Consider the following 55,866-nt stretch of genomic DNA (forward strand, 5'->3'; position numbering starts at 1 on the left):
GCGACGGCGTCTTCTTGTCGCGCAGCACCGAGAGCTTGTGGGTGATCAGGGGGTGGTCGGCGACGTGAACACGCATGGGACGATCCTACGCGGCCGGATCACCGCATCCCGGTCGTGCCGGCGCCTACCCTGGGACGATGAGCCTGCCCGCCTCCGCCGCCGACCGTGCCGCGATGGAGCGTGCGCTGCAGCTGGCCGAGCGGGCCGCCCGCGAGGGTGAGATCCCCGTGGGCGCCGTCGTGACGGATGCCGCGGGCACCGTGATCGGCGAGGGGCGCAATCTGCGCGAGACCACGGGAGACCCGACGGCGCACGCCGAGGTCGTGGCGCTGCGCGAGGCCGCGTCGGCCGTCGGCTCGTGGAACCTCGCCGGCTGCACCCTGACGGTCACGCTCGAGCCGTGCCTCATGTGCGCCGGCGCGCTGTTGCAGGCTCACGTCTCGCGCGTCGTCTTCGGGGCGTGGGACGACAAGGCCGGCGCGGCCGGATCCCGCTACGACGTCGTGCGCGACCGGCGGCTGCCCGTCCGCGCGGAGGTCGTCTCCGGTGTCCGAGCGGATGCGGCATCCGATCTGCTCCGCGCCTTCTTCGAGACCCAGCGCGGGCGCGTCTCGGGCATCAGTCCCACGAGCTGAGGATGATCGCCTCGGTGGGCGGCGCCGGAGACAGCGGCGTGCCGAGGTAGCCGATCGTCGACAGGATGGCCGTCCGCACCTTTCCGGGCCGCTCGAGGTGCACGGCGTGGCCGACCCCCTCGATGACGACCTCGGTCACCTGTCCGCCGGCCGCACGGTAGCGCTCGAGCACCTCGCGCGTCTGGGTCACCATCTGCTGGGCAGGAGCGACCTCGACCCCCGGCCATCCGGGAATCGCGCCGATCTCGCCGAGGTGCCCGCTTTCGGCGAACGAGCCGTCCGCGACGATCAGATCGGCCTCGCCGCGCACCCAGAGCACCGGGGGCGCGTCGCGGCGCGCCCCGAGCTCGGCGATGGCCGAGAGGTCGAGGTTCGCGGGTGCGAGCGCGTTCTGGACACCGAGCCGACCCGGCGCGAACCCCGGCCAGTTGTCGCTGGGGACGCTGTCGCCCGGGTAGTTGCCCTCGGCGGTCGAGGTGGCGAGCATCGCCTCGACCCACGTGTCCTCGTTGTCGGAGTCGTAGTCGGGGGAGACGAACGTGGTGCGGAACACCGCGCGGGGCGACCCGTCGGTGTCGCCGTCGTCGCGCGCCGTGAGGCGCTCGACCAGCGCGGCGCTGACGGTGCCGCCGCCGCAGCCGGCGTCGTCGTCGGTCAGCCGGTTCCCATCCGGATTCGTGCCGCCGAAGCCGTAGGGCGAGACGGGGGAGAGGAGACTCAGCGAGAGCACGGGGTGCTCGAGCGCGTACTGCATCGCGACGGCGCCGCCGAGACCCCAGCCGACGATGTGGACGGCGTCGATCCCCAGCACATCGAGGGTCGCCCGCACGTCGTCGGCGAAGTCGCGGACGCCCCGGGTGGCGTCGACGGGCAGATGCTCGGTGCCGCCGAAGCCGCGCAGGTCGATCGCGATCGGGCGGACATCGCTCGGGAGGTCCTCCATGATCTCCTGCCAGAAGAGGCTGGACCCGGGCGCCGTGTGCAGCAGGACGACGGTGCGCTCGGCCGGCGTCGCCGGATCGTCGGCGGACCGCTCGAGGATATTCACCGCCAGACGCGGCGTCTCGATGATGCGTGGCGTGATGCCGTCGAAGAGGGGCATGGCGGAATCCTTCGCTCTGCGCGGCGAGCGCTTCCGCGCCCGCGGACTCCTTCGACTCTACCCCGCGCCCGATCCACGCGCTGGGAAAGGGCCGGACATAAGATCGTGGGATGGTCGCCACCCCCGCCCTGCCCCCGATCGCCATTCTCGGAGCCGGCTCGATGGGGGGTGCGATCCTGTCGGGACTCGTGGCCTCCGGGTCCGCCGCAGGCGGTGTCACGGTGACGAACCGCTCGGCCGAGAAGGCCCGCGCCCTCGCCGACCTGCCCGGCGTGACGAGCATCGCTCTGGCCGAGAACCCGGCCGGGAACGTCGAGGCCGTCGCCGGCGCCGGGATCGTCCTGGTCGGTGTGAAGCCCGCGATGGTTCCCGACCTCCTCCGCGAGATCGTCCCGGCGCTGCGACCGGGCACGATCGTCGTGAGCCTCGCCGCGGGCGTGACGATCGACACCTTCGCGGGGATCCTCGGCGCCGACGTGCCGGTGATCCGATCGATGCCGAACACGCCGGCAGTTGTCGGCAAGGCCGTCACCGGCCTCGCGGCGGGGGATGCGGCATCCGCCGACGACCTCGCGCTCGTGCGGGCGCTGTTCGAGACGTGCGGGGCCGTGGTCGAGGTGCCGGAGGATCGGATCGACGCCCTGTCGACGATCTCGGGGTCGGGCCCCGCGTACGTCTTCCTGCTGATCGAGGAGCTCACCCGTGCCGCGGTCGGCAAGGGGTTCGACGAGGCGCAGGCGCGCCTCATGGCCGAGCAGACCTTCATCGGCGCCGCCGCGCTGCTCGACGGCTCGGGTGAGGACCCGGCCGAGCTGCGGCGCCGCGTCACGAGCCCGAAGGGGACGACCGAGCGCGCCATCGCCGTGCTGCAGGAAGCGGACCTCGCCGACGTCTTCGCGCGTGCCACCGACGCCGCCCTCGCGCGCGCCCGCGAGCTCGCCGCCGGCGCCTGACCCGCGCGGCGCCCCCTCGGCAGGCCGAACTCGTCGCCACCTGCGCCTATGTCGCGTCGGAACGAGCACATAGCGCCGAGTTCGCATCGCCGAATGCGCCAGAAGCGCCGAGTTCAGGCGCGGGCGCGTCGGGCGAAGGCGGCGCGGACGAGGGGAACGGCACGGGCGGAGCGGATGTGGTGCGCCGTCACCCGCACCACCTCCCAGCCCGCGTCCGCGTAGGCGGCGTACTTGTCGAGATCCCGGTTCCACTGACGCCGACTCGTGCGATGGTGATCTCCTTCGACCTCGACGACGATGCGGGACTCGCGGTAGGCGAACTCCGAGATTCCGAGCAGAACGCCGCGGGCGTCGCGGATCTCGGCATCCAGTTCGGGCGTCGGAGCTCCAGCGGCCTGGAGATCGAGCCGCAGCTCGGTCTCCAGCGGCGATGAGCTCCCCACCCGGATGAGTCGGAGGGCGCAGCGCAACCGAGCCGCCCCGCGTCGTGGCCCGGCCGCCGCAGCCGCCGCGAGCCGTCCGAGGGTCGTCGTCGCGGCGTCAGGGCGGAGACGTCCGCGATCGTCGCGGGGTTCGCGAACGAAGGCGTCTCCCACGACGACGAGGTCTCGCACGTCCAGGTCGCGCCCCAGCGCTGCCCAACACGACGGAGGATCCGCGACGGGAACGCCCTCTACCGCGCCGACCTCGACGAGACGCCTCTCGACGGAGATGCCGCGGACCCCGCGCGCGCGAGGTGCACGCGCCGGCGCGAGGACGCCGACGTCGAGCGGGCCGTCTGCCGCCAGCGGCGCGTGGTGCAGCGCTGCCGCTGTGCGGGCGGTGAAGAAGGCGCGCTCGGGCATGACCAGCGTGTAGGCCCGCGCACGTCGGAGCACTCCGCTTCGAGCCGCGCGGTCTCGATCGCCCGGCTCGGAGCCGACCTCCTCGGGCGCCGGATCACGCGAGCGAACACCGCGGAACGGGCGCCCGAGATCGCCGGTTCGCAAGCGCGCCGGCGTGGTGCCTCTGTCGAGGGCGTCCCCGACGCGGAACGAGTCGGCGAGATCGGGCGGCAGCGGGGTGGGTCGTCTCGGCATCCGATCATCGTGCTCGCCGGCGATCGGTCCCGGTGCGACTGTCGTCCCGCTCGTGGACGCGCAGAACGACAAGGGCTACGGGGGAGAGGGCGGCGGCGGAGAAGTCGTCGCCATCCGCGGGTTGCGGCGCGCGGAAGGCGCAGGAGACGCCACCTTCACCGACCGGCGGCCACCGGGAGGGTCAGCGGTCGAGGGAGGCGAAGCGCTCGATGTCGGAGTTCGTCCCCGAGACGATGATGAGGTCGTGGTTGGTGACCACGGTGTTGGCCTCGGCGTAGCGGAACGGCTTGCCCGGACTCTTCACCCCGACCACGGTCACGCTGTACTTCGTGCGCACGCCCGACTCGTTCAGACCCACGCCGCGGATGAACTTCGGCGGGTACATCTTCGCGAGCACGAAGTCATCGTCGAAGCGGATGAAGTCGAGCATGCGCCCGCTCACGAGGTGCGCCACGCGCTCGCCGGCCTCGCGCTCGGGATAGACGACGTGATTCGCGCCGACGCGGGCGAGGATCTTGCCGTGCGACTGCGAGACCGCCTTCGCCCAGATCTGCGGCACCTTGAGGTCGACGAGGTTCGCCGTGATGAGCACCGACGCCTCGATCGAGGAGCCGACCGCCACGACGGCGACCTGGAAGTCCTGCGCGCCGATCTGCTTCAGCGCGTCGAGGTTGCGCGCGTCGGCCTGCACGGCGTGGGTGACGCGCTCGGACCACTTCTGCACGAGCTCGAGGCTGTCGTCGATCGCGAGCACCTCGCGGTCGAGGCGATCGAGTTCGCCGGCGCAGGCGGCGCCGAAGCGGCCGAGACCGATGACCAGGACGGGGGCGTCGCCCCGGATCTGCTCAACCAACGATGGGCCTTTCGACGGGCAGGGCGTAGAGCTGCGAACGGGATGTCGCGGCCACCGCTGCGGCGAGTGTCACTGTACCAACGCGCCCCATGAACATCACCAGCGCCATGACGTACACGGCCGGGTCGGGCAGCTCGGCCGTCAGCCCGGTCGACAGGCCGACGGTGGCGAACCCCGAGATGACGTCGAAGAGGACGAGGTCCACCGGCGCCTTGGTGATCTGGGCGATCGTCACCGTGCCGATCGCGACGATCGTCGCGCTCCAGGCCACGACCGACAGAGCGACGCGCTGGACGTCGCTCGGGATGCGGCGGCCGAACGCCTGCACGGAGGGGCGCCCCTTCGCCTCCGACCACACCGCGAGGGCGAGCACTGCGAGCGTCGTGACCTTGATGCCGCCGGCGGTGGACGCCGAGCCGCCGCCGACGAACATGAGCATCGAGCCGACGATGAGCGATGAGCCGTGCATCTCGCCGATGTCGATGATCGAGAATCCGCCCGAGCGGGTCATCGCCGAGAGGAAGAACGCCTGGAAGGTCGTGTCCCACGCCTCCATCGAGCCGAAGGTCGCCGGGTTCTCGTACTCGAGCAGCAGGAAGACGCCGGCGCCGGCGAAGAACAGCACGACCGTCGTGATGAGGGTGAGCTTGGCGTGCAGCGACCACGCCCGCACACGCCAGTGGTGGCGCCAGAGGGTGAAGATCACCGGGAATCCGATCGACCCCAGGAACACGCCCGCCATGAGCACCGTGAGCATGACGTAGTCCTGCGCGAACGGCGCGAGACCCTCGGCGTTGGGCGCGAACCCGGTGTTCGTGAAGGCCATGGCGGCGTAGTACGGCGCCTCCCAGAGGGCCGTGAGGGGGTCGACGCCGCCGATGAGGAGCGAGGGGTAGAGGAGGATCGCGAGCCCCGCCTCGATCACGAGGGTCGAGAGGGCCACGGTGCGCAGCAGCAGACCCACCTCGCCCAGCCGCACGGCCTGACCCTCGTTGACCGGCCCCCCGTGCGCGCGCATCGGGTTGCTGTCGCCGGCCGCGATGAGCTTGGCGCGCAGGCCGAGGCGCTTGGAGATGACGAGGCCCAGGATCGATGCGAGGGTCAGCACCCCCAAGGCGCCGACGTTGACGCCGATGTAGATGAGCACGTGCCCGAAGGGCGACCAGTGCGTCGCCATGTCGACGGTCGCGAGGCCCGCGACGCAGATCGTCGACACCGCCGTGAAGAGCGCGTCGGCGAACGGGGTGGCGGTGCCCGACGCGGATGCCGCGGGCAGGGAGAACAGTGTGGTGAACAGCAGGATGAGGGTCGTGAAGATCAGCACCGCGAACCGGGACGGGGAGGCGGTGGCGAGATCACGGCCCGCGCCCCAGGCGCCCCCGACGACGCCGCGAAGGCGGCGCAACAGGAGTGCGCCGACGGACTGCCCCGCCATGCGGCTCCTCCCCGTGCGCCTGTCGCGCCTGTGCTGCTCCGGTGCGTCGACCCATAGCCCGGGACCGCCGCGATGTCGATGTCATGGTACTCGGGCGTGCGCGGCGACTAACCTGATGCCATGGCGGACATCTTCGACGTGATCGCCGACGGTACCCGTCGGGACATCCTGCGCTTCCTGCTCGACCGCGACTCCGACGCCTCCCACTCCGGGACGAGCGTGTCGCAGATCGTGCACGAGCTCGGGGTGAGCCAGCCGACGATCTCCAAGCACCTGAAGGTGCTGCGCGAGGCGGGTCTCGTGACCGTCCGCGAGGAGGGCCAGCACCGGTACTACAGCCTGTCGCCCGAGCCGCTCGACGTCGTCGACGACTGGCTCGTGCCGTTCCTGACCTCCGACGCCTACGACGACGAAGAGCCGGCGGCCGTTCTGACCGACGGCGCCGCCGCTGCCGCCGACCTCGTGGGACGCGCCGCGGCATCCGCGAAGCATGCCGTCACGAGCGTCCTCAACCGCCTGCCGGGACGCTGAGTCACACGCGTCCCTCGGGTTTACACGCGTCGCGCGCGGCCCCTATCCTGGTGGGCAGCGCTGGCCCCGACGGGCAGCCGCCGGGGAAGGGATCAACGATGGCCGAGCTGCCCGATGTGCGCTTCCTCACCGTCGCCGAGGTCGCCGCGATCATGCGCGTGTCGAAGATGACCGTGTATCGCCTCGTGCACGCGGGCGAGCTGCCGGCCGTCAGATTCGGCCGCAGCTATCGCGTGCTCGAGTCCGCCGTCACCGAGGCGCTGCAACGTCCCATCTCCGACGTCGGCTAGACTGATCCGAGGCATTTTCGCAGATGCCTGTTCCCGGACGCCGTCAAGACGCGTCCAGACCCTGACATAGTGAGGTTTTCCGTGGGTTCTGTCATCAAGAAGCGCCGCAAGCGCATGGCGAAGAAGAAGCACCGCAAGCTGCTTCGCAAGACTCGCCACCAGCGCCGCAACAAGAAGTAGATCGCGGCACTGCTCGTCGAGTAACGCCACTGAGCGCCCCGTCCGGCTCCGGCCGAGGGGCGCTTCGTGCTTTCCGCGCCCCTAGGCTGGGGGAGGAGGAACGCATGAAATCGATCACCATCGACCAGCTCCGCGCCGGCCGGGACGTCCCGCTCATCGACGTGCGCGAGGACCACGAGTTCGCCGCCGGACGCGTACCGGGAGCGATCAGCATCCCGATGTCGCAGCTCGGCGACCGACTCGGCGAGCTGCCCGACGGCGCGTTCGACGTCATCTGCCAGGCCGGCGGACGCTCGGCGCAGGTGGTGCAGGCGCTCGAGGCCCGCGGCCACGACGCCACGAATGTCGAGGGCGGCACCGGGGAATGGGCCGCACGCGGGTTCGAGATCGAGCGCTGACGCGACGCCCCGACGATGACGACCCTCACGCTCATCTCCAAGCCCGACTGCCATCTCTGCGACGTCGCTCGCGAGATCGTCGACGCGGTCGTGTCCGACCTGCCGGAGGATGCCGTCGAGGTGCGCGAGCTGTCGATCCTCGACGACTCCGCGCTGTATGAGCGGTGGTGGGAGAAGATCCCGGTCGTCCTCATCGACGACCGCCTCCACGCGCACTGGCGGCTCTCCGCCGACAGGCTTCGCGCCGCGCTGACCGCGGACCCGAACGACCCTCGACCGCACGACGCCACCGCACAGGAGCCGCTCACATGACCATCCGCCACATCGTCGCCTGGAAGCTCAACGGCGAGGACGGCGCAGCACGCGCCGATCAGGCCGCCGAGATCACCCGCCGTCTCGAGGCGCTCGTCGGCGTCGTGCCGTCGCTGCGGACGCTGAGCATCGGCCCGAACGTCGCCTATCCCGACCAGAACGGCGACGTCGCTCTCGTCGCCGACTTCGACGACCTCGCCGGGCTCGAGGCCTACCAGGTGCACCCCGCCCACCAGGAGGTCGTCGGCTACGTCCGCAGCGTCGCCGCGTCGCGCATCTCGGTCGACTTCGAGGTCTGATCGGCCGCCGTTCCGCGCGAGGGTCAGCGGGCGGCGTCGGGCTCGCGGTCGCGCTCGGCGTCGAGACCGTCCTGCGTCACGATCGGGATCGCGTTCGTGAAGGTGCTCGCGCGCCGTTCGGCCTCCGCGCTCCCGGTGAAGAGCCCCTCGGTGGTGGCGGCGGGCTCGGTCTTGGTGCGGCGCTGGGGTTCCGACGACGCCGCGCTCGAGCCCGCGGCTCCGGCCTCGGCCATGACCACGCGCTGCACGGGCAGGGCATCCGGCATCGATTCCTGCACCCACGTCACCATCGCCTCGCGGACGAGCGTGCGGAGGTCGGCCAGGGTGGGCGCATCCTTCGCCGTGATGAGGATGCGGACGCGCACATACCCGGCGACGGCGTCGGTCACCTGCAGCACCGAGGCGCGCCCGTCCCAGAGGTCGGTGGTCTCGAGGACGTCGTGAAGGTGCTCGCGCATGCGGCCGGGCGAGACGTTCCAGTCGAGGTCCATCTCGACCGCGCCCATCAGCTCGGACCCCCGGCGCGTCCAGTTCTCGAACGGCGTCGTCGTGAAGTACGTGCACGGCAGCACCAGGCGGCGCTCGTCCCACAGATCCAGCACGACGTAGCTGAGCGTGATCTCGCCGACCCGACCCCATTCGCCCTCGGCCACGACGACGTCGTCGACCCGCAGAGCGTCGCTGAACACGATCTGGAGCCCCGCGAACACGTTCGCGAGCACCGACTGGGCGGCGAGTCCGGCGACGACCGACGCGATGCCGGCCGAGGCGAGGACGCTCGCACCGACGGCCCGCACCGAGTCGAAGGTGAGCAGCGCGGCGCCGATCCCGATGATGATGATGATCGCGACCGCGAGACGACGGACGATCAGCATCTGCGTGCGGATGCGGCGGGCCACCCGATTGTCGGGCACGTCGATCCGGTACCGGCCGAGAGCGACATCGGTGACCACGACGACGAGCGAGGCGAGCAGCCACGCGCTCGCCCCGATGATGAGGATCGTCAGGACCTGCCCGAGGATGGAGCGCCAGAGCTCATCGGGGAACGCCGTCCGCACCGCGCCCCAGAGCGCGATCGTGAGGAGCAGGGTGCGGAACGGGCTCCGCGACGTGCGGGTGAGCACCTCCGGCCAGCGGTGCCGACGCCCCGCGATGCGCAGCGCGATGCTCGCCACCACGGCCACCAGGGTCGCGGCGACGAGTCCCACCAGCACCGCGATGCCGAAATCCATCCAGCCGTCCCACATACGTCCTGCTCCCTCCGTCGGCGGAACAGGCCACGATACGGGCGGGAGCGTCCGGATGCTGAGTGGTTGCCGGGTACGCGGGGAGCCGTGCTACGGGCGCGAGGTCAGGGTGCCAGGCGGGTCGGGCCGCGGAAGAGGTAGGTGACCTCGCGGATCGACTCCTGGCCGAGCAGCAGCATCAGGACGCGCGCGAGGCCCATGCCGAACCCGCCGTGCGGCGGGGCGCCGTAGCGGAAGAAGTCGAGGTAGAAGTCGAGGTGCTCGGGGTCGAGCCCCTTCTCCTTCGCCTGCGAGATGAGGACGTCGACGCGGTGCTCGCGCTGCGCGCCGGTGGTGATCTCGACGCCGTTGAAGAGCAGGTCGTACGACTTCGTCAGCCCGGTCTCGTCGTCGCGCATGTGGTAAAAGGCGCGGATCTCGGGGTGGTAGTCGGTGATGAACACGAACTGGTGGCCGTAGGTCTCGAGGGCGTGCGCGGCGATCTGGCGCTCGCCCTCGGGGTCGAGGTCGCCGTCGGTGCGGGGCACCTCGTAGCCGCGAGCGGCGACGATCTCGCGCGCCTCGGCGAGGGGGATGCGCGGGAACGGGATCGCGGGGACCTGCACCTCGACGCCGAACAGCTCCTGGATCTCGGCGCCGTGCTTGTCGGCGACGGCCTGGATGGCGCTCTGGAGGAGCTCCTCCTGCATGCGCGCGACGTCCTCGTGCGAGTCGATCCAGCTGATCTCGGCGTCGATCGAGGTGAACTCGGTGGCGTGCCGACTGGTGAAGGAGGGGTCGGCGCGGAAGGCGGGGGCGATCTCGAAGATCTTGCCGAAGCCCGCGACCTGGGCCATCTGCTTGAAGAACTGCGGGCTCTGCGCGAGGTAGGCCGTCTTCTCCTCGAAGTACGGCACCTCGAACAGCTCGGCGTTCGACTCCGAGGGGGAGGCCATGAGCTTCGGCGAGTGGACCTCGATGTAGTCGCGCTCGACCCAGTACGTGCGCATCGCGTGTTCGAGCGTCGTCTGCACGCGGAAGATGAGGTTGTTTCGGCGCTGACGGAGGTCGATGAAGCGCCAGTCCATGCGCTTGTCGAGACCGGAGTCGGCCGCGATGGGCGTCTCGGGGAGGGCGGCGGCCGCGATGTCGAGGGCGCCGATCTTGATCTCGACGCCGCCGAGCTTGACGCGCTCGTCGTGCTTGAGCTCGCCCGTCACCGTCAGGAAGGTCCCGCTCGCGAGGTTCGAGATCAGGTCGGTCAGGGCGAGGGCCGCAGCATCCTGCTCGGTGTCGCCCTCGATGGGGCGCGTCGCGGGGTTGACCAGCTGCACCGCGCCGGTCTCGTCGCGGAGGATGACGAACTGCACCTTCTTCTGATCGCGGACGGTCTCGACCCATCCGGACACCGACACGGGGCCGTCGGGGCGGGCCTGCAGCTGCTGGACGAGAACGCGTTCACTCACGAGGGGAGAGTCTACGCGTCCAGCCATCTCCGACGTCGCCGCCCTATGCTGTGCGCGGGGCCCGCTCGGGCATCCGATCACCGAGCGCGGAAGAGCACCCGATGACCGACACGATGCTGGCTGCCGAGACCGAGGGCGGCGGCTCCTGGCTGAGCGCCATCGCCGACTGGACCGTCTCGCTGATGGACACGATCGGCCCCGTGGGGGCGGCGATCGCGGTCGGCATGGACAATCTGTTCCCGCCGATTCCGAGCGAGGTCGTCCTGCCGATGGCGGGGCTCGCGGCATCCCGCGGCTCGTTCACCCTCGCCGAGGCGATTCTCTGGACGACGTTCGGTTCCGTCTTCGGCGCGTACATCCTCTACGTCCTGGGACGCTGGTTGGGCGCCGAGCGCCTGCGCCGCATCGCCGACCGGATGCCGCTGGTCACGGGCGACGACGTCGTGCGATCGGTCGCGTGGTTCGAGAAGCACGGCTCGATCGCGGTCTTCTTCGGCCGCATGGTGCCGCTGTTCCGGAGCCTCATCTCGATCCCGGCGGGCGTGGCGCGGATGCACTGGTGGAAGTTCGGCCTCCTCACCACGGCCGGCAGCCTCATCTGGAACTCGATCTTCGTGATGGCCGGGTTCCTCCTCGGCGAGAACTGGCACGTGGTCGAGCAGTACGCCGAGATCTTCCAGACCGTCGTGATCGTCGTCGTGGTCGTCGCGGTCGTGTGGTTCGTCATCGCGCGCGTGCGCTCGGCCCTGCGCTCGCGCGCCGCCGATGACGGCGACGCGGGCGGGGCCGAGCGCTCAGGGACCGCATAGCCCGCCCGCCGTAGACTGGAGACCGTGCCAGCAGACCGCCTCCATCTCGTGCGCCACGGGGAGGTCCACAACCCCCGACGCGTGCTGTACGGGCGGCTGCCGCACTTCGGACTCAGCGAGGACGGGCGGCGCATGGCGCAGGCCGCGGCCGACCACGTCGCATCGCTCGGCCGGCCGGTCGCCTCCCTCGTCGCGTCGCCGCTGCAGCGCACGCAGGAGTCGGCCGAGCCGTTCACGGCCGCGTTCGGCCTCGATCCGACCCTCGACGAGCGGGTCATCGAGCCGCACAACGTCTTCGAGGGTCGTCGGATGCGGCGGGCGCTGGCCAACCCGCTGAACTGGCGTCACCTGCGCACCCCCGAGACCCCGAGCTGGGGCGAGCCCTACCTCGAGGTCGTCGCGCGGATGGATGCCGCGATGCGCGACCTCTGGCAGAGCACCGACGGCGGGGACGCCGTCATCGTCTCGCACCAGCTGCCCATCTGGATCACCCACCTCGCCGTGGCCGGTCTGCCGCTCCGGCACGACCCCCGCCGCCGTCGCTGCGCTCTGTCGAGCATCACGAGCTTCGAGCTCGCCGGCGACGTCTGGCGCGAGGTCGATTACGCCGAGCCCGCCTCGACCGCGGGCGCCGTCGATGTAGGAGCCGTCTGATGAAGCGCCGCGTCCTGTCCGCCGTCCTCGCTCTCGGGCTCGCCGCGGGACTCGCCGCGTGCACGAGCCCGAACGACGATCTGGCAGGCCAGTACCGCGAGGGCGACAATAAGGGGTTCATCTCGGGCGACGGCACCGTCACCGAGATCCCGGAGGCCGAGCGCGGCGCTCCGCTCGAATTCACCGGGACCGCCGTCGACGGCTCGACGATCTCGCGCGCCGACTACCCGGGCCAGGTGCTCGTGCTGAACTTCTGGTACGCCCAGTGCGGTCCGTGCCGCGCCGAGGCGCCGCTGCTCGAGGAGGTCGCCGGGGCGACCGCCGCGTCGGTGGGTGCCGACTTCCTCGGGATCAACATCTACGACGGGGCCGAGCAGGCGGCATCCTTCGAGCGCACCTACGGCATCACCTACCCGTCGGTGCTCATGCAGGGCGACGGTGAGCTCAAGCTCGCGCTCGCCGCTTCGGCCTCGGTGCAGGCCGCCCCGACCACGCTCGTGCTCGACACCGAGGGACGCGTCTCGGCGCGGATCGTGGGGCAGCTCCGCGAAGCGTCGATCCTGCGGACCCTGGTGGAAGACGCCGCGGGGGATGCCGCCGGCGACGACGCCGGGTCGGGCCAGTCGTGAACCCCGGCGAGATCGTCTTCGGCGGAGCCCTCTGGCTCGCGCTTCCGATCGCGGTGCTCGCAGGTCTCGTGTCGTTCCTCTCGCCGTGCGTCCTGCCCCTCGTGCCGGGCTACCTCGGCTTCCTCGGGGGAGCCGTCGCGCCGCGCGCGCCGCGGCACGTGGTCGCGGCATCCGGTGGCGATGCATCTCGGACGATCGCGCCGACCTCGGCAGATTCCGCGGCATCCGTCCGAGTCTCGGCCGATTCTCCGAGGACGGCGACCGCCGCAGCGCCGGCCGGGCCAGGGCGCGGGCGTCTGCTGCTGAGCGTCGGGCTGTTCGTCGCCGGCTTCACGGTCGTGTTCCTGGCGATGGGCGTGTTCGCGGGCACCCTCGGGCGCGTGTTCTTCCAGTACCAGGACGTCATCACTCGCGTCCTCGGCGTCGTCGTGATCGTCCTCGGCCTCGTCTTCGTCGGCGCCTTCGGCTGGGCCCAGCGCATCTACCGCCCGCAGCTGCGCCAGAACCTCGGGCTCGCCGGTGCGCCGCTCCTCGGCATCGCCATGGGCATCGGCTGGGCGCCGTGCATCGGCCCGACGCTCGCCGCGATCCTCTCGATCGCCCTGAGCCAGGCCGATCCGGCCCGCGCCGGCATCCTCGCCGTCGCGTACTCGCTGGGCCTCGGCATCCCCTTCCTCCTCCTCGCGCTCGGCGCGAGCTGGGCCACCCGCTCGGTGGCTTTCGTCCGCCGCCACATCCGCGTCGTCAACATCGCCGGCGGCGCGCTGCTCGTGATCCTCGGCGTCCTGATGCTCACGGGCGTCTGGACCTCGATCATGTCCGTCTTCCAAGGAGTGGTGGCTGGTGTCCCGACCTTCCTCTGACGATTCCGACCCCACCGCGCCGCTGCGCCCCGGAGACCATTCGGAGTCCGCCGCGCCGTCCGCACCGGTCTCGTCGGGCGATGGCGCGATCGCGCAGCCGCAGCTCGGGCTGGTCGGCTGGCTGCGCTGGGGTTGGCGTCAGCTCACCAGCATGCGGACGGCGCTCGTCCTCCTGCTCCTCCTCGCGATCGCGGCGATCCCGGGCTCGATCGTGCCCCAGCGCACCGCCGACCCGAACGGTGTCACCCAGTGGCGCACCGACAACCCCGACCTGTATCCGATCCTCGATGCACTGCAGCTGTTCGACGTGTACAGCTCGGTGTGGTTCTCGGCGATCTACATCCTGCTGTTCGTCTCGCTCATCGGCTGCGTCATCCCGCGGACCAAGCACCACTGGCAGGCGCTGCGCGCGCGGCCGCCCCGCACACCGGCGCGCCTCTCGCGTCTGGCCGACCACCGCGAGGCCATGCTGCGTCTGGACGAGGACGAGGATGCCGGAGCCGCCGCCACGGCGGCCGTCGACGCCGCCGAGCAGCAGCTGCGCCGCTCTGGTTACCGCGTCGAGCGTTACGACTCCGCCCGCGGCGCTTCCGTCTCGGCCGAGCGCGGCTACCTGCGCGAGACCGGCAACCTCGTCTTCCACGCCTCGCTCGTGGGCGTGCTCATCTCGGTCGGCGTCGGCGGCGGACTCACCTACACGGGCCAGACCGTGATCACCGAGGGCGAGACCTTCGTGAACTCCCTCGGCCTCGGCTACAACTCCTTCAACCCGGGCCGCTTCGTCGACACCGATTCGATGCCGCCCTACGCGCTCACGCTCGACCGCTTCGACGTGACCTACGGTCCGTTCTCGGGCGATGCGGCGCACGGCATGGCCGGCGACTTCGCGGCGCACCTGACGGTCGGCGAACCGGGCCAGGACCCCCGCGACGCCGAGGTGCGCGTCAACCACCCGTTCGAGATCGAGGGCGACCGCGTCTATCTCATGGGCAACGGCTACGCGCCGTCGCTGACCGTTCGCAACGCGGAGGGCACCGTCGTCTTCAACGAGAGCGTCCCGTTCCTGCCGCAGGACAACAACATGACCTCGCAGGGCGTCGTGAAGATCGCGGACGGGATGCCGGACCAGCTGGGACTCGTCGGGTTCTTCTATCCGACGGCCGCGACCCTCGCCAACGGCGCGATCGGGTCGGCCTACGGAGACCTGACGAACCCGCTCGTCACGTTCTGGGTCTACCAGGGCGACCTCGGCATCGACGACGGCACGCCGCGTTCGGTCTACACCCTCGACCCCACCGGCATGGAGCAGATCGCCGGCAACGACTCGGACGTCGCGTCGCTCCAGCTCGAGCCGGGTCAGACCGTCGACCTGCCGAACGGACTCGGGACCGTCACGTTCCAGGACGAGCGTGCGACGGGAGCGGAGGAATCGGTCAAGCGCTACGTGTCGCTGTCGATCCACCGCGACGTCGGCGCGCCGTTCGTGCTCGTGTTCGCGATCCTGGCCACGCTCGGCCTGCTCGCCGGACTCTTCGTGCCGCGACGCCGGCTCTGGGTGAAGGCGACGCCGTCCGCCGCCGCCATCCACGTCGAGTACGCCGGTCTCGCCCGCGGTGAGGACCCGGCGATCAGGGCCGCCGTCGCCGACCTCTCGCGCACGCACCTCGCCGGTCTCGGCCGCGACGAGGTGGACCCGCCGGCGACCGCGGGTGCTGCTGGCGCCGCATCCGGCCGCCCGACCCGCGCTCCGGCGCCCGACGTAGACTGAGGATCATGCCCGAAGACCTGTCGCTGGATGCCGTTTCGGTCCTGCTCGTGTGGACGGCCGTGGCCGTCTACGCCCTGGCCTTCATCGCCTACGCCGTCGACCTGGCGCGCCGGTCGGACCTCGCCTTGAAGGCGAAGGACGCCGTCCCCGAGCTCGTCGGAGCAGGAGCAGGAGCAGGCGCCGGCGCGCGGTCGGCGGGTGCTCCGTCGATCGCCGACATCCGTCGCGCCGAGGCCGACGCCGAACTCGCCCTGAACGCGCGCCCCGCCGAGCGGCCACGGCTGCTGTGGGCGCGACTGGGCACCGCGCTGACGTGGATCGGGTTCGCGCTGCACACGGCGGCGACGATCCTCCGCGGCATCGCCGCCGAGCGCGTGCCGTGGTCGAACATGTACGAGTTCGCCATGACGGGCACGCTGCTCGTGGTCATGGTCTACCTCGTCGTCCTGTTCCGGTACGACCTGCGCTTCCTCGGCACCTTCATCACCGGTCTCACCGTCGTGCTCCTGGGCGGCGCCGCGACGAGCTTCTATGTCGTCGTCGTGCCGCTCGCCGACCCGCTGAAGTCGGTGTGGCTCGTCATCCACGTCTTCGTCGCCTCGCTCGCCTCGGCGTTCCTCGCTCTCGCGTTCGCCCTGTCGATCGTGCAGCTGCTGCAGTCCCGGCGCGAGGTGCGCGCGATCGCCCGCGTCGGCGCGGCGCGCACCGGCGATCAGGGCGGCGACGCGGCATCCGATCGTCCCGCGCGCGACGGCCTGCGGTTCCTCCGCACGCTGCCGAGCGCCGACGCGCTGGAGTCGCTCGCGTACCGTTTCGCCATCATCGGCTTCATCTTCTGGACCTTCACGCTCATCGCCGGCGCGATCTGGGCGAACGATGCGTGGGGTCGTTACTGGGGCTTCGACACGAAGGAAGTGTGGACCTTCGTCATCTGGGTGCTCTACGCCGGTTACATCCACGCGCGCGCGACGCGCGGCTGGCGCGGTAACCGCAGCGCCTGGCTGTCGATCGTCGGATTCTCGGCGGTGCTGTTCAACTTCGTCATCGTCAACCAGTTCTTCAAGGGTCTGCACGCGTACAGCGGCCTGAGCTGAGCGCTGCACCGAAGGGAATCGGCATCCGCCGTGAGACTCCGCTCCTGCGGATGAGTCTCACGGCGGATGCCGATTCTCGTTGACGGAGCCGTCAGGCGGGTGGCCGTCAGGTGGTGGCCGGGTGCAGCACGGCCCGCGCCGTCGTCGTGCGCGCCTGGGCCGTGGCCACCAGGGTGACGATGAGCGCGCCGATGGTCCACAGCACGAGCGCTGCGACGGCCGCCGTCCCGCCGTCCGCCGAGGTCAGCACCGAGAGCAGCCCGCGGTACGCCGGGGCCGTCGGCAGCAGGCCGGCGATCTCCGAGAGGACGCCGGGCACGGTCGAGACGACCCCGGTCGCGACGGCGAGCACGGCGACCGCCGCGGCGATCCAGCGCCCGATGCCGCCGAACACGGCGACGAGTGCCTGGTTGATCGCCGCGAACGCGACGCCGGCGAGCACGGCGACCCCGGCGAACGCCGCCCACGTCCACGGATCGTAGGATGCCGCGAGCTGCACCACGACGGCGACGAGCAGGCCCTGGACGGCGCCGATGACCGCCGCCGGCGCGAATGAGCGCAGGGTCAGCGCGGCCGACGAGCGACGCGAGCTGAGAGCCATCCGCGGCACGGCCTGCAGAGCGATGAACGACGCGATGCCGCCGAGCCAGAGCGCGAGAGCCGACAGCAGCGGGATCGCCGAGGCGCCGAACAGGTTCGACCCGAGGCCCTCGGCCTGCACGGGCGCGCTCACGACGCTCGCGAGGTCGGTGGCCTGCTCGTCGGTGTAGGAGGGGAGTGCGGCCGTCGCGGTGTCCAGGCCGTCGGCGAGGGTTCCGGTGCCGTCGGCGAGCTGCCCGACGCCGGTCGCGAGATCGCTCGCACCGCCCGAGGCGGCCGCCGCGCCGTCGGCGAGCTGCGCCGCGCCGCTGTCGAGCTGGGCTGCGCCGCTCGCGAGCTGGTCGGCTCCGGATGCGAGCTGCCCGACGCCGGTGGCGGCCGAGGTCGCACCGGCGGCGAGCTGGTCGATGCCGCCCGAGAGCTGGTCCACGCCGTCGGCGAGCTGACTCAGCGCCGGACCGAGAGCCGGGAGGCCCTGAAGGCCGGTGGCGATCGTTCCCGCGTTGGCGACGAAGCCCTGCACGGTCTGCAGGTTCGCGTCCGCGGCGGTGGAGGCCGCGGTGACATCGGCGCACCAGCTGTCGGGGATGGGGGCGGCCGCGCACTGCTGGGCGAGGCCGCGCAGGGTGTCGGCGGCCTGACCGAGGCTCGCGTTGATGGCCACCTGATCGTTCTGCACGGCTTCCGCCGCCGCCACCACGTCGGCGGGGATCTCCGGGAACGACGACGAGCTCGGCAGCTGACCCGCGATCGTCCCCAGCCCCTCCGCGAGCTGCCGTCCGTTGGCCGCGAGCGACTGCGCGCCCGCGGCCCATTCGTTCAGACCGGATGCCGCAGTGCCCGCCCCGTCGGCGAGCTGCGCCGCTCCGCCGGCGAGCTGTGCGGCTCCGCCCGCGAGCGCGTCGGCTCCCGTGGCCAGCTGCGCGGTGCCGTCGGCGAGCTGCGTCGCGCCGTCCGCGGCGGCACGGCCGCCGTCGGCGACCTGTCGGGCGCCGCCTGCGGCGTCGCCGAGCTGGTCGCCGAGGGTCGTAAAGCCGAGGAGGACGTTCTCGAGGTAGACCGTGGACAGCTGCGACCCCATGAGCGACGTCGCCGCCGCGGTGATCTGCGCCGTGATGGCGTCGTCCACGACGAGGCTGTCGGGCGAGGTCTGCACCTGGATCGTCGCCTTCTCGGGCGTGCCGCCGGGAGCGGTCGAGGTCGCCGCGGCCGAGAAGCCGCTCGGGATCGTGATGACCGCGTCGTAGCTCCCGTCCGCGAGGCCCGCCGCGGCATCCTCGTCGTTCGAGATCACCCAGGCGAGGTTGCTCGGAACCTCGTCCGACCCCTCGACCAGACCCGCTGTCAGCTGGCGCCCCAGCGGCGCGAGCTGGCCGTCGATCTCGACCGCCTCGTCGTCGTTCACGATCGCCGCGGTCATGTTCGAGAGGCGCTCGACGGGGTTGTAGAGCGCCGCGACGAGGATGCCGCCGACGAGCACGGGCAGGAGGATCACCCCCAGCACGGTCAGCCAGGTGATGGGCTTGCGCGAGCGGGCGCGTTCGATGGGCAGGGTCATGACGAGATCACCTCGGTCGTCGGGCGCTCGTGCGCACCGGTCTGCAGGGGGAGCGAGGCGGGCGCGGTGCGCCGTGCCTCGGCGAGGATGTCGAGCACGGCGCTCTCGCGGCGCGCGGTGGCGATGAGGGTGAGGTCCCCCGTCGCGCCGGCGTCGCGCAGGAGCGACGCCACCTGATCGCGGTCGGCGCCGGCGACGGCGTCGAGCCCGTCGAGGACGACCGTGGTCGTCCCGCCCGACAGCGCCGCCCGCACATCCTCCGCCGGATCGGCGGAGGTCGCCAGCAGGGCGAGGCCCACGTGCGAGCGCACCCAGGCCGCGCGCTCGGGGAGCAGGTGGCCGCCGACGCGGAGGCGACCGCCGTCAGGACGCAGTCGGCCGGCCACGACCAGCGCGAAAGCACGTCCGACGCGGGGATCGGGATGCGTGGCGACGAGCGTGCGCCCCGGCTCGACGCGGAACGTCGCTCCCCGCAGGAGCGGCTCGTCGGCATCGGGATCGGCGTGGACGGTGACGTCGTCGCCGACCGCGGCGGCGGTGGTGCCCGGCTCGGGCCAGTCGCGGAGCGAGAGCTCGCGTTCGACGGCCTCGCCTTCGATGTCGAAGTGGGGGAGCACGCGATCGAGCCAGCGCGGCATCCACCAGGCCTTCTCACCCAGCAGAGCCATGACGGCGGGGACGAGCGTCATGCGGATGAGGAACGCGTCGACGGCGATTCCGACCGCGAGCCCCAGTGCGATCGGCTTGATCGAGGAGTCACCCTCGGGCACGAACGCGGCGAAGACGGCGAACATGATCACGGCCGCGGCCGTGACGACGCGGGCCGATGAGACGAACCCGGTGCGGACGGCTCCGACGGCGGTGAGGCGATCGGCGCGCCCGCCGCGCGCCCGACGGGTGTGGACGTAGTCCTCGCGCATCCGCGAAACGAGGAAGACCTCGTAGTCCATCGCGAGCCCGAACAGCACACCCATCAGGATGATCGGCATGAAGCTGATCACCGGTCCCTCGCGGGTGACGTGCAGCAGATCGGCGAACCAGCCCCACTCGAACACCGCCGCCACGACGCCGAATGCGGCGGCGACCGAGAGGAGGTAGCCGAGCGCCGCCTTGATCGGCACCCAGATCGAGCGGAAGACGATCGTCAGCAGGATGAGCGAGAGCCCGACGACGAAGATGCCGAACGGGATCAGCGCCTCGCCGAGCCGATCGGAGATGTCGATGCCCACGGCGGTGAAGCCGGTGACCTTGAGGTCGACGCCGTACTCGTCGAGCAGACGGTCGTGCTGCGCGCGCAGCTCGCGGACGAGGTCGGCGGTCGCGGGATCGTCCGGAGCGGTCTCGGGAACGATCTGGACGAGTCCGGTGTCGGCGGTCGGGTTGGGGGTCGCGAGGGCGACCTCCTTCACCCCGGGGATCTGTGCGATCTCATCGCCGAGGTCCTGCATGAGGGTCAGCGGATCGTCCGAGGTCACGATCGTGCCGGTCATGATGAGCGGGCCGTTCGACCCCGCGCCGAAGTGCTCGGCGCTGAGGTCGTACGCCTGTCTCGCCTGACTCGACGGCGGCTGCACGCCCGCGTTCGGGAGCGCGAGGGTCAGGCTGGCCGCCGGGATCGCCAGCACGCCGAGCCCGGTGACGACGGCGATCGTCGTCACGAGGGGGCGGCGGGTGACGAGACGCACCCACCGCTCGGAGAACGGGCGACGGGTGCGGGCGGGCGCTGCGCGTCCCGCGCGGCGAGGACGAGCCGGGCGGCGACGCCACCCGGCGATCCGCGGGCCGGCGAAGCCCAGGAGAGCGGGCGTGAGGGTGACCGCCACGACGACGGCGATCGCGACGGCCACCGCGGCGGCGATGCCCATCGTGGTGAGGAACGGGATGCCGGCGAAGCTCAGCCCGACGAGGGCGATCAGCACCGTGATGCCGGCGAACGCGACCGACGACCCGGCGGTGCCGGTGGAGCGCGCCGCCGATTCCTCCGGATCCATGCCGGCGCGGACCTGATCCTGATGTCGCGCCGCGATGAAGAGCGAGTAGTCGATGCCGACGGCGAGACCGAGCATCACCGACAGGAGCGGCGTGGTCGACGAGACGGAGGCGAACTGGGTCGCGACGAAGATCATCGACGTGGCGAGGGCCACGCCGATGAGGGCGCTCACGAGCGGGAACCAGGCGACGGCGAACGAGCGGAACGTGATGATCAGCACGAAGAGGGCGACGAGCACGCCGATCACCTCGACGATCGAGAGCGCGGGGATCGAGGTCGAGAAGAGATCGCCGCCGAGGGCGACCTGCGACCCTGCGGGCATCTCGTCGCGCAGGTCGTCGGCGATCGCATTCAGCTCGTCGAGCGTCGCCTCCGGCACGTCGGTGGCCTGTCCGTCGAACTGGACGCGCACGATCGCCGCGCGGTCGTCGTCGGAGATCAGGCCCGATACGGTCTCGTCGAACGGGTCGGTGACGGCGAGGACGTCGTCGCCGAGGTCGCCGAACCGCGTCACGACGTCAGCGACCTCACCGGCGACCGGCTCGTCGCGCACGCTCTGCCCCTCGGGGGCGACGATCACGAGCTGCGCGCTCGTCCCACTGGCCTGCGGGAAGGTCCGATTGAGCAGCTCCAGGCCCTCCTGGGCTTCGGTCCCGGGGATCGTGAAGGAGTTGTCGGTGCCCTTGTTCAGCAGCAGCGCGCCGCCGCCGGCGATGACGAGGATGAGGAGCCAGGAGACCAGGACGCGCCACGGGTGCCGGAACGACCAGCGGCCGAGGGTGAAGAGGAGTGTGGACACGGGCGCTCCTGGTCGTGCGATGCGGTCATGCGGTTCTGGACGGGAGTTCGATACAGCGCTGTATCCGATACACCAATGTATCCTAGGCTCAGTCGTCCCCGATCCGCCTGGACGAACGTTGTGAAACCGGAGGGCGAGATGGACGCCGAGACGCGACAGCCGACGCGCAGTCGGGAGAACACGCGGATGCGGCTGCTGGACGCCGCGCACGAGGTCTTCGCCGAGGTCGGGCTCGATGCGGCATCCGTCGAGGCGGTCTGCGAACGCGCGGGCTTCACGCGCGGGGCGTTCTACTCGAACTTCGCCTCGAAGGACGAACTGTTCCTCGCCCTCGTCGAGCGTTCGTCGACGGAGCAGCTCGATCGCGTGGCCGACCGGGTGCGCGCGCTCGACCGGACGGCGGTGCCCGACCCCGCGTCGCTCGTGCCGCAGATCGTCGGCGTCTCGATGGCCGGACTCGAGCCGCGGTTGGTGTGCGAGCTGCGGGCGCAGGCGCTCCGCGACGACCGGATGGCAGCGGCCTACCTGCAGCTGCAGGACGGCATCGTCGCCCGGGTGCAGAGCATCGTGGACGAGATCCGCACCGTGTACGAGCTGCGGTTCCGGATCCCGATCCCCGAGGTCGCCCGGCTCATGGTCGATCTCGCCGAGACGACGTGCGAGCGTGCGGCGATCGAGGGGCGCGTCGAGCCCGAGACGAGCGGCCTGCTGCACGAGCGGATCGGGCTGCTCGCGACGGCGCTGCTCGCCGACTGAGATCAGGCGCCGCCGACAACGTCCGCAGTGCCGGAGAGGATGCGGTGGCACCGCGTGAGCCGGTCGAGCCACCACTCGCGACGCTCGGCGCTCGCCGCCGCAGCGGCCAGGGCTTCGGGGTCTGCCGCGACGCGACCGACGGCGAGCGAGCCGGCGCGCGGTCGCAGCGGCGCCGCGGCGACGTCGGCTTCGAAGAGGGACGCCGTCCCGAGCCCGCAGTCGTAATCGAGGTCGGGAAGGGCCGCAGCGAGCGCGACACCCATCGACAGGCCGACACTCGTGTCGAGAGCGCTCGAGACGACGGCCGGCAGTCCCGCCTCCGCGATGATCGCGAGCGCCCGCGATACGCCCCCGAGCGGCTGCGCCTTGACCACGAGAAGATCCGCGGCGCCGGCCCGAGCCACCGCGAGCGGGTCGCCGGCCTTGCGCACGCTCTCGTCGGCGGCGATCGGGATGCCCATGTAGTGCACGCGGCGGCGCAGTTCGGTCAGTTCGTCGACCGTCGCGCACGGCTGTTCGGCGTATTCCAGGTCGAACTCGGCGAGGGCGTGCAGGGCGTGCTCGGCCTCGTCGAGGTTCCAGCCGCCGTTGGCGTCGATCCGGATGCGGCCCTCGGCGCCCATCACCTCGCGTGCGGCGCGGACGCGGGCGATGTCGTCGGCGAGTACCTGGCCGCGCTCGGCGACCTTGACCTTGGCCGTGCGGCAGCCGTCGTACCGATCGAGCACAGCGGCGACCTGATCGGCCGCGACCGCGGGCACCGTCGCATTCACCGCGATGCGGTCGCGCAGCGGCGCCGGTGCGGGCGTCCACCCGTACTCGATCGAGGCCGACAGCCACGCGGCGGCCTCGACGTCGTCGTATTCGACGAAGGGCGAGAACTCCGTCCATCCCTCGGGGCCCTCCAGGAGCAGCGCCTCGCGCACGTCCACGCCGCGGAAGCGGGTGACGAGCGGCAGCGCGACCACGTGCGCGCGTGCGAGCAGGTCATCGAGTGCCGGCAACGGAGCGTTCACGCGTATCTCCCCTTTCCCGCCATCCTTCCACGGTGCCCCGGCGCTGTCACGGTTGCGGAGCCCGCGTCGGGGACGCGCATAGGCTGGCGGCATGGTCTCGGAACTGTTCGATCCCGCGCTGTGGTCCCTCGCTCCCGGAGCGGAGGCGTACACCGACATCACGGCGCACGTGTCGGGTGACGGCCGCATCGCGCGCATCGCGTTCGACCGGCCCGAGGTGCGGAACGCCTTCCGTCCGCACACGGTCGACGAGCTCTACCGCGCCCTCGACATCGCCCGGCAGGATCCGAAGATCGGGGTCGTGCTGCTGACCGGCAACGGGCCGAGCCCGAAGGACGGCGGCTGGGCGTTCTGCTCCGGCGGCGACCAGCGCATCCGCGGCCGCGACGGTTACAAGTACAGCGACGACGAGACGGCCGTCGGCGATCCGGCGCGTGCCGGGCGCCTCCACATCCTCGAGGTGCAGCGGCTCATCCGGTTCATGCCGAAGGTCGTCATCGCCGTCATCCCCGGGTGGGCGGCCGGCGGCGGCCATTCGCTCCACATCGTCTGCGATCTCTCCATCGCGTCGGCCGAGCACGGCCGCTTCAAGCAGACCGACGCCGACGTCGGTTCGTTCGACGCGGGGTACGGATCGGCGTACATGGCGCGTCAGGTCGGACAGAAGGTCGCGCGCGAGGTGTTCTTCCTGGCCGAGGAGTACTCCGCCGAGCGCGCCTACGAGATGGGCGCGGTCAACCGCGTCGTCCCGCACGCCGAGCTCGAGACCGCGGCCGTCGCGATGGCGCGGACGATCCTCGGGAAGTCGCCGACCGCGATCCGGATGCTGAAGTTCGCCTTCAACGCGATCGATGACGGCATGGTCGGCCAGCAGGTGTTCGCGGGCGAGGCGACGCGCCTCGCATACGGAACGGACGAAGCCGTCGAGGGCCGCGACGCGTTCCTGCAGAAGCGCGACCCCGACTGGTCGCCGTATCCCTACCACTTCTGACGGAGCGGTCGTCGCGATGCCGGTCGAATTGATCCCCGGGGGCTCCGAGCCCCGTGACGTGCTGCGCACCCTCCGGGCGACCCTCGACGGCGCCGGTCCGGCGATCTCGCTCGGCGGTGCTATCGAGCGGAGCGACGCGATCGAGCGCGGGGGAGCGGCCGACGCGACGCCGCGCACCGCGCCCGCCGGGACGGCAGTCGTCGTCACCACCTCCGGATCGACCGGGGTCCCCAAGAGCGTCGTGCTCAGTCGGTCGGCCCTCATCGCGAGCGCGACGGCGACGGCCGAGCGCATCGGCGCGGGTCGCTGGCTCCTCACCCTCCCCCCGACCTACGTCGCGGGGCTGCAGGTGCTCGTGCGGGGTCTGCTCGCCGGGCACGAGCCCGCCGTGCTCGCGGGGTCGTTCTCGCCGGCCGCCTTCACCGCCGTCACCGCCTCGATGCGATCGAGCATCGGCGGCGTGCGCGTGCCGACCTTCACCTCGCTCGTCCCGGCGCAGCTCGCCGACCTCGTCGCCGCGGCGGCCGAGGACGCGGGTGTCCGCGAGGCGCTCCGCTCCTACGACGCGATCCTCGTCGGCGGGCAGGCGCTCCCCGGGGCGCTCGCCGCCCGCGCGGCCGACGCGGGCGCTCGTGTCGTGCGCACCTACGGCTCGACCGAGACGAGCGGCGGCTGCGTGTACGACGGTTCGCCGCTGCCGGGGGTGGGCGTCCGGATCGCCGGCGGCGAGGTGCAGCTGACCGGACCGATGCTCGCCGACGGCTACCTCGGCGACCCGCACCTCACCGCGGAAGCGTTCGTCGAGGACGACGGGCGCCGCTGGTATCGCACCGGCGATGCCGGAACGTTCGACGAGAGGATGCTGCGCATCACCGGACGCCGCGACAACGTCATCGTCTCGGGCGGGATCAACGTCTCCCTCGACCGCGTCGAGGCGGCCGTCCGCGACGTCGACGTGCCCGGTGCTGCGCTTCACGGCGCGGTCGTCGTGCCGGTGGCCGACGACCGCTGGGGCGAGGCCTCGGTCATCGTGGTCGACCGTGCCGCGGTCGCGCCCGATCAAGCCGGCGCCGCGCTGGCCGCGGCGCGCGCGCTCGTCGCGGAGCGCGTCGGCAAGCCCGCGCGGCCGGCGCGATTCGTCGTCGTCGACGTCATCCCGACGCTCGCGAGCGGCAAGCCCGATCGGAGCGCGCTCCGACGCCATCCCGCGGTCCGCGACGAGGGCTGAGCACCCGTCGTCGCCCCCTGCGGTCGTAGGATGATCCCTCGTGGCTCGCTCGTCTCGCACCCGTCCCTCGTCCGCCGGTCCCCGCCCCAGCGGCAACCCGGCCAAGCGCGGACTCGTCGCAGCGCCGCCGCCTCCTCGGCGGGCGACGGCGCGCGACTGGATCGGTGCGGCCCGGGTGCGGACGCTGCCGCTCGCGGTGACCCCCGTCCTCATCGGGACCGGCGCCGCCCTCCTCGTCGATCGCGAGCTGCACTGGGTGATGGCGCTGTGCTGCCTGGCGGTGGCGGTGGCGCTGCAGATCGGCGTCAACTACGCCAACGACTACAGCGACGGCATCCGCGGCACCGACGACGTGCGCGTCGGACCCGCTCGCCTCACCGGCGGCGGCCTCGCGGCGCCGCGCACCGTCCTCGCCGTCGCACTCGGATTCTTCGCCGTCGCCGCCGTCGCGGGCGCCGCGATCGTCGTCCGGACCGGACACTGGTGGATGCTCGCGGTCGGCGCCGTGTGCATCGTGGCGGCGTGGTTCTACACCGGGGGCAAGCGCCCGTACGGCTACGCCGGTCTCGGCGAGCTCTTCGTCTTCGTCTTCTTCGGACTCGTGGCGACCGTCGGCACGGTCTTCGTCCAGGTCGGAACGGTGCCCCAGGAAGCATGGTTCGGCGCCGTGGCGGCAGGCCTCCTCGCCTGCGCGGTGCTGCTGGCGAACAACCTGCGCGACATCGATCAGGACCGACTCGCCGGCAAGCGCACGCTGACGGTGCTGATCGGACGCACGGCGACGCGCATCGTCTTCACGCTGTTCGTGCTGGCGCCGTTCGTCATCGCGGCGTTCCTCGCGCTGGTCTACCCGATCGCGTGGCTCAGCCTGCTGGCGCTGCTGCCGGCGCTGTCGGCCATCCTCATCGTCTGGACCTACCGTCTGCCGCGGGAGCTCATCGTCGCCCTGGCGCTGACGTCGCTGACGTCGATCGCCTACGGCGCGTTCCTGTTCTGGGCGTTCGCGGGCTGACCCGCGGCCGCGTCATCGACCACGCCTCGGCGGGCCGGACCGCTCAGGACGCGGAGTCCTCGGCGTCGGCGTCCTCGCGCTCGCCGGAGCGGCGTCGAGCGCGGCGCTCCGCGAGCCCGGAGGCGACGTCATCGAGCGGCCGGCGCAAGAGGAGCATCGACAGGCTCAGCCCGATCAGTGCCGCGAAGATCGCCGAGAGCAGGTAGTACTCGCGCATGATCGGGAAGAGCATCATGAGGCCGAACGGCACGAGGAATGCGAGCAGCCGGAGCACGGAGTAGACGACGGCCGAACGGGCATTCATCCCGCCAGTCTACGTCCGGGCCCCGCCCCGCGACGGACGCATAGGATGGGGGAATGGCCCGGCTCCTGCTCATCGGTGCGCTGCTGGCACTCGCCTTCTGGGTGTACAGCATCGTCGACTGCGCGCTGCAGGATCCCCAGCGTCATCGCGGCGTCAGCAAGCCCGTCTGGATCCTCATCGTGATCGTGCTGCCGGTGCTCGGCGGCATCCTCTGGTTCGTGATCGGTCGAGGTCGGCGGTCCGCCGCGCCGGTGCGCCGTGCTCCGGACGACGATCCCGACTTCCTCGGCAGCATCGGGTCCATCCGCGACACCGACGAGCGCATCCGCCGGCTCGAGGAGGAGCTCGCGGCGCTCGACTCCGAGGCCGACGACCCGCGCGATGCGCCGGCGACCGGAGCCCCCGGTGACGACGACCCCGATGGTCCGACCGGCCCGGCCGGCTCGCGCGGCTCGTTCACCTGACATGGCGGACGACGCGGTCGGCGGTTCCTCTGCGCCGGCGACGGATGCTGCGGCCGCCCTGCTCGCTCAGTTCGTCCGGGCGGGGGTCCACCACGTCGTGCTGAGCCCGGGTTCGCGCTCGCAGGCCCTCGCGCTCATCGCGGCCGAGCTCGCCGACGCCGGGCTGATCGACCTGCACGTGCGGATCGACGAGCGCGTCGCCGGTTTCACCGCCCTCGGGATCGGTCGCGAGACGCGCGTGCCGGCCGCGGTCATCTGCACGTCGGGCACCGCTGTCGCGAACCTGCTGCCGGCCGTGCTCGAGGCGCATCACTCCGGTGTTCCGCTGCTGCTCCTGACCGCCGACCGCCCGCCCGAGCTGCGCGGGGTGGGCGCGAACCAGGCGACGCGTCAGCCTGGACTGTTCGTCGGATTCGTCCGGCTCGACGTCGACGCGCCGACCCCCGAGGCGACCGATGCCGACGGCATGAGCGCCGCGACCGCGGAGATCCGCGAGATCGCCGAGGCGGCGTTCGATGCCGCCCGAGGCGGGGCCGGTCGCACCGCCGGTCCCGTGCACCTCAACCTGCCCTACCGGGAGCCGCTGTCCGGTGCGAGCCCGACGTGGCTCGTCGCCGCCGCGACCGCCTCGGCACGGGCCGCCGCGCCCGCCCACGCCGCGGACCCCGACGACGCGTCGACGGCGTCGGGCGCGCACTACCAGGGCGGCGGCGGGATCGGCGAGGCCGAAGACCCCACCGGGTCGGACGCGATGATCCTCGAGCGCGGGCCGCGGACTCTCGTGCTGGCCGGAGCCGACGCAGGGCCCGCCGCGGAGGAGCTCGCGCACCGCGGGGGCTGGCCGCTGGTCGCCGAGATCGTCAGCGGCGCGCGGTTCGGTCGCAACCTCGTCCACGGATACCGCGCCCTGCTCAGCGATCCGGACCTCGGCGGTGCCGTCGAGCGCGTCGTCGTCTTCGGTCATCCGACGCTCAGCCGCGAGGCCGCGGCGCTGCTGTCGAGAACAGACGTCGACGTCGTCGCGGTGCGCGGGCCGGGCGAAGCGCTCAACCTCAACGGGTCGACGGCGTCGGTCGCATCCGTCGACGTCGCGGCCGGGGGCGCCGACCGCGACTGGCTCGGCGCGTGGCTGCGAGCCTCCCGGGCTGCCGCCGTCGACCTCACCCCGGCGGCCCCGGACGCCGAGAAGCTGGCGTCGGCGGTGCCGACCGAGCGTCGTGACGCCATGGCGGCGGAACTCGCCGTCCTGCGCGCTCCGCTCGATCGAGCAGCCCTCGTCGACGCCGTCTGGCGCGCGAGCTGGCCGCACGACCGTCTCGTCTTCGCATCGTCCCGCCTCGTCCGGGTGGCCGACACCGTCCTCGGCGGCAAGAAGATCCCCGTGCACGCCAACCGCGGACTCGCCGGTATCGACGGCATCCTCGCCACGGCGATGGGCGTGGCACTGGCCAGCCAGCGCGACGAGCAGGCCGGGCTCACGCGGCTCGTCACGGGGGACCTGTCGTTCCTCCACGACATCGGGGCGCTTCTCCTTCCGGCGGCCGAGGGCGAACCGCGCATCCAGGTCATCGTCGGCAACGACGGCGGCGGCACGATCTTCGACGGCCTCGAGGTCGCGCGGACGGCCCCGCGCGAGGTCGGCGACCGGGTCCTCTACACGCCCCACGAGGTGCGGCTCGAGCAGCTGGCGACCGCCTACGGGTGGGAGTACCGCCGGGCGACGACCCGCTCCGCCCTCGATCAGGCCCTCACCTCGCCGGTCGGGGGACGTCAGATCATCGAGGTTCCGCTGGGCCGCTGACGGGCGGCGCTCCCGTCGCCCGCAGGCGGGCCGTTTGCCTCAGGCGAGCGCGTCGACGATGGGGCGGAACTTCACGCGCGTCTCCAGCATCTCCGACTCGGGGTCGCTCGCGGCGACGATTCCCGCGCCGGCATACGCCGTGAACGGGATGGGCGCTGCCGCGGTGGGCGACGCCGCGTCGGGCCGCGCCTCCAGGTGGAACTGCGCGCACCGCAGCGCGATCGCCCATTCCCCGTCGCCGCGTGCGTCGATCCAGCCGACGGGCCCGGCGTACCGGCCGCGGTCGAACGGCTCGAGCCTGCGGATGACGTCGAGCGCGGCGACCGTGGGCGTTCCCGCGACGGCCGCGGTGGGATGCAGCGCCGCGACGAGATCGAGCGAGGACGCGTCGCCGGCGAGCTCGCCCTCCACATCGGTCGCGAGGTGCCAGACGTTCGGCAGCTTCAGCATGAACGGCTGCTCGCCGGCCACGAGCGAGGATGTCGACGGTCGGAGCGCTTCGAGGACGCTGCGCACCGCGTAGCCGTGCTCGTCGAGATCCTTCGCGCTGGTGGCGAGCGAGAGGGATGCCGCGGTGTCGGCGTCGGCGTCCGCGCCGCGTGCGATCGTCCCCGCGAGGACCCGCGCGGTGACCGTGCCGTGCGAGACGGTGACGAGGGTCTCGGGGCTCGCGCCGATGAGTCCGTCGACGGCGAACGCCCACGTGTCGGGGTAGGAGGACGAGAGCGCGCGCACGAGGCGGCGGAGGTCGGCGTCCGCCGGCACGGTGCCGGCGAGATCGCGGGCGAGGACGACCTTCTCGACCTCGCCGTCGTCGATCGCGTCGATCCCCGCACGGACGGCCCGCTGGTACGCGTCGGGCGTCAGGGCACCGGGCCCGACGGTCGCCGACCAGTGCGGGCCGAAGCCCACGCGCTCAGGGGGTGCTGCCGCCGCATCCGCCTCCGCATCCACTTGCGCGTCGGACGTCGCATCGACGATCGTCGTCACCCACGACCGCGCGCCGCGCCGGCCGACGATGACGCGCGGGACGAAGAAGCTGGTGGGCGCAGGACCCGCGCGGCGGACGTCGGCGCGGACGTCGAACGGCAGCGCGCCGAACGCGACGAGGCCCGTGCCGGGCAGCCCCACCGGGTCGTCGACCTCGGCGGCGGCGACGATGTCGCGCCACCAGGCCGACACCTCGCGCGCCCCGTGGGCCCCGTCCGCTCCGTCGACGGAGCCGAATTCGGCCGCGCGCCCGCGCGCGACCAGGACATCGCCCCGCCGCGACCAGACGGTGGGATCCTGCGGGTCGGTCACGGCGAGCAGGTCGTCGACCCCGTCGATCGGATCGATGTCGCGGGTGATGACGCGCAGCCGGACGGCGGGCGCGGAATCGTTCACCAGACCAGCCTAGACTCGGCGCGTGACGCTGCGCCCCGCACCCGGAAAGCCGGTGACCTTCCGCTGGCGGAAATGGGACGGCGGCGTGCACTGGGTGCACACGTGCCGGTATCTGGGCAGCGACGAGCACGGCGACTGGTTCGGCCAGCGCCCGGGCGAGCGCAGCTCGCGGCCCGGCCGAGACTTCGTGGCCGAGCACCCCTGCGTCATGCTGCTTCCGCCCGTCGGGGAGTGGGTCCTCACGATGAACGCCCCGCCGCATCCCACCCGCGTGTACATCGACATCGCCTGGGATGCCCGGTGGGACGAGGGTGGCGGGCCCACCGCGATCGACATGGACCTGGATGTCGTCGACTCCGCCACCCGCGGCATCTGGATCGACGACCGCGACGAGTGGGAGGAGCATCGCGTCGCATACGGGTACCCGCGGGAGATCGTCGCCGAGCTGGAGACCCTCGCCGTCGACCTCGAAACAGCTGTCACCGCGCACCGCCCGCCCTTCGACGCGCCCACGGCCGACCACTGGCTCGGCATCCTGGCATCCCTCCCCGCCCCCGCGGCACCCTGACTTCCGATTCACCCGCCGAGGTCCCACCTCGGCCGGGAAAGTCCGGCTCATACCCGGCCGAAGTGGGACCTGGCGGGCGCGCTTCGCGGGTCACCGCCGCGCCTAGACTCGAGGGCGTGACCAGCGAGCCCAACCGCGCCGACCTCGGCAAGGACCCGTCGCGCGTCAGCGGCATGTTCGACCAGGTGGCGGGCGCGTACGACCGCACTAACGACGTCCTGAGCCTCGGCCAGGACCGCCTGTGGCGCATCGCCGCGACGCGGGCGATCGATCCGAAGCCGGGCGAGCGCATCCTCGACCTCGCCGCGGGCACCGGTGCGAGCGCGGTGTCACTCGCCCGCAGCGGCGCCGACATCGTCGCGGCCGACTTCTCGCCGGGCATGATCGCCGAGGGCGAGCGCCGGTACGGCCGCGGTGCGGCGGGCGGCGGCATCCCGAACATCCGTTTCGTCGAGGCCGACGCCACCGACCTGCCCTTCGAGGACGACGCGTTCGACGTCGTCACGATCTCGTTCGGTCTGCGCAACGTCAACGACCCGAAGAAGGCGCTTGCCGAGATGCTGCGGGTCACCGCACCCGGGGGGCGCCTGCTCATCAGCGAGTTCTCGCACCCGCCGCTGCCCGCGTTCGCGGCGCTGTACCGCTTCTACAACGACCGCGTGCTGCCCCGCGTGGCGCGCCTGGTGAGCTCCAACGCGGAAGCGTACGACTACCTCAACGAGTCGATCCGCGACTGGCCCGACCAGCGGACGCTCGCGACCTGGATCCGCGAGGCGGGATGGACGGATGTCGCGCATCGCGACCTGTCGTTCGGCATCGTCGCCCTGCACCGCGCTGTCAAGCCGCGGGCCTGACCCGGCCGCGACGGATCGGGGCACTCGGCGGGCCGGTAGGCTGAGACGGTGACTTCGAGCCCTTCCGCGCCGCGGCTGGCGAAACATCTCGGCATGACCGAGCGCATCTTCGCGGGTCCGCGCACCCGCAAGATGCTGCGGGTCGTCGAGGACGGCCTCGACGTCGTGGAGACCCGCCTCGCGGACGAGCTGACGGTCAGCGACGCGATCGCCGACGCCACGACGCGATACCTGTACGAGGCCGGCGGCAAGCGGCTGCGTCCGATGCTCGCCCTCATCACGTCGCAGCTCGGCGACGGCGTGACCGACGACGTCGTCGCGGGCGCCGCGGCGCTCGAGATGACCCACCTGGGCTCGCTCTACCACGACGACGTCATGGACGGGGCCGACAAGCGGCGCGGCGTGCCGAGCGCTCACGAGGTCTGGGGCAACAACGTCGCGATCCTCACCGGCGACCTTCTGTTCTCACGCGCGAGCCAGCTCATGGCGCGCATCGGCGAACGGGCGATCCGTCTCCAGGCCGACACGTTCGAGCGACTCGTGCTCGGTCAGATGCACGAGACCGTCGGTGCGCAGCCGGGGGATGACCCGGTCGACTTCTACATCCAGGTGCTGGCCGACAAGACCGGCTCGCTGATCGCCGCCGCGGCCCAGGTCGGTGTGCTGTTCTCGAACGGTCCCGAAGAACTGGCCGAGTCCGTCCGCGTCTTCGGCGAGAAGGTCGGCGTGGCCTTCCAGCTCCTCGACGACGTCATCGATCTCTCCGCCGATCCCGAGGCGACCGGGAAGGTCCCCGGCACCGATCTGCGCGCCGGCGTCCCGACCATGCCCTACCTGCTCCTCCAGCGCGCCGGCGACGCCGATTCGCGCGAGCTCGCACGCGTCATCGACGACGGCGTGACCCGGATCGCCGCCGGCGAGGATCCCGAGATCCTCGACGAGCCGCTCGCCCGCCTGCGCGACGCGGCGGTCACCGCCGAGACCCGCCGGCTCGCCGAGCGCTGGGCCGACGACGCGGTCGCCGCACTCGACCCGCTGCCCTCCGGCGCCGTCCGCGATGCGCTCACGCGCTTCGCGGAGGTCGTCGTCGACCGCGCGAGCTGACACGCCCCGCAGCGTCCGCGTCCGGGCGCGATCAGGAACGAGGAACACTCATGACCAAGCTCAGGCTGGCCATCGTCGGCGCGGGACCCGCCGGCATCTACGCCGCGGATCTGCTGCTGAAGGCCGAGCGCAAGTTCGACGTCTCGATCGATCTGTTCGATCACCTCCCCGCGCCCTACGGGCTCGTCCGCTACGGCGTCGCGCCCGACCACCCGCGGATCAAGGGCATCATCAACGCGCTGCGCGACGTGCTCGACAGCGGCGGCATCCGGATCTTCGGCAACGTGCGCTTCGGCGAGGACATCACCCTCGACGACCTCAAGCACCACTACAACGCCGTCATCTTCGCGACGGGCGCCATCCGCGACACCGAGCTCGACATCCCGGGCATCGACGCGGCCGGGTCCTACGGCGCCGCTGACTTCGTCAGCTGGTACGACGGACACCCGGACGTGCCGCGGGAGTGGCCGCTCGACGCGGCATCCGTGGGCGTGCTCGGCAACGGGAACGTCGCCCTCGACGTCGCACGCGTGCTCGCCAAGCACGCGGACGACATGCTCGTGACCGAGATCCCCGACAACGTCTACGAGGGGCTGAAGGCCGCCGCGATCACCGACGTGCACGTCTTCGGCCGTCGCGGTCCGGCCCAGGTGAAGTTCACGCCGCTCGAGCTGCGCGAGCTCGGCGAGCTGCGCGACGTCGACCTCGTCGTCTACGACGAGGACTTCGACTACGACGAGGCGTCGCAGGCCGCGATCGCCTCGAACAAGCAGGTCATGGTGATCGATCGGACGCTGCAGTCGTGGCGCAAGCGCCCGAGCGCGAACGGCGCCGGGGGAGAGGCGTCGCGTCGTCTGCACCTGCACTTCTACGCGCGCCCCGTCGAGGTGAAGAAGGATGCCGACGGCCGCGTCGCCGCGCTCGTCTACGAGCGCACGCGTCCCGACGGCCAGGGCGGTGTCGAGGGGACCGGCGAATTCCGCGAGGTCGCCATGCAGGGGCTGTACCGCGCGATCGGCTACTTCGGGTCGCCGCTGCCCGGCGTGCCCTTCGACACCACGCACGGCGTCATCCCCAATCACGAGGGCCAGGTGCTCCACGCCGACTCCAACGAGCGCGTGCCGGGCGTGTACGCGACGGGCTGGATCAAGCGCGGGCCGGTGGGCCTCATCGGCCACACGAAGTCCGACGCCATGGAGACGGTCCGCCACCTCATCAACGACCAGGGATCGTGGTGGCAGCCGGCCGACCCCGACGAGGCCGCGATCGTCGACCTCCTCAGCGAGCGAGGCGTCGCGTGGACCGACCTCGACGGCTGGCACCGCCTGGACGAGCACGAGATCGCCCTCGGCGCACCGGCGGAACGAGCCCGCGTGAAGGTCGTCGACCGCGATCGCATGGTCGCCGTCTCGCGTGGGGAGTGAGAACCCTCTCATTCGGTATGGGCGCGTAACGCGCAGGCCCCACTATTGATTCGGCAACACCCTCCGCAGGGGTCTTTCGGGTAGGCGTCCGGCGGGGGAAGACGGCCCCCCCGACGATCCTCGGATCCGGGGGGCCGTTCCGGCGCCGGGCCACTAGAGTTGACGCTGGCGATGCCTGGATGAGCACGCCCAGAGAGACGGTGGCGCCATGCCCTTCCGCAGCAAGCAGACGCTCGACGCCTGGATCGAGGAGTTCCGCATGTTCGGCTACTCGCTGTCGGTCAAGGTCATCCCGCAGGACGGCAGCCTCGGTCTCGACACGGGCCTCGTGGGCGTCACGATGATGAACGCGCAGACGGTCACCTACATCGAACCGGAGACCCCGGGCGGCAACCGCTGGCGCATCACCTTCGAGGCTCGCGAGACCGAGCTGCGGCTGAACGCCGGCGGCGCTCTCGCGCTGTCGACCGAGCTCGCGATGGTCTCGGCGCTGTGCGCCTTCCTCGAGACGAAGTCCAACGCCTTCGTCGGCGACGACATGTCGGATGCCGCAGAGGGGTCGCTCGTCCACTGACGGGCTCCTGTACTACAGCTCCTCCGCCGCGGGCAAGGTATGGGCGCGGCAGCGCCGGTACCGCCAGGATGGTCGCACGTCCGAGGTCGCCGTGCCGCCGGACAACGACGATACGGAACGAGGAGGCCCGATGCGCACATCGCGGGTTCTGGCGGCCGCATCGGTGGTCGCGCTGGCGGCCACCCTCGGCGCGTGCGCGCCCGATGACGGCGTGCCGACACTCACCTGGTACATCAACCCCGACGACGGCGGGCAGGACCGGATCGCGTCGGCCTGCACCGACGCCGCCGACGGTGCGTACCGCATCCAGACCTCGCTCCTGCCGCGTGACGCCGCGTCGCAGCGGGAGCAGCTCGCCCGCCGCCTCGCGGCCGGCGACGCCTCGCTCGACATCATGAGCCTGGATCCGCCCTTCATCCCGGAGCTCGCCGAACCCGGGTTCCTCGACGACGTGCCGGACGACCTGCAGCAGACCGACGGCATCGTGCAGGGCGCGATCGACTCGGCCAGCTGGGACGGCGAGCTCGTCACGGTCCCGTTCTGGGCCAACACGCAGCTGCTCTGGTACCGCGAGTCGGTCGTCGAGGCGGCGGGCCTCGACATGTCGCAGCCGGTCACCTGGGACGACATCATCACCGTCGCCGAGGATCAGGATCTGCGGATCGGCGTGCAGGGGGCGCTGGCGGAGTCGCTCACCGTCTGGATCAACGCACTCGTGGCGTCGGCGGGCGGTCAGATCCTCGAGAATCCCGAGGCGTCGGCCGACGAGCTGCAGCTCGGGCTCGACACCGACGCCGGTCGCGCCGCCGCCGACATCATCAGCCGGATCGGGTCGGAGGGGCTGGGCGGGCCGGGACTCCCGACCGCCGACGAGAACGCGAACATGAATCTGTTCCAGGGCGAGCAGGGCTCCTTCATGGTGAACTGGCCGTTCGTGTGGCCGGCCATGACGGGCGCCGACCCCGCCATCGCCGACGACCTGGGGTGGGCGGTCTACCCGCGCGTCGACGCGGCGACCCCGGCAGCGCCACCGGTGGGCGGGATCAACCTCGGCGTCGGGGCGTTCAGCCGGCATCAGGACCTCGCCTGGCAGGCGGTCGAGTGCATCGTCCAGCCCGAGAACCAGTCCGAGTACTTCGTGAGCGACGGCAACCCGCCCTCGAACATCGCGGCCTACGACGACCCGCGCGTGCAGGAGGAGTTCCCGATGGCCGACACCATCCGGGAGTCGCTCGACCTCGGCGTGCCGCGTCCGCAGACGCCGTACTACAACGAGATCTCGATCGGACTGCAGCGCACGTGGCATCCGCCGTCCGGCGTCGCTCCCGCTTCGACACCGTCATCTTCGAGCGAGTTCATCCTCGCCGTGCTGCGAGGGGAGCGTCTGCTGTGAGCACCGTGCGCGAGACCCGGACCGAGTCGACGGAACGGCACGAAGCGAAGCATCGACCCGACGCGAAGAAGAAGACGCCGCGCTCGGCGCGCTCGCGGGCCGAGGGGCGCCTCGGCTGGATGCTGGCGGGCCCGGCGTTCGGGATCATGCTCCTCGTCACGCTCTATCCGATCGGCCAGGCGCTGTTCGATTCGCTGTTCAGCCTGCGGCTGACGGCGCCCGACGAGCGCTCGTTCGTCCTCTTCGAGAACTACCGCGTCGTTCTCGGCGACCCCGCGTTCTGGCAGTCGATGGGCGTCACCCTGTTCATCACGGTCGTCACGGTCGTCCTCGAGCTCCTGTTCGGATTCCTTCTCGCGCTCGTCATGCACCGCGCGATCAAGAAGCTCCGCGGACTGGCGCGCACGGCGATCCTGGTGCCCTACGGCATCATCACGGTGGTCGCCGCGTTCGCGTGGTTCTACGCCTTCGACATCAACTCCGGCGGGTACGTCAACAACTGGCTCAGCTGGGTCCCCGGCTTCGACACCGAGCTCAACTGGTTCGCCGAGCAGGGGACGTCGCTCGTCGTGATCATCTTCTCGGAGGTCTGGAAGACGACGCCGTTCATCTCCCTGCTGCTCCTCTCGGGCCTCGCCCAGGTGCCGGGGGACCTCGAGGAAGCGGCGAAGGTCGACGGCGCCACCGGCTGGGAGGTCATGCGGCGGGTGATCCTGCCGAACATGAAGGCGGCGATCATGGTCGCGGTGCTCTTCCGAACGCTCGAAGCCTTCCGCATCTTCGACAACATCTACATCATGACGGGCGGCGCGAACGACACCGAGGCGCTGTCGCTCCTCGCCTACAACACGTCGATCGGGCGTCTCGAGATCGGGCTCGGATCCGCCATCTCGGTGCTGCTGTTCCTCAGCGTGCTGATCATCGCTGCGATCTTCATCAAGGGATTCAAAGTCGATCTTGCGACGGGACGGAACTCCTGATGCGTGCGATGACCTGGCCCCGGCGCATCGGATGGGCCGCCATCATCGTGGCGGTCCTCGTCTGGTCGCTCTTCCCCGTCTTCTCGATCCTGATGACCTCGTTCAAGACTCCGTCGGGACTCTTCTCGGGAACGCTACTGCCGCAGGAGTGGACGTTCGAGAACTACGCCGAGATCCTGGCCCCCGGCGGCGGCGCGCAGGACCTGTTCCTGCCGGCGCTGCGCAACTCGATCGGCATCTCGCTCATCGCGACGTTCGTGGCGGTCGTGCTCGCCACGCTCTGCGCCTACGCCATCGCCCGCCTCGACTTCCGCGGCAAGCGGATCATCCTCGTCACGGCGCTCGCGGTGTCGGTCTTCCCGATCGTGTCGATCGTCACGCCGCTGTTCAATCTCTGGCGCGTCATCGGGCTCTACGACACCTGGCTCGGGCTCATCATCCCGTACCTGTCTCTGACGCTCCCGATCGCGATCTGGACACTCGCGGCGTTCTTCCGGCAGATCCCGTGGGAGCTCGAGCAGGCCGCGCAGGTCGACGGCGCGACGCCGTTCGAGGCCTTCCGCAAGACGGTCGTCCCGCTGGCGGCGCCCGGCGTCTTCACGACCGCGATCATCGCCTTCTTCATCGCCTGGAACGACTTCGTCTACGGCATCTCGCTGACCTCGACGAGTGCGGCGCGACCCGTGCCGGCGGCGCTGTCGTTCTTCACCGGCGCATCGCAGTTCGAGCAGCCGACCGGCGCCATCTCCGCGGCGGCCATCGTCGTGACGATCCCGATCGTGGTGGTCGTCGTCATCTTCCAGCGCCGGATCGTGTCCGGCCTGACACAGGGCGCGGTGAAGGGATGATCCCCGGATGATCTCCGCCGCTTCCGCCCGCAGCATCCGATCGAGAGGAACGTCATGGCATCCATCACGCTGAAGAACATCGTGAAGACCTACGACGACGGCTTCACCGCTGTGAAGGGGATCGACCTCGACATCGCGGATGGGGAGTTCGTGATCCTCGTGGGGCCGTCGGGATGCGGCAAGTCGACGCTTCTGCGCATGATCGTGGGTCTCGAGGACATCTCGGACGGCGAGCTGCTCATCGACGGCGACGTCGTGAACGATAAGGCGCCGAAGGATCGCGATCTGGCGATGGTCTTCCAGAACTACGCGCTGTATCCGCACCTGACGGTGTACGAGAACATCGCCTTCCCGATGCGGCTGAAGTCGAGCGACGTCCCCGACGACGAGATCGATGAGCGTGTGCGTCGTGCCTCCCGTCTGCTGGAGTTGGACGAGCACCTCGAGCGCAAGCCGGCGAACCTCTCGGGCGGCCAGCGGCAGCGGGTGGCGATGGGACGCGCGATCGTCCGCAACGCGCGGGCGTTCCTCTTCGACGAGCCGCTGTCGAACCTCGATGCGAAGCTGCGCGGTCAGATGCGCACCGAGATCGCGCGGCTGCAGCGATCGCTCGGGACGACGACGGTCTACGTCACGCACGATCAGACCGAGGCGATGACCCTCGGCGACCGGGTCGCGGTGCTGCGACGCGGTGATCTGCAGCAGGTCGCGAGTCCGCGCGGGCTCTACGAACAGCCGGTGAACCTCTTCGTCGCGGGGTTCATCGGTTCGCCGCCGATGAACTTCCTGCACGGCACCGTCGAGGGCGACACGCTCAAGCTGCCGATGTTCGACGTGCCGCTCGACGACCGGCTGCGCGCCGCCATCGGCGACCGCGAGCTCGTGATCGTCGGAGTCCGTCCGGACGCGTTCGAGGATGCCGATTCCTCCGATCGTCCGATGGAAGGCGGCGTGCGCGCGGAGCTCGACATCGAGATGACCGAGTGGCTCGGGGAGGTTCTCTACGCCTACATCCCGTTCGAGGTGGAGGCGTCGGTGCGCGAGAAGCTCACCGAGCTCGACCGCGACCTGGACGGCGAGGGGCTCCGCACCGAGCTGGTCGTCGCCCTCGACTCGGTGAGTCGCATCCGTGCCGGGGACCCCGCGACGCTGTGGTTCTCGCCGGATTCGCTTCACGTGTTCGATCCCGAGAGCGGCGACAACCTGACTCGCGACCAGGCGCGGGCGGATCAGCTCGAAGATGAGGCTCGCGAGCAGCGCAAGCGTGCGCTCCAGCGCGCCAAGGAGCGCGAAGAGCAGAACGCGCCGGCGGCCTGAGCGGTCGGCATTCGGTCTCCCGCCTTCCGATATCGTTCGTCGATGGTGCGCGAGGAGGAGTGGGTCGCCGATCTTCTCGGCGCCGGATTCGAGCGTCGCCCACTGGCTCTCTCGTCGGATGGCGCTCCGGGATCGAGCGATGGTCCTCCGTGCGCCATGCTCGTGCGTTCGCTGCCGTCGGCGCCGACGCGGATCTGGGGGAGCCTGCGGAACGTCGATGTCCTGTACGTGCACGGCTGGTCGGACTACTTCTTCCAGAGTGGGCTCGCGGAGCTGTTCACGTCGCGTGGCGCCCGGTTCTTCGCGCTGGATCTGCGGCGCTATGGACGCAGTCTGCGCGCGGGCGAGCCGCCGGGGTACACGGCCTCGCTCGAGGTCTACGACGAGGAGATCGAGGCGGCTCTCGAGGTGATGGCGACGGCGGACACCGGGCGGCGTCTGGTGCTGCTCGGCCACAGCACCGGTGGTCTGACGTTGACGCTGTGGGCCGCACGGCATCCGGGCCGCGCTGCCGCCCTGGTGCTGAACAGTCCGTGGTTGGAGTTGCAGCTGGGTCCGCTGGGGCGTCAGGCGGTGGCGCCGTTGGTCGGTGCGCGGGCGCGCTGGGATCCGCTCGGTGCGCATCCCGTCGTGGACCTCGGCTACTACACGCGGGCGCAGCGGGAGATCGGCACGCTCCCGCAGGCTCCGGACGGGTGGCGGCCCGAGCGCGGCTTCCCGACGCATCCCGGGTGGCTGGCGGCCGTCATAGCCGGACATGCCCGGGTGGCGGCGGGCGTGGATGTCGGATGCCCCGCACTCGTGCTGTTGTCGAGCCGGTCGGTCTCGCCGCTGCGCTGGGACGACGCGATGACGGCGGCGGACTCGGTGCTCGTCGTCGACGACATCGCCCGCGCGGCGACGCGGATCGGTGAACTCGTGACGATCGCGCGGATCGATGATGCGATCCACGACGTCTTCCTCTCCCGCGAATCGGCGCGCCGCGTCGCGGAGGCTCACGTCGAGCACTTCCTCCACGCGGTCGTCCGCTGAGTGACGAGTCAGAACGCAGAGGTGGGTTGCTCTGGTCGCAACTCGCCTTGCTCGCTTGCCCCGGGTGGGGTGGAGCGAGGTGGGCGGTGTCAGAACGGGGGCGGGGACTCGGGCGGTGGGGGTCGTTCGGCGACGAACTCGGGTGTGAAGCAGACCGAGGGGACGGGGATGTCTTCCCGGTAGACCCTCCCGGTGGGTGAGGTCCATTGGATGATGCCGGCGCCGAGTTGGAGGACGAGCCAGTCGGTGAACTGCTTCATCGAATGATGCCGCTGACACAGGTTGCACAAGTTCGACTCGCACGTCGGCCCGCCGAGGGCGTGGTCGATCGTGTGGTCCAGTTCGCACCGGACGGCGGGCAGGTGGCATCCGGGCCACCGGCAGTGCCGATCCCGCGCCTGCAGCATCCTCCGCAACGCGGCCGGTGGCCGGTACTGATCGACACGCGTCACCGTCTTGGTGGTCGCATCGAGGTAGACCCGGTCCCAGAGGGTGGCGTCTCCGGCGAGGGTGCGGGCGGTGTCCGCGTCGATCAGGCCGGCGCCGACGATCTCGGCCGCGCGGTCTTCCTTCCCGGAGAGGGTGTCGGCGGTCACGACGAGCTGCACTCGGGCGCGGATCGCGCCGAGCGAGGTCTTCCCGTCGACATCGTGCGTCAGGTCGATCGCGGGCCTGCCGGTCAGGCCGAGGTCGCAGAGGACGTCGGCTCGAACCTGCTGGCGGGTGCGCGTATCGGCCTCGTGCTCCTCGCCCGCCGCGCGAGCATCCACGGCCGCTTCCTTCGCGGCGTCGATCGTCGACACCGCCATCTGGTTGAGCCGATCGTCGATCGCCACCAGTAGCGTCGTCGCACCGCGGAGCGTCAGCTCCGACATCCCGTCACCGAGATCCCGCAGGTACACACCCCGGTCCGCGACGGCCGCTTTGTGCCGTTCCGCGAAGGTCCGGGCGGTGAAGTGCTGCGCCAACGACTCCAAAGCGCCATGAACCCGCGCCGGCACATCCCGCTCCGCCACCGCGATCGCAGCTTCCTGCCACTCGTCGTGGTTCTCCTCCGGGATGTTCCGCCCCAGCTTCACGATGTCGTCGACGTGACGCGACGTCAGCCGGCCCTCTTCCCACGCGGTGAGCACGAGCGGGTTCCCGTCGACGATCTCCAACGCCCGGCCGATCTCGTTCTGCACCCGCCGGTCACCGCACCGCGCGATTGCGGCGAACTCCGCCGCGACGGCCCGCAGCTGCATGTCGGTCTCACGACCCAGCAGGCCGTTCCGGCGCGACATCGACAGGGCTTCGCGCCCCAGAGAGGCAAGGGTCCGCAGCTGCGCGATCTCGGCCGCATCCTTCGCCCGGATCACCGACTCGGCCAGCTCGAGCTCAGCGCGGATGCGCGCCCACGACTCCTCGTCGCTGCTCGATCGGTTCGTCCCCATGTTCACCATCATGGCAGGGGCGTCCGACATCACTGTCGAACATATCCACGACGGTGTCCACGCTGCCTCGCGGAAGCGATGTGGAGGAATCGCGACCGGCGCGAGCGCCTACCGGTAGTTGACGAACTGCAGGTCGACGTCCAGGTCAGCGGCCTTGAGCAGGCGCTGAACCTCCTGCAGGTCGTCGCGCGACTTCGACTGCACGCGCAGCTCGTCTCCCTGGATCTGCGACTTGACCGACTTCGGCGCTTCGTCGCGGATCATCTTGCTGATCTTCTTCGCATCCTCGGACGAGATGCCTTCCTTCAGCGTCGAGACGATGCGGTACTCGCGCCCGGACGCCGTCGGCTCGCCCGAGTCGAGGCTCTTGAGCGAGATGCCGCGCTTGATGATCTTGGTCTGGAAGACGTCGAGGACGGCTTTCGCCCGCTCCTCGGAGTTCGCCTTGATGAGGATGGACTCGCCGCTCCACTCGATCGAGGCGTCCGTGCCCTTGAAGTCGTAGCGCTGCTCGACCTCCTTGCGGGCCTGGTTGAGCGCGTTGTCCGCCTCCTGGCGATCGATCTTGCTGACGATGTCGAACGAGGAATCTGCCATGCGCCGAGTCTAGCGACGCGTGCGAGCGGGACGATGGCGTCGGAATGCGGGGCTAGGCTCGCGTCATGACGGACATCGCGCCCCGACGACGCCGCCGTGCCCTCGGGTTCGGGATCGCCGCGACCGTCGTCGCAGCCCTCGGCATCCTGTCCGTCGGCCTCGTGATCCTGCTCGCCGTCACGATCGACGAGAACTTCGGGTGGTTCCTCATCGTCGTGATCCCCGGGGCCCTGCTGGCCGGAGCGATCGGCGGCATCCTGGGCATCGTCGGGCTGGTCTTCGCGCGCCGGGATCGCGGAGGCTACGCATGGCCCGCGGTGGGGCTCGTGCTCGGCGCCGGACAGCTCCTCATCGGGACGGCGATCCTGGGCGGCCCGGTCGCCTGACCTGACGGCCGATAGCAGATCCAGCGGTTGAGATCACGCTCCGCGAACAGCTCACCACCCCCCTTACGCTCGATGCAGCGGGCGACGTGCGTCGGCAGGGGGCAGGGATCGTGAACGACGTTCCGGAATCGAATCCGACGGCGCCGGCCGCGTGGCATCCGGATCCGTCCGGCGCGCGGCAGCTGCGGTACTGGGACGGCCTGCGGTGGACGGACCACGTCGCCCCGTACCCGTCGACGCAACCTGCGAATGCGGCGGCCACCACAGCTGAACCCGACTCCGCGCCGGCCGCGACAGCGCACCCCCAGCCGGGCGGCACCGCGCAACCGCAGGATCTGCCGCGCCGGGAGCAGCCGCACCGGACGCAGCCCGGGCAGAAGGTCATGACCCGGATGACGTGGGGCGTGCTCGCGGTGACCGCGCTCGTGGTCGTGGGGACGGTCGGGACCGTCGGCTGGACGATCGGGTCGGCGAACGCCGCGGCCGTGTCCGAGGCGCCCGACGTGCTCGACGCGTTCCTCGCCGCCGCCACCGCGGACGATCCCGGGTGGACGGAGTACGCCTCACCCGGCTACGTCGCGGTCTCGGGGTCGGCGACACCGCTCTTCGGCGATGCTGATGCCGCGGAGGAGCTCGGGCTCTCGGTGTCGTACGAGACCCGCGACATCCTCTACGGCGTGCGCGGGACGGCCGGAAACGCGTCGCCGGCCGGGGCGGACTCCGCGCGCGCCCTCGTGGACCTGACTTACGAGTTCGCGGCGGACGAGACGGTCCACACCGCGACCTCGACGCGGGCGATCTGGCTGACCCGTCCGTACTACTACGGCGAGGACGCGCCGTCGGGCGTTCGCGACGGTGAGACGCCCACCGCGATCGGTCCGTGGCGCGTGACCGGAGCGGCGCCGCCGCCGACCTACGAGGAGGAGATCGCCGAGACCACGACGTTCGCCCCCGCCGCCATCGATCAGGCGTGCTACTCGTCCGAGATCGTCCTGTCGCAGATGTCCGAGATCGCCCGGCGTCAGGGAGCGCTCGCGCCGGTCTGTCTGAGTGGCGGGGCATCGACCATGTTCGGCGACGATATCGACATCGACACTCTCGCGGCGTCCTTCCCGGTCATCACGAGCGAGACGCCGCTGACCGACCTCATGGGGTGGGCCGACGACCCGAACATGCCCTCCGCGATCGAGCAGTACCGCCTCACCGCCGGCGAGGTCGATTACGTCTTCGTGCTCGCGTCGACCGCCGTCGGCGGAGCAATCACCTCCGATTCCGAACGCCGCATCATCCTGATCGAGAAGGCCGAGACCCGATGACCGACACGACGGATGCAGCGATCGAGACCGCCCCGGGGCGCACGCCGAAGAACCGCGCGGCACGAGCCGTCCAGATCGCCATCGCCGCGATCGGGGCGAGCATCCTGGCAGTCACCGTCGCCTACGGGGCCGTCTTCTGGCCGCGCACGCCGGTCGACGGCCCGGCCGGAGACGTCCCGATCGGCTGGGCGCCGTGGGCGGCGAACCTCCGCTCGTCGCCGGCCGATGTGACGTTCGCGCAGATGAACGCGGCCATGCGCGAGAAGGACCGCGACAAGTTCCTCGCCCAGGCGACCGGGCAGGCCGCCGAACAGCTCGCGCTCTGGTGGGACAACTCGATGGCCATGGGATGGAACGTCGCGGCCATCGCCCCCACGGATCTCGATCTCGACGAGAACGGCAACGCCGAGGTCGTCCTCGGAGCGCAGTACGTCTTCGCAGCGCACCCGGAGCGGGGGAGCGGCGACCGCGACGCCGGCCTCCAGCTCATCCAGGGCTTCACCTACACCGTGACCTTCGAGCCCGGCAGCGATCGCGGGCGTTCGTTCGACCAGTACGAGCAGACCGACGAGCCCGAAGCCGCGACGATCCTGTCGGTGGTGCCCACCTACGAGCCCAACCCATGGGACGAGGGGTCGATCCACGTCGCGATGCGCGACCACGTCGTGCTCATCGGCATGAGCGACGAGGCGGATCTGGTCGAGCGGAACGCCGACGTGGCCGAGCAGTCGGCCGTGATCGCCCTCGACGCGATCCGCGCCCTCGGCGGTGAACCGACGCAGGACGGCTTCGTCTCGGCCATCACCGACGATCCCGAGCGCTTCTCGCGTTGGCAGTACGGCCAGGGCACCCCGTGGGACATGGATGTGGCCGGTTACGCGCGGCCGGCGCTGCGGCCGAATCTGCCGGAGCGTTTCATCGATCCGCAGATCGCGACCGGCACCGACACGTCGGGCACGCTCGTCGTCATGGGGCCGCTCAGCGCCGACAGCCGCGAGAGCACCTTCGTGCACGAGTTCGCTCATGCTCTCCACAACACGGCCGCCCCGGGGTCGTTCGTCGCGCCGCCCGCCGCTGTGATGGAGGGGTTCGCCCGCTACGTGCAGTGGGAGTCGGGTGTCGCCGACCGGGGCTATCTGCGCCAGGAGGTCAAGGACGCCGTCGCGGCGGGCGGCACGGGTGCGTTCTCGGACGAGTTGCTCCGCAGCCAGGATGCCGGGATCGCCTACGACGCCGCCGGGTCGTACTACGCCTACGCCGCGTCGACGGGCACCTCCGTCTGGCGATTGGCCATCGACGCCGTCATCGGCGGCGGATTCGGCGTCGACAGCGATGACGTCGTCGTGTCCGAGTGGCAGGCGTGGGTGGCGGCTCAGGGTTGAGCCCGGTCGGCGCGTCAGGCGAACCTCGCGTCGGGCGCCCCGGCATCCGGCCCTCGTTCCGGATCGGCTTCGTAGAATTGACGCCGTGCAAGCTCTGACCGAAGAAGAAGTGCGCGCGTCGTTCGTCAACGCGAGCGCCGATGACCGTCGGATCGCGGCCCTGCCCATCGATTTCATCCTGCTCGACTGGGATCACCTGGACTTCCTCGCCTGGCGCGACCCGGATTCACGCGGACGGGCCTACGTCATCACGCAGCACGAGGACGGGCCTGTCGGCATCGTGCTCCGGGCCGCGGAGGGCAGTTCGCGTGCCCGGTCGGCGCTGTGCAACCTCTGCCACACGATGCAGCCGGGCAATCAGGTCTCGCTTTTCAGCGCGCGCAAGGCGGGGCGGGCGGGCGAAGCCGGCGACACCGTCGGCACGTACATCTGCGCCGACCTCGGCTGCCACGACAACGTCCGCATCGCGCCGCCGCTCGCGCCGAGCGAGGTCCGCGCGAGCGTCGACCGCCGTATCGACGGCACCCGCGACCGTACCGAGGCCTTCGTCGCGCGCGTGATCGCCGAGGCGCTGTAACCGATGGATGCCGCTCCCCGGCGCCCACGCCGGGGGTGGTTCGTGGCACCCCGTCGCGCGGGGTAATATGGGTTCTCGCGCCTCCGGTCGACTGAAAAAGCCGGGCGGGTGCGCACTGGCGAGTTACCCAAGCGGCCAAAGGGATCTGACTGTAAATCAGACTGCATTGCATTCGGGGGTTCGAATCCCTCACTCGCCACGATACGAAAGCCCCCGCACGGGGGCTTTCGTCGTTCATCGGGTGCTGCGGGGCCCGGTGGGGATAGTCCATCGACCCGTTCGGGCGGTCGTGCCAGGATGAGGAGGGTCCCAGCGGAAGGAACCCGGCCCATGAGCGAGCCCATCACATCTCCGGAATCGAACAAGCTGCTGCGCGCCGCCATCTGGGTCGCCATCGGTGCGCTCATCGCCGCCGCCCTGGTCTGCGTCGTGTGGGTGCTGATCGGATCCGGCACGGGCATCATCGCCCGCGCCTTCCTCACTGTTCTGCTGCTCGCGGGTTTCGCGGGCATCGCCATCCTCGAGTCGCACCTCGCGCCGAAGCGTCCCGCGTGGTTCTCGCTCACCAGCATGGTCGTGTGGGTCGTTATCCTGCTGATCGGCGCCGTGATGATCTGGCTGCCCCAGCCCGCCGGGTCGTTCGGCTGGGAGTACGAGCGGTTCATGAAGTTCCTGCTGATCGTGCTGATCCTCCAGCTCGGGATGCTGCACCTCCGCCTCTTCGCACGTGCTTATGCGCGCAACCCCACGACGTTCCTCTCCGTCGTGACCTACGTGACGATCGCTTTCGTCGCGATCGTCGCCGTCATGCTGATCGTGCCGCTCATCGTCGAGGACTACGTCACCTTCCTGCCGATCTATTGGCGCGTCGTCGTCGCGCTCACGATCCTCGCCGCGGTCGGCACGGCGCTCGTGCCCCTCGTGAACGCGCTGCTCATGCCCCGGGCCCCGAAGCCTGTCGCGCCCGCGTGGCCGACCTACGCCGACGGCCGCACCCCGCTGCCGGTGCTGCCCGATGGATCACCGGACTGGCAGGCCTATTACACGGGCCGTCCCACCTACCCGGCGGCGCAGCAGCAGGCCTACAGCCCGCAGGCGCCCGCGCAGGCTCCCTCGCCGCAGGCCTACCAGGGGTATCCGCCGCCCCCGGCGATTCCGGCTCAGGCCGCAGCGGCCGCCCCGCCGGCGCCGCCGGCCGCGCCGGCATCGGGCGATCGGCCCCAGCCCCCGACCGCACCGCGTTGACCGTACTGCGCTGACCGACCGCGTTCCGGAGCGAACGGCATCCTCGCGAGGTCGCCGAACCCGGGTGGCGCGGGGCCTCGACCTCGCGGCGTAGCGTTGAGGCATGGTGGATTCCCGAGATCTCGCGACCCTGGCCGTCGACATCGCGCGCGAGGCGGGTGCGCTCGCGCGACGCCGGCGCACCGAGGGCGTCGCGATCGCCGCGACGAAATCCGCGCTCGCCGACATCGTCACCGAGGCCGACCGCGAGGTCGAGGGCCTCATCCGGGGTCGCATCGCGGCGGCGCGTCCGGAGGACGGCTTCCTCGGCGAGGAATCCGGTGCCGAGCGCGGCGCGAGCGGACTGACGTGGGTCGTCGACCCGATCGACGGCACCGTGAACTACGCCTACGGCATCCCGCACTACGCCGTGAGCATCGCCGTCGTCGAGAGGGAGCCGCGCCCGGAGGACTGGGAGGCGCTGGTCGGCGTCGTCTTCTCGCCCGCCGTCGACGAACTCTTCCGTGCCGAGCGGGGCGGGGGAGCGTGGCTGGGGGAGAGCCGCCTCGCGGTGTCGGATCCGACGGATGCCGGCGCGCTCCTGGCCACCGGGTTCGGCTACGACCCCGCGACCCATGCCGGCGACCTCGCGCGGCTCGCGCGCATCATGCCCGTGGCGCGGGACATCCGCCGCGCCGGCGCGGCATCGCTCGACCTCGCCTACGTCGCTGCCGGGCGGTTGGACGGATACGTCGAACGCGGACTGCAGCCCTGGGACCACGCCGCCGGCGCGCTGCTGGTGCGCGAAGCGGGTGGTGTCGTGGGTGGTCTGCCGGGCGAGGCGCCGAGTCGGGCGATGACGATCGCCGCCTCGGGCGCCCTCCATGCCGCGCTGTCGGAGAGGGTTTTCCACGAATCCTGAGCCGTGGATCGCATTCTCAGGCATGAGTCGTTAGTGTTTATCCGTTCGTTATCTTCGCTACCCGAGCGAAACGACGAACGAGCCTGTTGATCCTCTGCTGCGCCTTCGCGCGCGCTTTTTCGAGAGCCCTGCGATTTGACTTCTGAGACCACTCCCGCCGCCGCTGCCTCCGCGCAGTCGGCCGCCGGGGCACCCGCACCCGCGGATGCGACAGGTCTCGACGAGTCTCCGGTCTCCCGGACGCCGCTGACCCGCGCGCAGTGGCGCCGGCTCGCTGCGCAGGCGGCCGAGGCCGCGGAAGCGGCGCAGGCGTCGACCGAGCCGCCGTCGGCGACCCCGACCGACGCTGCGTCCGGCATCGACGGTGTGCGCACCGCCGAGGCCGGGGTCGAGACCGACGCCGACGCCGAGGAGATCGTTCTGACGGTCGTCGACGGTGACGCGCGCGCCGGAGCCGAGTTCGTCGCGCCGGAGCCCCGCCGTCGCCGCTCGCGCGCAGAGAGTCATGACCACGTGCCTGCGGCGCCGGCGGGAGAATCGTTCGGCCCCGCGGCGACCGCGACATCCGGTGATGAGCCGTCTCCGGTCGACGACATCCCCGCGCCCGCGCCGCTTCCCGACGACAGCGTCGTCGACGAGTTCGAGTTCGCCTCGCGCCTGTTCTCGTTCACCGCGCAGACCCCGGTGCAGATCGCCGCCGAGGCGATCGTCGAGCGCGAGTCGAGTGAAGCCGCCGCCGAAGCCGCCACCGCTGCCCGCGCGCGGCGCGGGCGCATCGCCCGGCGGGTGGCCACGGCATCCGTCTCCGTCGGGGCCGCCGCTGCCGTCGGCGTACTGGCCCTCGGGCTCACGAGCCCGGCCGTCGCCGTGTTCGCCTCGGGCGACACCGGTCGCGACATCTCCGCCGACGTGACCCAGGCCGCGGCGCCGACGGTGCAGCCGGAGGAGATCCAGGCCTACGTGTCGTCGTCGACGCCGGGCGTGACATTCGACCGCAGCGAGAACTTCGACGTCACCTCGGTCTCGAAGATCGCCGCGGATTCCGGTGTGACGATCTTCGCCGGCACCTGGGTGAACGATCCGAACGCCGCGATCCAGTGGCCGTTCCCCGTGGGTGTGCCGATCTCGGCCGCGTTCGGGTCTGTCTCGTACCTGTCGGAGTTCTCGCGTCCGCACCGCGGAACCGATCTCACGCCCGGCGCCGGCGCCGAGATCCACGCGGTCGCTGCGGGCACCGTGCGGATCGCGACGGAGGCGGGTGGCGACTACGGCGTGACCGTCGTCATCGACCACGAGGTCGACGGTCAGCTGGTCTCGACCCGGTATGGGCACATGCAGTACGGCTCGCTCGACGTGGAGGTCGGCGACACCGTCGCGGCCGGTCAGGTCATCGGCAAGGTGGGCAGCACGGGCAAGTCGACGGGGCCGCACCTGCACCTCGAGGTGCTCCTCGGCGGTACGACGCAGACCGACCCGATCGCGTGGCTCCAGGAGCACACGGCCGGCTGACCTCGGTTCGAATCACCGCCGGCGGGATGGTATTATTTTCTGGTTGCCTGCTCGCAGGCAGCACGCCCCGATAGCTCAGTGGCAGAGCACTTCCATGGTAAGGAAGGGGTCGTCAGTTCAATCCTGACTCGGGGCTCGCAGCATCACCGGCGCAGCCGGATGCATCGCGGCAGGGTAGCTCAGTTGGTGAGAGCGCACGACTCATAATCGTGAGGTCGCGGGTTCAAGCCCCGCTCCTGCTACAGAACGAAACCCCCGCTCCGGCGGGGGTTTTCCGTTGTGGCCGGGGTGGCTGATCGTGGACCCGCGCAAGTGACGCCCTCAGAGCGCGCTTGCGCGCCGTCGGGTCGGCCTCGGGACGTTGTCATCGACGGCAGACGGCTGTCCGGCGGCAGCGTCAACTCGATCGTGGGCAACCACCAGCAGGACGCCACGAGCACCCTCCCCAGGGATAGACGCAGACACGCTTCTCACAGTTCGTACGCATGTTCGATACTGTGTCGGTGGCCCATGGCATCATGTCAGACATGAGGACGAACCGATCGGGCAGCGACGAGGAGTCGTGGGTGCGCATCCGCGCCGAGCTCGACGGCGTGCTCGATGTGGTTCGGGCTCAGGATGCTGCCGATATCGCCCGGTTGCGCAAACTGGCCGTCCTCGGCCGTGAGGCTCTGTCGATGTCGCGCCGAAACGGGCTGCTCGGCCGCGAGACCGACATGCAGCTGCGGGCTGTCGCGGCGGAGTTCGCCGCGATCGCACGGTGCGGGGACCGTCGGGTGCAGAACGAGATCGGCCGGGCGTTGGAGATCGTCGACGGGAACCCTCTCGTGCTCGCCGCGTGGGAACAGGGCCGGCTGACGACGCGTCACGTCGACGACATCGTGAAGCTGGGGCGGAACATCCCGGACGAGAACCACGACGAGTGGCAGGAAGCCGCCATCGCGGTGGCGGAGCGGGATGTGCCCGCGCGGGTTCACGGCGCTTTGGAGTCGTTGGCGCAGCACTTCACCGCACGCACCTTCGCAGAACGCCACAAAGCGGCTGTCGCCGACCGGGGTGTGTACCTGCGGGACCTCGGCGACGGGATGTCGGAACTGACGCTCCGCGGGGCGACAACGCTGCTCGTGGCGATCGATGACCGGCTCAACCAGATGGTCGCCTCGACGATCGACGCGTCCAAGGAAGCAACTGCGGAAGCCCGTACCGCAGGTGAGGAGCACGAGGCCGACACGCGCACCCGCCAGCAGGTCCGAGCGGACGTGCTCTGCGACCTCGGCCTCACCGGCGGACCCGCCGTCGACCCCGCCCACGGAGTGGACGGGAAGACCTCGCTCGGCGCGATCCGCGCCCGCGTGCAGCTGGTTGTGACGGCCGACACCCTTTCGGGCAAGGACGACCGCGCCGCCGAACTCGTCGGCGCCGGCCTGATCGACGCGGACACCGCCCGGACCCTCGCCGGGGACGCCACCCTGTGGGACCGGGTCTACCTCGACGCCAGAACCAAGACCGTGACCCACGTCGACCAGTACCGACCACCCGCCGCATTGCGGAGGATGCTGCAAGCCCGTGACCGGCACTGCCGGTGGCCCGGATGCCACCTCCCCGCGATCCGCTGCGAACTGGATCACTCGATCGACCACGCCCTCGGCGGGCCGACGTGCGAGTCGAACCTGTGCAACCTGTGCCAGCGACACCATTCGATGAAGCAGTTCACCGACTGGCTCGTCCTCCAACTCGGCGGCGGGGTGATTCAGTGGACTTCCCCGACAGGCCGGGTCTACCGGGAAGACCTCCCGGTCCCGTCGGTGTGCTTCACTCCGGAGTTCATCGCCGAGCGACCCCCACCCGAACCGGCACCGCCGTTCTGAGCGTCGAGGCACAGCCCTCGGTTACATCGCTCGCCTTCGCGGCTGTCGGGGCTCACGGCTCGTAGCGGCCACGCCGCGGCCGGCAGAGCAAGGTGAAAGACAATGCCCCGGCACCTGGGGGGCCGGGGCACTGCGATCCGGGGGAGATCGTCGACGTCGTCCCTTCGACGCTAAGCGCTCACCGCGAGGGCGTCGAGTCGGCTCTTCGGGGGACAACGGCCGAAGACGGAGGCCGCGGCGACAGACTGAGGGTGTGGAACTCTTCGTGAAGGAACGCTCCGACGCTCCCGACGGATTCTTCGAGGCCGAGGCGGCCGGTCTCCGCTGGCTTGCGGACGCGGCGGGCATACGCACCGCGCACGTCGTCGAGGTCAGCCCGGGCCGCATCGCCCTCGAGCGGATCGCGACAGGGCGACCGGATGCCGCGGCCGCCCGCGCGTTCGGAGCAGCGCTCGCCGACACGCACGCCGCCGGCGCCGCCGCCTTCGGCGCTCCTCCGCCGGGGTGGCGCGGCGACATCTTCATCGGCCGTCGCTCGCAGCCCGCGCTACCGTCCGCGCGGTGGGGCGTGTTCTACGCCGCGCAGCGCGTGCAGCCGTTCCTCGCTCCCGCCGTCGACGCGGGCAACCTCGAAGCCCGCGATGCGGCGATCGTCGAGCGCGCGTGCGCGCGCATCGCCGAAGGAGCCTTCGACGACGGGGAGCCTCCCGCCCGTCTGCACGGTGATCTGTGGAGCGGCAACGTGCTCTGGTCGCCGCAGGGCGTCGTCGTCATCGACCCCGCCGCGCACGGCGGACATCGCGAGACGGATCTGGCGATGCTGGCGCTGTTCGGCTGCCCCCGGCTCGAGGATGTCCTCATCGCCTACGACGATCGTCGACCACTGCGCGCGGGCTGGCGCGAGCGCCTACCGGTGCATCAGCTGCATCCGCTCGCCGTCCACGCCGCCGGGCACGGGCCGGCCTACGGCGCCGCACTCGTCGACGCCGCCCGCCGCACCCTCGCGCTGGCGGGGTGAGTGCGGGCCGACGATCGCGCACAGACCGTCGTCGGCGGATTCAGCGCCGATGGAACGGGCACCCCCGGCCGGCCGCCGAGCCCCCGGACGCGTCGCCCGCGTCGCGCGACCCTCGCCGGCGCACCCGTCCTCCCGAGGCCGGCTTGGTGGGCAGCCGCCGTCGGTCGACCTCGAGTCCCTCGCCGCCGATCTCGATGCGCGGGTCGCTGAGTGCGGCGATCGCGGACGCGAGGCCCGCGATCGCCAGCTTCTCGCCCGGGCATCGATGCCCCGTGGCCACGTCGGCCCCGCCGTGGGGGATGAAGGCCGCCAGGGCCTCGTAGTCGTCGACCCCGATGAAGCGCTCCGGGGCGAAGGCATCGGCGCGCTCCCACGACCTGTCGTCGAGGTCCGTGCCGAGGATGTCGAGGACGACGAGGCCGCCGGCAGGCACCTGCTGCCCATCGAACGCGATGTCCTCGACGGCACGTCCCGGAAGCATGGGCACGAACGGAGCCGTCCGCCGGACCTCCTGCGCGAACGCGACGGCGAGCGGGCCGCCGATGAGGGATCCTCGATCGGCCGTCTCCGCCGCGATCCGCTCCCGCCATTCGGGTCGGTCGTGGAGCTCCTTCGCCGCGAACGCCACGAAGCGCGCGACCGCGATCATCGGGCGCATGCTGTTCTGCAGCTCGATGCCGGCCAGCCGGGCCGGCAGCAGCACGCCCTGCCGGTCGCGATGCCACGCCCATTCGTGCAGCGCCGTGCCGCGAGCCGGGTCGAGGTCGCCGTCGCGCACCGCCTCGACGAGACGCTGCGCGTGCCGGTCGGACCACGACCGGTTCAGCCACGCCTCGACGTACTCGGGGGAGTAGGGGACCCCGAAGCCGTCGACGATCTGCGCGAGACGGCGCGACCAACGCGTCTTCGCGGCCGGTGTGCCCGGAAGCCCCGCCCATCGCATGATCGCCCGCCCGAAGGCGCCGACGGCGGCGTCGTAGGCGGACCGCCCGCCTCCCTCGAGCCAGGCCGTCTGCTCGTCGCGCCACTCCGTCTCGAGGAGGGGCGACAGGCGCTCGACCTGCGCGTCCTCGTAGGCGACGTCGAGGAAGGTCGCCTTGCGGTGGCGGTGATCGTCCCCGTCGAGACTGTGGACCGAGCCGTGCCCGAACAGGGTCTCCTGCACGATGCCGGGCATCGCCCCGTGGCGGTGGATCCGGGACTCGTCGTAGAACAGCCCGACGGCCTCCGCGCCGCGCGTGAGCATCGCGGGCTTCCCCAGCAGACCGAGGGGCGCGGATCGTGCACCCGAGCCGACGCGGTGCCAGATGCGCTCGCCGAACCCGTAGCCCCGGGTCAGGAGCGTCGCGGAATCATCGCTCAGGGTGCGCGCAGCGGCGCGGATCGAGGCCATCATGCGGCCACGCTGTCACGGGAGTCGCGGACGTGCGCGGGGGCGGCGTTCGCCGGACGAGTGTGATAGCGGATGCCGGTGCGTCAGGCCGCGGCATCCGAACGGGGATCGGGGCTCGCCGCGCCGCCCGCCTCCAGCCGAGCGGCGGCGCGGCGCAGCACAGCCGCTTCGACGAGCAGCACGCCGCCCACCGCGGTGATGCCCAGCAGAACCAGCAGCACCACGGGGACGAGGTCGCCACCGGGCGCCTGCAGGCCGCTCTCGTCCTGCCACGGCCACAGGGCCCGGAGTGAGCCGATCATGAGGCCGGTCATCGTGGCGAGCATGACCCGACGGCGGTGCTCGAGCAGCCACTGCAGCACCGAGACGAACAGGCCGAGGCCGATCATCGCGCCGAGGACGAACACCCCGAGGTAGACCAGGTCGCGCTCGTTCACGGCGGCGAGGGTCGGCGCGTACATGCCGACGGCCAGCAGCAGGAACGACCCGGACACCCCGGGCACCACGAGGGCGCAGACGGCGAAGGCGGCGGCGAGGGCGACAACCGGCAGCGGCGGTTCGAGGGGATCGACGTGCGGAAGGCTCGTCAGGGCGAAGCCGGCGATCGCGCCGAGCACGGCGACGCCGTACTCCCGTGCTCGCCAGCGGCCGCCGACCATGCGGATCGGCACGATGAGCGAGGCGATGATGAGTCCCGCGAACAGGGCGCGCGACGCGACCGGCTCGGCTTCGATCACGGGCGCCAGGACGGCCGAGGCCACGAGCACCGCGATGATCATTCCGACACCGACGGGGAGGACCACCGCCCAGCGCACGGCGGCGAAGTGGGCGCCGGCGCGTGCGAACCCGCGCCCGCGGACTCCGTCGGCGAGGGCGGTGGCGACGCCGCGGGCGAGGCTCCCCGCCGACGCGATGAGCGTCTCGTACACGCCCACGATGAGAGCGACAGTGCCGCCGCTGACCCCGGGGATGATCTCGACGGTTCCGATGAGAGCGCCGCGACCGGCATCCAGCAGCATGCGTGCGAACGGCACGGAGCACCTCCGGGGTGGGGAAAGGGGGAGCCTCCAGGGTAATCGGACGACACCGGGCGATCCTGAGGAGCGGTGCCAGCCTCGTTCTAGCGCGGCCCCGCACCCGGTGCAAGTGGCTCGACGGATTCGCCGCCCGCGCTGAGTGTGGAGGCATGTCCAACGCATTCAACGACGACCTCGACCGCCCCGCTCCCGCCGCGGATGCCGGCGTGCAGCCGCTGCGCGACGGCGACGCCACGAGCGAGGCGGATCCGTCGCTCGACCCCGCTCAGCAGGAGTGGGAGCGGACCGAGGCCATCGATGACGCGCTCGAGGCCGGCGTGGACCCCGCCGTGCTCGACACCGCCACCGCCACGGGTGCCGACCCCGCCGAGATCGTCTCGGACGACGACGAGATCCCCGCCGAAGACCTCCCGGTCAGCCGCGTGCAGCCCGAGACTCAGGGCGAGGACCCGGTCGTCGCCGAGCTCGGCGAGGAGGGCGAGGGCGACCTCGGCCCCGAGGATCTGTGACCGCCGGCATCGAGACCTATGCGCCGATCGGCGACGGCCGCACGGTCGCCCTGGTCGCGCAGAACGGCAGCGTCGACTGGCTGCCGCTTCCGGATCTGACGTCGATGCCCGCGTTCGCGC

The 55,866-nt window shown here is 71.2% G+C and carries 57 protein-coding genes and 3 tRNA genes (2 of these 60 cut by a window edge); 44 read left to right on the forward strand and 16 right to left on the reverse strand.

Translation table 11 applies throughout. The annotated features are described in order from the left end of the window. A protein-coding gene (gene upp, locus F6B42_RS04965) for a uracil phosphoribosyltransferase (protein ID WP_150418437.1) crosses the window boundary here: on the reverse strand, nt 1-76 show its start. It extends 560 nt beyond the left edge of the window; the window shows 76 of its 636 coding nt (coding positions 1-76); it begins with the start codon at nt 74-76; the stop codon falls past the left edge of the window. A 61-nt stretch (nt 77-137) separates the two neighbouring features. On the opposite strand from upp, the gene F6B42_RS04970 reads away from it, so the two are divergent. After that, nucleotides 138-635 (forward strand): nucleoside deaminase, encoded by a 498-nt coding sequence (locus F6B42_RS04970; protein WP_150418438.1) that lies wholly within the window; start codon nt 138-140, stop codon nt 633-635. Here the strand turns inward: F6B42_RS04970 and F6B42_RS04975 are convergent. After that, nucleotides 619-1,737 (reverse strand): alpha/beta fold hydrolase, encoded by a 1,119-nt coding sequence (locus F6B42_RS04975; RefSeq protein ID WP_150418439.1) that lies wholly within the window; start codon nt 1,735-1,737, stop codon nt 619-621. The two genes, F6B42_RS04970 and F6B42_RS04975, sit on opposite strands and share 17 nt — an antisense overlap. Before the next feature lie 110 nt (nt 1,738-1,847). On the opposite strand from F6B42_RS04975, the gene proC reads away from it, so the two are divergent. Then, on the forward strand, nt 1,848-2,690 hold the full coding sequence (proC, locus tag F6B42_RS04980; protein ID WP_150418440.1) for a pyrroline-5-carboxylate reductase: 843 nt from the start codon (nt 1,848-1,850) through the stop codon (nt 2,688-2,690). 113 nt (nt 2,691-2,803) lie between these two features. Here proC and F6B42_RS04985 read toward each other — a convergent pair whose 3' ends face one another. The 3 genes from F6B42_RS04985 to F6B42_RS04995 form a co-directional block, all read right to left on the reverse strand. Next, entirely contained in the window at nt 2,804-3,769 is a 966-nt protein-coding gene (locus tag F6B42_RS04985; protein WP_150418441.1) for a PDDEXK family nuclease, read from the reverse strand. Nucleotides 3,770-3,950: 181 nt separating this feature from the next. Beyond that, the gene (locus F6B42_RS04990; protein WP_150418442.1) at nt 3,951-4,622 is read right to left on the reverse strand and encodes a potassium channel family protein; all 672 of its coding nucleotides are present in this window, start codon (nt 4,620-4,622) and stop codon (nt 3,951-3,953) included. Further along, the gene (locus F6B42_RS04995; protein ID WP_150418443.1) at nt 4,615-6,057 is read right to left on the reverse strand and encodes a TrkH family potassium uptake protein; all 1,443 of its coding nucleotides are present in this window, start codon (nt 6,055-6,057) and stop codon (nt 4,615-4,617) included. Before F6B42_RS04995 ends, F6B42_RS04990 begins: the two co-directional genes overlap by 8 nt. Nucleotides 6,058-6,177: 120 nt before the next feature. Here F6B42_RS04995 and F6B42_RS05000 point away from each other — a divergent pair, with 120 nt between their 5' ends. From F6B42_RS05000 to F6B42_RS05025, 6 genes are all read left to right on the forward strand, one after another. Then, on the forward strand, nt 6,178-6,588 hold the full coding sequence (locus F6B42_RS05000) for an ArsR/SmtB family transcription factor (protein ID WP_150418444.1): 411 nt from the start codon (nt 6,178-6,180) through the stop codon (nt 6,586-6,588). 98 nt (nt 6,589-6,686) lie between these two features. Continuing rightward, nucleotides 6,687-6,878, forward strand: coding sequence for a helix-turn-helix domain-containing protein (locus F6B42_RS05005; RefSeq protein ID WP_150418445.1), 192 nt, complete (start codon nt 6,687-6,689; stop codon nt 6,876-6,878). Between the two features lie 81 nt (nt 6,879-6,959). Then, on the forward strand, nt 6,960-7,058 hold the full coding sequence (locus F6B42_RS05010; RefSeq protein ID WP_003792170.1) for a 30S ribosomal protein bS22: 99 nt from the start codon (nt 6,960-6,962) through the stop codon (nt 7,056-7,058). A gap of 104 nt (nt 7,059-7,162) precedes the next feature. Further along, complete coding sequence (locus tag F6B42_RS05015) at nt 7,163-7,456, forward strand: rhodanese-like domain-containing protein (RefSeq protein WP_150418446.1); 294 nt, start codon at nt 7,163-7,165, stop codon at nt 7,454-7,456. A gap of 15 nt (nt 7,457-7,471) precedes the next feature. Next, nucleotides 7,472-7,768 (forward strand): glutaredoxin family protein, encoded by a 297-nt coding sequence (locus F6B42_RS05020; RefSeq protein WP_150418447.1) that lies wholly within the window; start codon nt 7,472-7,474, stop codon nt 7,766-7,768. Then, nucleotides 7,765-8,067 carry a Dabb family protein gene (locus F6B42_RS05025; RefSeq protein ID WP_150418448.1) on the forward strand — a complete coding sequence of 101 codons (303 nt, stop codon included), beginning with the start codon at nt 7,765-7,767 and terminating at the stop codon, nt 8,065-8,067. The genes F6B42_RS05020 and F6B42_RS05025 overlap by 4 nt, the downstream gene beginning before the upstream one ends. A 23-nt stretch (nt 8,068-8,090) precedes the next feature. Here the strand turns inward: F6B42_RS05025 and F6B42_RS05030 are convergent, their stop codons facing one another. Together F6B42_RS05030 and aspS are read right to left on the reverse strand one after the other, a co-directional pair. Further along, a complete protein-coding gene (locus F6B42_RS05030) occupies nt 8,091-9,314 on the reverse strand; it encodes a mechanosensitive ion channel family protein (RefSeq protein WP_150418449.1) in 1,224 nt (407 codons plus the stop codon). Between the two features lie 104 nt (nt 9,315-9,418). Continuing rightward, on the reverse strand, nt 9,419-10,759 hold the full coding sequence (aspS, locus tag F6B42_RS05035) for an aspartate--tRNA(Asn) ligase (protein WP_150418450.1): 1,341 nt from the start codon (nt 10,757-10,759) through the stop codon (nt 9,419-9,421). Between the two features lie 101 nt (nt 10,760-10,860). On the opposite strand from aspS, the gene F6B42_RS05040 reads away from it, so the two are divergent. Genes F6B42_RS05040 through ccsB form a run of 6 tightly spaced genes read left to right on the forward strand, consistent with a single transcriptional unit; the run spans nt 10,861 to nt 16,576 of the window. Further along, complete coding sequence (locus F6B42_RS05040) at nt 10,861-11,568, forward strand: DedA family protein (RefSeq protein WP_150418451.1); 708 nt, start codon at nt 10,861-10,863, stop codon at nt 11,566-11,568. 24 nt (nt 11,569-11,592) lie between these two features. After that, entirely contained in the window at nt 11,593-12,222 is a 630-nt protein-coding gene (locus tag F6B42_RS05045; RefSeq protein WP_150418452.1) for a histidine phosphatase family protein, read from the forward strand. Further along, entirely contained in the window at nt 12,222-12,851 is a 630-nt protein-coding gene (locus tag F6B42_RS05050) for a TlpA family protein disulfide reductase (RefSeq protein ID WP_150418453.1), read from the forward strand. Before F6B42_RS05045 ends, F6B42_RS05050 begins: the two co-directional genes overlap by 1 nt. Further along, nucleotides 12,848-13,714 (forward strand): cytochrome c biogenesis CcdA family protein, encoded by an 867-nt coding sequence (locus F6B42_RS05055; protein ID WP_150418454.1) that lies wholly within the window; start codon nt 12,848-12,850, stop codon nt 13,712-13,714. Before F6B42_RS05050 ends, F6B42_RS05055 begins: the two co-directional genes overlap by 4 nt. After that, nucleotides 13,692-15,482 (forward strand): cytochrome c biogenesis protein ResB, encoded by a 1,791-nt coding sequence (gene resB / locus F6B42_RS05060; RefSeq protein ID WP_150418455.1) that lies wholly within the window; start codon nt 13,692-13,694, stop codon nt 15,480-15,482. Before F6B42_RS05055 ends, resB begins: the two co-directional genes overlap by 23 nt. Before the next feature lie 5 nt (nt 15,483-15,487). After that, nucleotides 15,488-16,576 (forward strand): c-type cytochrome biogenesis protein CcsB, encoded by a 1,089-nt coding sequence (gene ccsB, locus F6B42_RS05065; RefSeq protein ID WP_150418456.1) that lies wholly within the window; start codon nt 15,488-15,490, stop codon nt 16,574-16,576. 106 nt (nt 16,577-16,682) lie between these two features. Here the strand turns inward: ccsB and F6B42_RS05070 are convergent, their stop codons facing one another. Together F6B42_RS05070 and F6B42_RS05075 are read right to left on the reverse strand one after the other, a co-directional pair. Continuing rightward, a complete protein-coding gene (locus F6B42_RS05070; RefSeq protein ID WP_150418457.1) occupies nt 16,683-18,734 on the reverse strand; it encodes a YhgE/Pip domain-containing protein in 2,052 nt (683 codons plus the stop codon). After that, entirely contained in the window at nt 18,731-21,523 is a 2,793-nt protein-coding gene (locus F6B42_RS05075; RefSeq protein WP_150418458.1) for an MMPL family transporter, read from the reverse strand. The genes F6B42_RS05070 and F6B42_RS05075 overlap by 4 nt, the downstream gene beginning before the upstream one ends. A gap of 138 nt (nt 21,524-21,661) precedes the next feature. Here F6B42_RS05075 and F6B42_RS05080 point away from each other — a divergent pair, with 138 nt between their 5' ends. Further along, entirely contained in the window at nt 21,662-22,279 is a 618-nt protein-coding gene (locus F6B42_RS05080; RefSeq protein ID WP_150418459.1) for a TetR/AcrR family transcriptional regulator, read from the forward strand. A gap of 2 nt (nt 22,280-22,281) precedes the next feature. Here the strand turns inward: F6B42_RS05080 and F6B42_RS05085 are convergent, their stop codons facing one another. Beyond that, nucleotides 22,282-23,295 carry an o-succinylbenzoate synthase gene (locus F6B42_RS05085; RefSeq protein WP_396652447.1) on the reverse strand — a complete coding sequence of 338 codons (1,014 nt, stop codon included), beginning with the start codon at nt 23,293-23,295 and terminating at the stop codon, nt 22,282-22,284. 91 nt (nt 23,296-23,386) lie between these two features. Here F6B42_RS05085 and F6B42_RS05090 point away from each other — a divergent pair, with 91 nt between their 5' ends. From F6B42_RS05090 to F6B42_RS05100, 3 genes are read left to right on the forward strand one after another with little or no spacing between them, the layout of a single operon-like run. Continuing rightward, nucleotides 23,387-24,286, forward strand: coding sequence for a 1,4-dihydroxy-2-naphthoyl-CoA synthase (locus tag F6B42_RS05090; protein ID WP_150418461.1), 900 nt, complete (start codon nt 23,387-23,389; stop codon nt 24,284-24,286). A 16-nt stretch (nt 24,287-24,302) separates the two neighbouring features. Beyond that, nucleotides 24,303-25,514 (forward strand): AMP-binding protein, encoded by a 1,212-nt coding sequence (locus F6B42_RS05095; RefSeq protein ID WP_150418462.1) that lies wholly within the window; start codon nt 24,303-24,305, stop codon nt 25,512-25,514. Nucleotides 25,515-25,554: 40 nt separating this feature from the next. Next, nucleotides 25,555-26,526 (forward strand): 1,4-dihydroxy-2-naphthoate polyprenyltransferase, encoded by a 972-nt coding sequence (locus F6B42_RS05100; protein WP_150418463.1) that lies wholly within the window; start codon nt 25,555-25,557, stop codon nt 26,524-26,526. 43 nt (nt 26,527-26,569) lie between these two features. Here F6B42_RS05100 and F6B42_RS05105 read toward each other — a convergent pair whose 3' ends face one another. Next, entirely contained in the window at nt 26,570-26,830 is a 261-nt protein-coding gene (locus F6B42_RS05105; RefSeq protein ID WP_150418464.1) for a DUF4229 domain-containing protein, read from the reverse strand. Between the two features lie 53 nt (nt 26,831-26,883). Here F6B42_RS05105 and F6B42_RS05110 point away from each other — a divergent pair, with 53 nt between their 5' ends. Both F6B42_RS05110 and menD read left to right on the forward strand, forming a co-directional pair. Beyond that, nucleotides 26,884-27,294: a PLD nuclease N-terminal domain-containing protein gene (locus F6B42_RS05110; RefSeq protein ID WP_150418465.1), complete on the forward strand. Its 411-nt coding sequence runs from the start codon at nt 26,884-26,886 to the stop codon at nt 27,292-27,294. 1 nt (nt 27,295) lies between these two features. Then, nucleotides 27,296-29,095 (forward strand): 2-succinyl-5-enolpyruvyl-6-hydroxy-3-cyclohexene-1-carboxylic-acid synthase, encoded by a 1,800-nt coding sequence (gene menD / locus F6B42_RS05115; protein ID WP_150418466.1) that lies wholly within the window; start codon nt 27,296-27,298, stop codon nt 29,093-29,095. Between the two features lie 39 nt (nt 29,096-29,134). On the opposite strand, the gene F6B42_RS05120 is transcribed toward menD, so the two are convergent. After that, a complete protein-coding gene (locus F6B42_RS05120) occupies nt 29,135-30,481 on the reverse strand; it encodes an isochorismate synthase (protein ID WP_223878350.1) in 1,347 nt (448 codons plus the stop codon). Nucleotides 30,482-30,503: 22 nt separating this feature from the next. On the opposite strand from F6B42_RS05120, the gene F6B42_RS05125 reads away from it, so the two are divergent. The 10 genes from F6B42_RS05125 to F6B42_RS05170 all read left to right on the forward strand — a co-directional run bounded on the left by F6B42_RS05125 (nt 30,504) and on the right by F6B42_RS05170 (nt 40,575). Continuing rightward, a complete protein-coding gene (locus tag F6B42_RS05125) occupies nt 30,504-31,049 on the forward strand; it encodes a DUF402 domain-containing protein (protein ID WP_150418468.1) in 546 nt (181 codons plus the stop codon). Nucleotides 31,050-31,165: 116 nt separating this feature from the next. After that, entirely contained in the window at nt 31,166-31,903 is a 738-nt protein-coding gene (ubiE, locus tag F6B42_RS05130; RefSeq protein ID WP_263405856.1) for a bifunctional demethylmenaquinone methyltransferase/2-methoxy-6-polyprenyl-1,4-benzoquinol methylase UbiE, read from the forward strand. Nucleotides 31,904-31,996: 93 nt separating this feature from the next. Beyond that, entirely contained in the window at nt 31,997-33,007 is a 1,011-nt protein-coding gene (locus tag F6B42_RS05135) for a polyprenyl synthetase family protein (RefSeq protein ID WP_223878351.1), read from the forward strand. A 50-nt stretch (nt 33,008-33,057) separates the two neighbouring features. After that, nucleotides 33,058-34,431 carry an FAD-dependent oxidoreductase gene (locus F6B42_RS05140; protein ID WP_150418469.1) on the forward strand — a complete coding sequence of 458 codons (1,374 nt, stop codon included), beginning with the start codon at nt 33,058-33,060 and terminating at the stop codon, nt 34,429-34,431. Nucleotides 34,432-34,639: 208 nt separating this feature from the next. Next, nucleotides 34,640-35,005 (forward strand): hypothetical protein, encoded by a 366-nt coding sequence (locus tag F6B42_RS05145; RefSeq protein WP_150418470.1) that lies wholly within the window; start codon nt 34,640-34,642, stop codon nt 35,003-35,005. A gap of 130 nt (nt 35,006-35,135) precedes the next feature. Next, the gene (locus F6B42_RS05150) at nt 35,136-36,398 is read left to right on the forward strand and encodes an extracellular solute-binding protein (protein ID WP_150418471.1); all 1,263 of its coding nucleotides are present in this window, start codon (nt 35,136-35,138) and stop codon (nt 36,396-36,398) included. Further along, nucleotides 36,395-37,378 carry a carbohydrate ABC transporter permease gene (locus tag F6B42_RS05155; protein WP_150418472.1) on the forward strand — a complete coding sequence of 328 codons (984 nt, stop codon included), beginning with the start codon at nt 36,395-36,397 and terminating at the stop codon, nt 37,376-37,378. Before F6B42_RS05150 ends, F6B42_RS05155 begins: the two co-directional genes overlap by 4 nt. Next, the gene (locus F6B42_RS05160; RefSeq protein WP_150418473.1) at nt 37,378-38,226 is read left to right on the forward strand and encodes a carbohydrate ABC transporter permease; all 849 of its coding nucleotides are present in this window, start codon (nt 37,378-37,380) and stop codon (nt 38,224-38,226) included. Before F6B42_RS05155 ends, F6B42_RS05160 begins: the two co-directional genes overlap by 1 nt. 54 nt (nt 38,227-38,280) lie before the next feature. Further along, nucleotides 38,281-39,543, forward strand: a complete 1,263-nt coding sequence (locus F6B42_RS05165) for an ABC transporter ATP-binding protein (protein ID WP_150418474.1) — start codon at nt 38,281-38,283, stop codon at nt 39,541-39,543. 42 nt (nt 39,544-39,585) lie between these two features. Further along, the gene (locus tag F6B42_RS05170) at nt 39,586-40,575 is read left to right on the forward strand and encodes an alpha/beta hydrolase (RefSeq protein WP_150418475.1); all 990 of its coding nucleotides are present in this window, start codon (nt 39,586-39,588) and stop codon (nt 40,573-40,575) included. 89 nt (nt 40,576-40,664) lie between these two features. Here the strand turns inward: F6B42_RS05170 and F6B42_RS05175 are convergent, their stop codons facing one another. Continuing rightward, on the reverse strand, nt 40,665-42,008 hold the full coding sequence (locus F6B42_RS05175) for an HNH endonuclease (protein WP_191089264.1): 1,344 nt from the start codon (nt 42,006-42,008) through the stop codon (nt 40,665-40,667). A gap of 108 nt (nt 42,009-42,116) precedes the next feature. Then, nucleotides 42,117-42,605, reverse strand: coding sequence for a YajQ family cyclic di-GMP-binding protein (locus tag F6B42_RS05180; protein ID WP_150418477.1), 489 nt, complete (start codon nt 42,603-42,605; stop codon nt 42,117-42,119). A gap of 65 nt (nt 42,606-42,670) precedes the next feature. Here F6B42_RS05180 and F6B42_RS05185 point away from each other — a divergent pair, with 65 nt between their 5' ends. The 12 genes from F6B42_RS05185 to F6B42_RS05240 all read left to right on the forward strand — a co-directional run bounded on the left by F6B42_RS05185 (nt 42,671) and on the right by F6B42_RS05240 (nt 52,807). Continuing rightward, the gene (locus tag F6B42_RS05185) at nt 42,671-42,991 is read left to right on the forward strand and encodes a hypothetical protein (RefSeq protein ID WP_150418478.1); all 321 of its coding nucleotides are present in this window, start codon (nt 42,671-42,673) and stop codon (nt 42,989-42,991) included. Between the two features lie 110 nt (nt 42,992-43,101). Further along, nucleotides 43,102-44,307, forward strand: coding sequence for a DUF2510 domain-containing protein (locus F6B42_RS05190; RefSeq protein ID WP_150418479.1), 1,206 nt, complete (start codon nt 43,102-43,104; stop codon nt 44,305-44,307). Beyond that, nucleotides 44,304-45,689, forward strand: coding sequence for a hypothetical protein (locus tag F6B42_RS05195; RefSeq protein ID WP_150418480.1), 1,386 nt, complete (start codon nt 44,304-44,306; stop codon nt 45,687-45,689). Before F6B42_RS05190 ends, F6B42_RS05195 begins: the two co-directional genes overlap by 4 nt. An 85-nt stretch (nt 45,690-45,774) precedes the next feature. Continuing rightward, a complete protein-coding gene (locus tag F6B42_RS05200; RefSeq protein WP_150418481.1) occupies nt 45,775-46,266 on the forward strand; it encodes an FBP domain-containing protein in 492 nt (163 codons plus the stop codon). Between the two features lie 117 nt (nt 46,267-46,383). Further along, nucleotides 46,384-46,465, forward strand: a tRNA-Tyr gene (locus F6B42_RS05205). 131 nt (nt 46,466-46,596) lie between these two features. Then, the gene (locus tag F6B42_RS05210) at nt 46,597-47,511 is read left to right on the forward strand and encodes a hypothetical protein (RefSeq protein ID WP_191089265.1); all 915 of its coding nucleotides are present in this window, start codon (nt 46,597-46,599) and stop codon (nt 47,509-47,511) included. 103 nt (nt 47,512-47,614) lie between these two features. Further along, nucleotides 47,615-48,412 (forward strand): inositol monophosphatase family protein, encoded by a 798-nt coding sequence (locus F6B42_RS05215; protein ID WP_150418482.1) that lies wholly within the window; start codon nt 47,615-47,617, stop codon nt 48,410-48,412. A gap of 135 nt (nt 48,413-48,547) precedes the next feature. Next, nucleotides 48,548-49,921 carry a M23 family metallopeptidase gene (locus tag F6B42_RS05220; protein WP_223878352.1) on the forward strand — a complete coding sequence of 458 codons (1,374 nt, stop codon included), beginning with the start codon at nt 48,548-48,550 and terminating at the stop codon, nt 49,919-49,921. A 64-nt stretch (nt 49,922-49,985) separates the two neighbouring features. Next, a tRNA-Thr gene (locus F6B42_RS05225) sits at nt 49,986-50,057 on the forward strand. 32 nt (nt 50,058-50,089) lie between these two features. Further along, nucleotides 50,090-50,163: transfer RNA gene (locus tag F6B42_RS05230), tRNA-Met, on the forward strand. Nucleotides 50,164-50,448: 285 nt separating this feature from the next. Further along, the gene (locus F6B42_RS05235) at nt 50,449-51,789 is read left to right on the forward strand and encodes an HNH endonuclease (protein WP_223878353.1); all 1,341 of its coding nucleotides are present in this window, start codon (nt 50,449-50,451) and stop codon (nt 51,787-51,789) included. A 253-nt stretch (nt 51,790-52,042) separates the two neighbouring features. Further along, nucleotides 52,043-52,807, forward strand: coding sequence for a fructosamine kinase family protein (locus F6B42_RS05240; protein ID WP_150418483.1), 765 nt, complete (start codon nt 52,043-52,045; stop codon nt 52,805-52,807). Between the two features lie 40 nt (nt 52,808-52,847). Here F6B42_RS05240 and F6B42_RS05245 read toward each other — a convergent pair whose 3' ends face one another. Together F6B42_RS05245 and F6B42_RS05250 are read right to left on the reverse strand one after the other, a co-directional pair. Further along, a complete protein-coding gene (locus F6B42_RS05245; RefSeq protein WP_223878354.1) occupies nt 52,848-54,203 on the reverse strand; it encodes a cytochrome P450 in 1,356 nt (451 codons plus the stop codon). An 80-nt stretch (nt 54,204-54,283) separates the two neighbouring features. Beyond that, nucleotides 54,284-55,234 (reverse strand): DUF368 domain-containing protein, encoded by a 951-nt coding sequence (locus F6B42_RS05250; RefSeq protein ID WP_223878355.1) that lies wholly within the window; start codon nt 55,232-55,234, stop codon nt 54,284-54,286. Between the two features lie 152 nt (nt 55,235-55,386). Here F6B42_RS05250 and F6B42_RS05255 point away from each other — a divergent pair, with 152 nt between their 5' ends. Further along, a complete protein-coding gene (locus F6B42_RS05255) occupies nt 55,387-55,746 on the forward strand; it encodes a sugar ABC transporter ATPase (RefSeq protein ID WP_150418484.1) in 360 nt (119 codons plus the stop codon). Continuing rightward, nucleotides 55,743-55,866, forward strand: partial view of a glycoside hydrolase family 15 protein gene (locus F6B42_RS05260; protein ID WP_150418485.1) — the 5' portion only. 1,667 nt of this gene lie beyond the right edge of the window; 124 of the gene's 1,791 nt are visible here — the first part of the coding sequence; its start codon is at nt 55,743-55,745; the stop codon falls past the right edge of the window. The genes F6B42_RS05255 and F6B42_RS05260 overlap by 4 nt, the downstream gene beginning before the upstream one ends.

Origin of the sequence: Microbacterium radiodurans (assembly GCF_008710705.1) — a bacterium.
In the GTDB taxonomy this organism is placed as follows: domain Bacteria; phylum Actinomycetota; class Actinomycetes; order Actinomycetales; family Microbacteriaceae; genus Microbacterium; species Microbacterium radiodurans.

Excerpts from the sequence above, each read along its gene's own strand:
- F6B42_RS04970 (WP_150418438.1), top strand. The coding sequence starts at position 138 with ATGAGCCTGCCCGCCTCCGCCGCCGACCGTGCCGCGATGGAGCGTGCG.
- F6B42_RS04975 (WP_150418439.1), bottom strand. The coding sequence starts at position 1,737 with ATGCCCCTCTTCGACGGCATCACGCCACGCATCATCGAGACGCCGCGT.
- proC (WP_150418440.1), top strand. The coding sequence starts at position 1,848 with ATGGTCGCCACCCCCGCCCTGCCCCCGATCGCCATTCTCGGAGCCGGC.
- F6B42_RS04985 (WP_150418441.1), bottom strand. The coding sequence starts at position 3,769 with ATGCCGAGACGACCCACCCCGCTGCCGCCCGATCTCGCCGACTCGTTC.
- F6B42_RS04995 (WP_150418443.1), bottom strand. The coding sequence starts at position 6,057 with ATGGCGGGGCAGTCCGTCGGCGCACTCCTGTTGCGCCGCCTTCGCGGC.
- F6B42_RS05000 (WP_150418444.1), top strand. The coding sequence starts at position 6,178 with ATGGCGGACATCTTCGACGTGATCGCCGACGGTACCCGTCGGGACATC.
- F6B42_RS05005 (WP_150418445.1), top strand. The coding sequence starts at position 6,687 with ATGGCCGAGCTGCCCGATGTGCGCTTCCTCACCGTCGCCGAGGTCGCC.
- F6B42_RS05015 (WP_150418446.1), top strand. The coding sequence starts at position 7,163 with ATGAAATCGATCACCATCGACCAGCTCCGCGCCGGCCGGGACGTCCCG.
- F6B42_RS05020 (WP_150418447.1), top strand. The coding sequence starts at position 7,472 with ATGACGACCCTCACGCTCATCTCCAAGCCCGACTGCCATCTCTGCGAC.
- F6B42_RS05025 (WP_150418448.1), top strand. The coding sequence starts at position 7,765 with ATGACCATCCGCCACATCGTCGCCTGGAAGCTCAACGGCGAGGACGGC.
- F6B42_RS05030 (WP_150418449.1), bottom strand. The coding sequence starts at position 9,314 with ATGTGGGACGGCTGGATGGATTTCGGCATCGCGGTGCTGGTGGGACTC.
- F6B42_RS05040 (WP_150418451.1), top strand. The coding sequence starts at position 10,861 with ATGACCGACACGATGCTGGCTGCCGAGACCGAGGGCGGCGGCTCCTGG.
- F6B42_RS05050 (WP_150418453.1), top strand. The coding sequence starts at position 12,222 with ATGAAGCGCCGCGTCCTGTCCGCCGTCCTCGCTCTCGGGCTCGCCGCG.
- ccsB (WP_150418456.1), top strand. The coding sequence starts at position 15,488 with ATGCCCGAAGACCTGTCGCTGGATGCCGTTTCGGTCCTGCTCGTGTGG.
- F6B42_RS05070 (WP_150418457.1), bottom strand. The coding sequence starts at position 18,734 with ATGACCCTGCCCATCGAACGCGCCCGCTCGCGCAAGCCCATCACCTGG.
- F6B42_RS05080 (WP_150418459.1), top strand. The coding sequence starts at position 21,662 with ATGGACGCCGAGACGCGACAGCCGACGCGCAGTCGGGAGAACACGCGG.
- F6B42_RS05090 (WP_150418461.1), top strand. The coding sequence starts at position 23,387 with ATGGTCTCGGAACTGTTCGATCCCGCGCTGTGGTCCCTCGCTCCCGGA.
- F6B42_RS05095 (WP_150418462.1), top strand. The coding sequence starts at position 24,303 with ATGCCGGTCGAATTGATCCCCGGGGGCTCCGAGCCCCGTGACGTGCTG.
- F6B42_RS05105 (WP_150418464.1), bottom strand. The coding sequence starts at position 26,830 with ATGAATGCCCGTTCGGCCGTCGTCTACTCCGTGCTCCGGCTGCTCGCA.
- F6B42_RS05110 (WP_150418465.1), top strand. The coding sequence starts at position 26,884 with ATGGCCCGGCTCCTGCTCATCGGTGCGCTGCTGGCACTCGCCTTCTGG.
- menD (WP_150418466.1), top strand. The coding sequence starts at position 27,296 with ATGGCGGACGACGCGGTCGGCGGTTCCTCTGCGCCGGCGACGGATGCT.
- F6B42_RS05135 (WP_223878351.1), top strand. The coding sequence starts at position 31,997 with ATGACCGAGCGCATCTTCGCGGGTCCGCGCACCCGCAAGATGCTGCGG.
- F6B42_RS05140 (WP_150418469.1), top strand. The coding sequence starts at position 33,058 with ATGACCAAGCTCAGGCTGGCCATCGTCGGCGCGGGACCCGCCGGCATC.
- F6B42_RS05145 (WP_150418470.1), top strand. The coding sequence starts at position 34,640 with ATGCCCTTCCGCAGCAAGCAGACGCTCGACGCCTGGATCGAGGAGTTC.
- F6B42_RS05150 (WP_150418471.1), top strand. The coding sequence starts at position 35,136 with ATGCGCACATCGCGGGTTCTGGCGGCCGCATCGGTGGTCGCGCTGGCG.
- F6B42_RS05160 (WP_150418473.1), top strand. The coding sequence starts at position 37,378 with ATGCGTGCGATGACCTGGCCCCGGCGCATCGGATGGGCCGCCATCATC.
- F6B42_RS05165 (WP_150418474.1), top strand. The coding sequence starts at position 38,281 with ATGGCATCCATCACGCTGAAGAACATCGTGAAGACCTACGACGACGGC.
- F6B42_RS05170 (WP_150418475.1), top strand. The coding sequence starts at position 39,586 with ATGGTGCGCGAGGAGGAGTGGGTCGCCGATCTTCTCGGCGCCGGATTC.
- F6B42_RS05175 (WP_191089264.1), bottom strand. The coding sequence starts at position 42,008 with ATGGGGACGAACCGATCGAGCAGCGACGAGGAGTCGTGGGCGCGCATC.
- F6B42_RS05180 (WP_150418477.1), bottom strand. The coding sequence starts at position 42,605 with ATGGCAGATTCCTCGTTCGACATCGTCAGCAAGATCGATCGCCAGGAG.
- F6B42_RS05185 (WP_150418478.1), top strand. The coding sequence starts at position 42,671 with ATGACGGACATCGCGCCCCGACGACGCCGCCGTGCCCTCGGGTTCGGG.
- F6B42_RS05195 (WP_150418480.1), top strand. The coding sequence starts at position 44,304 with ATGACCGACACGACGGATGCAGCGATCGAGACCGCCCCGGGGCGCACG.
- F6B42_RS05210 (WP_191089265.1), top strand. The coding sequence starts at position 46,597 with ATGAGCGAGCCCATCACATCTCCGGAATCGAACAAGCTGCTGCGCGCC.
- F6B42_RS05215 (WP_150418482.1), top strand. The coding sequence starts at position 47,615 with ATGGTGGATTCCCGAGATCTCGCGACCCTGGCCGTCGACATCGCGCGC.
- F6B42_RS05235 (WP_223878353.1), top strand. The coding sequence starts at position 50,449 with ATGAGGACGAACCGATCGGGCAGCGACGAGGAGTCGTGGGTGCGCATC.
- F6B42_RS05245 (WP_223878354.1), bottom strand. The coding sequence starts at position 54,203 with ATGATGGCCTCGATCCGCGCCGCTGCGCGCACCCTGAGCGATGATTCC.
- F6B42_RS05255 (WP_150418484.1), top strand. The coding sequence starts at position 55,387 with ATGTCCAACGCATTCAACGACGACCTCGACCGCCCCGCTCCCGCCGCG.